Annotated in this window: 62 protein-coding genes and 1 tRNA gene (2 of these 63 only partly in view); 37 read left to right on the top strand and 26 right to left on the bottom strand. The window is 67.5% G+C overall.

Annotated features, from left to right (window positions below):
* Together pan2 and pepF are read right to left on the bottom strand one after the other, a co-directional pair.
* Nucleotides 1-912, bottom strand: the 5' portion of a protein-coding gene (gene pan2, locus BLU18_RS06735) for a proteasome-activating nucleotidase Pan2 (protein ID WP_092633201.1). It extends 318 nt beyond the left edge of the window; the window shows 912 of its 1,230 coding nt (coding positions 1-912); it begins with the start codon at nucleotides 910-912; its stop codon lies off the left edge, out of view.
* Between the two features lie 97 nt (nucleotides 913-1,009).
* Nucleotides 1,010-2,800: an oligoendopeptidase F gene (gene pepF / locus BLU18_RS06730; protein WP_092633199.1), complete on the bottom strand. Its 1,791-nt coding sequence runs from the start codon at nucleotides 2,798-2,800 to the stop codon at nucleotides 1,010-1,012.
* Nucleotides 2,801-2,908: 108 nt separating this feature from the next.
* Between pepF and BLU18_RS06725 the strand changes: the two genes are divergently transcribed.
* The 4 genes from BLU18_RS06725 (at nucleotide 2,909) to BLU18_RS06710 (ending at nucleotide 7,460) form a co-directional block, all read left to right on the top strand.
* Nucleotides 2,909-4,738 (top strand): formate/nitrite transporter family protein, encoded by a 1,830-nt coding sequence (locus BLU18_RS06725; RefSeq protein ID WP_092633197.1) that lies wholly within the window; start codon nucleotides 2,909-2,911, stop codon nucleotides 4,736-4,738.
* A 45-nt stretch (nucleotides 4,739-4,783) separates the two neighbouring features.
* The gene (locus tag BLU18_RS06720) at nucleotides 4,784-5,578 is read left to right on the top strand and encodes a CPBP family intramembrane glutamic endopeptidase (RefSeq protein WP_092633195.1); all 795 of its coding nucleotides are present in this window, start codon (nucleotides 4,784-4,786) and stop codon (nucleotides 5,576-5,578) included.
* Nucleotides 5,579-5,621: 43 nt separating this feature from the next.
* Nucleotides 5,622-7,112: a tRNA guanosine(15) transglycosylase TgtA gene (tgtA, locus tag BLU18_RS06715; protein ID WP_092633193.1), complete on the top strand. Its 1,491-nt coding sequence runs from the start codon at nucleotides 5,622-5,624 to the stop codon at nucleotides 7,110-7,112.
* Between the two features lie 153 nt (nucleotides 7,113-7,265).
* Nucleotides 7,266-7,460, top strand: coding sequence for a cold-shock protein (locus BLU18_RS06710; protein WP_092633191.1), 195 nt, complete (start codon nucleotides 7,266-7,268; stop codon nucleotides 7,458-7,460).
* 85 nt (nucleotides 7,461-7,545) lie between these two features.
* Here the strand turns inward: BLU18_RS06710 and BLU18_RS06705 are convergent, their stop codons facing one another.
* Both BLU18_RS06705 and BLU18_RS14815 read right to left on the bottom strand, forming a co-directional pair.
* Nucleotides 7,546-8,004 (bottom strand): pyridoxamine 5'-phosphate oxidase family protein, encoded by a 459-nt coding sequence (locus BLU18_RS06705; RefSeq protein WP_092633189.1) that lies wholly within the window; start codon nucleotides 8,002-8,004, stop codon nucleotides 7,546-7,548.
* Nucleotides 8,005-8,046: 42 nt separating this feature from the next.
* Nucleotides 8,047-8,196 (bottom strand): DUF7837 family putative zinc-binding protein, encoded by a 150-nt coding sequence (locus BLU18_RS14815; RefSeq protein ID WP_176791190.1) that lies wholly within the window; start codon nucleotides 8,194-8,196, stop codon nucleotides 8,047-8,049.
* 147 nt (nucleotides 8,197-8,343) lie between these two features.
* Here BLU18_RS14815 and BLU18_RS06700 point away from each other — a divergent pair, with 147 nt between their 5' ends.
* From BLU18_RS06700 to BLU18_RS06665, 8 genes are read left to right on the top strand one after another with little or no spacing between them, the layout of a single operon-like run.
* Nucleotides 8,344-8,577: a hypothetical protein gene (locus BLU18_RS06700; RefSeq protein ID WP_092633187.1), complete on the top strand. Its 234-nt coding sequence runs from the start codon at nucleotides 8,344-8,346 to the stop codon at nucleotides 8,575-8,577.
* Nucleotides 8,578-8,621: 44 nt separating this feature from the next.
* On the top strand, nucleotides 8,622-10,373 hold the full coding sequence (gene arcS, locus BLU18_RS06695; protein ID WP_092633185.1) for an archaeosine synthase subunit alpha: 1,752 nt from the start codon (nucleotides 8,622-8,624) through the stop codon (nucleotides 10,371-10,373).
* A gap of 25 nt (nucleotides 10,374-10,398) precedes the next feature.
* Complete coding sequence (locus BLU18_RS06690; protein ID WP_092633183.1) at nucleotides 10,399-12,231, top strand: aldehyde ferredoxin oxidoreductase family protein; 1,833 nt, start codon at nucleotides 10,399-10,401, stop codon at nucleotides 12,229-12,231.
* Between the two features lie 6 nt (nucleotides 12,232-12,237).
* On the top strand, nucleotides 12,238-12,417 hold the full coding sequence (locus BLU18_RS06685; RefSeq protein WP_092633181.1) for a hypothetical protein: 180 nt from the start codon (nucleotides 12,238-12,240) through the stop codon (nucleotides 12,415-12,417).
* Nucleotides 12,418-12,467: 50 nt separating this feature from the next.
* On the top strand, nucleotides 12,468-12,851 hold the full coding sequence (locus BLU18_RS06680; protein WP_092633179.1) for a DUF7971 family protein: 384 nt from the start codon (nucleotides 12,468-12,470) through the stop codon (nucleotides 12,849-12,851).
* A 51-nt stretch (nucleotides 12,852-12,902) separates the two neighbouring features.
* Entirely contained in the window at nucleotides 12,903-13,187 is a 285-nt protein-coding gene (locus BLU18_RS06675) for a ubiquitin-like small modifier protein 1 (protein WP_092633177.1), read from the top strand.
* Nucleotides 13,184-13,456, top strand: a complete 273-nt coding sequence (locus BLU18_RS06670; RefSeq protein ID WP_092633175.1) for a MoaD-like domain-containing protein — start codon at nucleotides 13,184-13,186, stop codon at nucleotides 13,454-13,456. Before BLU18_RS06675 ends, BLU18_RS06670 begins: the two co-directional genes overlap by 4 nt.
* 2 nt (nucleotides 13,457-13,458) lie before the next feature.
* Nucleotides 13,459-13,824 carry a DUF8048 family protein gene (locus BLU18_RS06665; protein ID WP_245697892.1) on the top strand — a complete coding sequence of 122 codons (366 nt, stop codon included), beginning with the start codon at nucleotides 13,459-13,461 and terminating at the stop codon, nucleotides 13,822-13,824.
* 27 nt (nucleotides 13,825-13,851) lie between these two features.
* Here the strand turns inward: BLU18_RS06665 and aceA are convergent, their stop codons facing one another.
* Entirely contained in the window at nucleotides 13,852-14,907 is a 1,056-nt protein-coding gene (gene aceA, locus BLU18_RS06660) for an isocitrate lyase (RefSeq protein WP_092633173.1), read from the bottom strand.
* Nucleotides 14,904-15,134: a hypothetical protein gene (locus tag BLU18_RS06655; RefSeq protein WP_092633171.1), complete on the bottom strand. Its 231-nt coding sequence runs from the start codon at nucleotides 15,132-15,134 to the stop codon at nucleotides 14,904-14,906. The genes aceA and BLU18_RS06655 overlap by 4 nt, the downstream gene beginning before the upstream one ends.
* Before the next feature lie 225 nt (nucleotides 15,135-15,359).
* Between BLU18_RS06655 and BLU18_RS06650 the strand changes: the two genes are divergently transcribed.
* The 4 genes from BLU18_RS06650 to BLU18_RS06635 all read left to right on the top strand — a co-directional run bounded on the left by BLU18_RS06650 (nucleotide 15,360) and on the right by BLU18_RS06635 (nucleotide 17,822).
* On the top strand, nucleotides 15,360-16,307 hold the full coding sequence (locus BLU18_RS06650; protein ID WP_092633169.1) for an ABC transporter ATP-binding protein: 948 nt from the start codon (nucleotides 15,360-15,362) through the stop codon (nucleotides 16,305-16,307).
* On the top strand, nucleotides 16,304-17,065 hold the full coding sequence (locus BLU18_RS06645; protein ID WP_092633167.1) for an ABC transporter permease: 762 nt from the start codon (nucleotides 16,304-16,306) through the stop codon (nucleotides 17,063-17,065). The genes BLU18_RS06650 and BLU18_RS06645 overlap by 4 nt, the downstream gene beginning before the upstream one ends.
* A gap of 34 nt (nucleotides 17,066-17,099) precedes the next feature.
* On the top strand, nucleotides 17,100-17,690 hold the full coding sequence (gene trmY, locus BLU18_RS06640; protein WP_092633165.1) for a tRNA (pseudouridine(54)-N(1))-methyltransferase TrmY: 591 nt from the start codon (nucleotides 17,100-17,102) through the stop codon (nucleotides 17,688-17,690).
* A 59-nt stretch (nucleotides 17,691-17,749) separates the two neighbouring features.
* A tRNA-Pro gene (locus tag BLU18_RS06635) sits at nucleotides 17,750-17,822 on the top strand.
* A gap of 164 nt (nucleotides 17,823-17,986) precedes the next feature.
* Here the strand turns inward: BLU18_RS06635 and BLU18_RS06630 are convergent.
* Nucleotides 17,987-18,634 carry a DUF7504 family protein gene (locus tag BLU18_RS06630; protein ID WP_092633163.1) on the bottom strand — a complete coding sequence of 216 codons (648 nt, stop codon included), beginning with the start codon at nucleotides 18,632-18,634 and terminating at the stop codon, nucleotides 17,987-17,989.
* A complete protein-coding gene (locus BLU18_RS06625; protein WP_092633161.1) occupies nucleotides 18,627-19,505 on the bottom strand; it encodes a GAF domain-containing protein in 879 nt (292 codons plus the stop codon). Before BLU18_RS06625 ends, BLU18_RS06630 begins: the two co-directional genes overlap by 8 nt.
* Nucleotides 19,506-19,612: 107 nt before the next feature.
* Between BLU18_RS06625 and fer the strand changes: the two genes are divergently transcribed.
* Nucleotides 19,613-20,251, top strand: a complete 639-nt coding sequence (gene fer, locus BLU18_RS06620; protein WP_092633158.1) for a ferredoxin Fer — start codon at nucleotides 19,613-19,615, stop codon at nucleotides 20,249-20,251.
* Here the strand turns inward: fer and BLU18_RS14810 are convergent.
* The gene (locus BLU18_RS14810; RefSeq protein ID WP_176791189.1) at nucleotides 20,248-21,132 is read right to left on the bottom strand and encodes a hypothetical protein; all 885 of its coding nucleotides are present in this window, start codon (nucleotides 21,130-21,132) and stop codon (nucleotides 20,248-20,250) included. The two genes, fer and BLU18_RS14810, sit on opposite strands and share 4 nt — an antisense overlap.
* A gap of 150 nt (nucleotides 21,133-21,282) precedes the next feature.
* On the opposite strand from BLU18_RS14810, the gene BLU18_RS06610 reads away from it, so the two are divergent.
* Nucleotides 21,283-21,687, top strand: a complete 405-nt coding sequence (locus BLU18_RS06610) for a TFIIB-type zinc ribbon-containing protein (protein WP_092633156.1) — start codon at nucleotides 21,283-21,285, stop codon at nucleotides 21,685-21,687.
* 3 nt (nucleotides 21,688-21,690) lie between these two features.
* Here the strand turns inward: BLU18_RS06610 and BLU18_RS06605 are convergent, their stop codons facing one another.
* On the bottom strand, nucleotides 21,691-22,725 hold the full coding sequence (locus tag BLU18_RS06605) for a disk-shape morphogenesis protein volactin (protein WP_092633153.1): 1,035 nt from the start codon (nucleotides 22,723-22,725) through the stop codon (nucleotides 21,691-21,693).
* A 129-nt stretch (nucleotides 22,726-22,854) separates the two neighbouring features.
* The gene (locus tag BLU18_RS06600) at nucleotides 22,855-23,775 is read right to left on the bottom strand and encodes a cell division protein CdpA domain-containing protein (protein WP_092633151.1); all 921 of its coding nucleotides are present in this window, start codon (nucleotides 23,773-23,775) and stop codon (nucleotides 22,855-22,857) included.
* Between the two features lie 127 nt (nucleotides 23,776-23,902).
* Between BLU18_RS06600 and BLU18_RS06595 the strand changes: the two genes are divergently transcribed.
* Complete coding sequence (locus BLU18_RS06595; protein ID WP_092633149.1) at nucleotides 23,903-25,159, top strand: arylsulfotransferase family protein; 1,257 nt, start codon at nucleotides 23,903-23,905, stop codon at nucleotides 25,157-25,159.
* A gap of 42 nt (nucleotides 25,160-25,201) precedes the next feature.
* On the top strand, nucleotides 25,202-25,771 hold the full coding sequence (locus tag BLU18_RS06590) for an NUDIX hydrolase (protein ID WP_092633146.1): 570 nt from the start codon (nucleotides 25,202-25,204) through the stop codon (nucleotides 25,769-25,771).
* 114 nt (nucleotides 25,772-25,885) lie between these two features.
* Here the strand turns inward: BLU18_RS06590 and BLU18_RS06585 are convergent, their stop codons facing one another.
* Entirely contained in the window at nucleotides 25,886-27,820 is a 1,935-nt protein-coding gene (locus tag BLU18_RS06585) for an aldehyde ferredoxin oxidoreductase family protein (protein ID WP_092633144.1), read from the bottom strand.
* 188 nt (nucleotides 27,821-28,008) lie between these two features.
* Between BLU18_RS06585 and BLU18_RS06580 the strand changes: the two genes are divergently transcribed.
* The gene (locus BLU18_RS06580; RefSeq protein WP_092633142.1) at nucleotides 28,009-29,079 is read left to right on the top strand and encodes an archaeosine biosynthesis radical SAM protein RaSEA; all 1,071 of its coding nucleotides are present in this window, start codon (nucleotides 28,009-28,011) and stop codon (nucleotides 29,077-29,079) included.
* Between the two features lie 87 nt (nucleotides 29,080-29,166).
* On the top strand, nucleotides 29,167-31,422 hold the full coding sequence (locus BLU18_RS06575; RefSeq protein WP_092633140.1) for a hypothetical protein: 2,256 nt from the start codon (nucleotides 29,167-29,169) through the stop codon (nucleotides 31,420-31,422).
* 93 nt (nucleotides 31,423-31,515) lie between these two features.
* On the opposite strand, the gene purQ is transcribed toward BLU18_RS06575, so the two are convergent.
* Genes purQ through BLU18_RS06560 form a run of 3 tightly spaced genes read right to left on the bottom strand, consistent with a single transcriptional unit; the run spans nucleotide 31,516 to nucleotide 33,526 of the window.
* Nucleotides 31,516-32,208 (bottom strand): phosphoribosylformylglycinamidine synthase I, encoded by a 693-nt coding sequence (gene purQ, locus BLU18_RS06570; protein WP_092633138.1) that lies wholly within the window; start codon nucleotides 32,206-32,208, stop codon nucleotides 31,516-31,518.
* Entirely contained in the window at nucleotides 32,205-32,456 is a 252-nt protein-coding gene (gene purS, locus BLU18_RS06565; protein ID WP_092633136.1) for a phosphoribosylformylglycinamidine synthase subunit PurS, read from the bottom strand. The genes purQ and purS overlap by 4 nt, the downstream gene beginning before the upstream one ends.
* Before the next feature lie 56 nt (nucleotides 32,457-32,512).
* Nucleotides 32,513-33,526, bottom strand: coding sequence for a phosphoribosylaminoimidazolesuccinocarboxamide synthase (locus tag BLU18_RS06560; protein WP_092633134.1), 1,014 nt, complete (start codon nucleotides 33,524-33,526; stop codon nucleotides 32,513-32,515).
* 108 nt (nucleotides 33,527-33,634) lie between these two features.
* On the opposite strand from BLU18_RS06560, the gene BLU18_RS06555 reads away from it, so the two are divergent.
* On the top strand, nucleotides 33,635-34,915 hold the full coding sequence (locus BLU18_RS06555; protein WP_092633132.1) for a tRNA pseudouridine(54/55) synthase Pus10: 1,281 nt from the start codon (nucleotides 33,635-33,637) through the stop codon (nucleotides 34,913-34,915).
* 37 nt (nucleotides 34,916-34,952) lie between these two features.
* The gene (msrA, locus tag BLU18_RS06550) at nucleotides 34,953-35,492 is read left to right on the top strand and encodes a peptide-methionine (S)-S-oxide reductase MsrA (protein ID WP_092633129.1); all 540 of its coding nucleotides are present in this window, start codon (nucleotides 34,953-34,955) and stop codon (nucleotides 35,490-35,492) included.
* Between the two features lie 30 nt (nucleotides 35,493-35,522).
* On the opposite strand, the gene BLU18_RS06545 is transcribed toward msrA, so the two are convergent.
* On the bottom strand, nucleotides 35,523-36,332 hold the full coding sequence (locus BLU18_RS06545; RefSeq protein WP_092633643.1) for an alpha/beta fold hydrolase: 810 nt from the start codon (nucleotides 36,330-36,332) through the stop codon (nucleotides 35,523-35,525).
* A gap of 269 nt (nucleotides 36,333-36,601) precedes the next feature.
* On the opposite strand from BLU18_RS06545, the gene rnhB reads away from it, so the two are divergent.
* On the top strand, nucleotides 36,602-37,240 hold the full coding sequence (gene rnhB, locus BLU18_RS06540; protein WP_092633127.1) for a ribonuclease HII: 639 nt from the start codon (nucleotides 36,602-36,604) through the stop codon (nucleotides 37,238-37,240).
* Between the two features lie 21 nt (nucleotides 37,241-37,261).
* Here the strand turns inward: rnhB and BLU18_RS06535 are convergent, their stop codons facing one another.
* From BLU18_RS06535 to mch, 6 genes are all read right to left on the bottom strand, one after another.
* Entirely contained in the window at nucleotides 37,262-38,815 is a 1,554-nt protein-coding gene (locus BLU18_RS06535; protein ID WP_092633125.1) for a preprotein translocase subunit SecD, read from the bottom strand.
* Entirely contained in the window at nucleotides 38,815-39,690 is an 876-nt protein-coding gene (gene secF / locus BLU18_RS06530; RefSeq protein ID WP_092633122.1) for a protein translocase subunit SecF, read from the bottom strand. The genes BLU18_RS06535 and secF overlap by 1 nt, the downstream gene beginning before the upstream one ends.
* 61 nt (nucleotides 39,691-39,751) lie before the next feature.
* Complete coding sequence (locus BLU18_RS06525) at nucleotides 39,752-40,228, bottom strand: DUF5812 family protein (protein WP_092633120.1); 477 nt, start codon at nucleotides 40,226-40,228, stop codon at nucleotides 39,752-39,754.
* A gap of 131 nt (nucleotides 40,229-40,359) precedes the next feature.
* A complete protein-coding gene (locus BLU18_RS06520; RefSeq protein ID WP_092633118.1) occupies nucleotides 40,360-40,869 on the bottom strand; it encodes a DUF8056 family protein in 510 nt (169 codons plus the stop codon).
* 25 nt (nucleotides 40,870-40,894) lie between these two features.
* The gene (locus BLU18_RS06515; protein ID WP_092633116.1) at nucleotides 40,895-41,374 is read right to left on the bottom strand and encodes a double winged helix-containing putative transcriptional regulator; all 480 of its coding nucleotides are present in this window, start codon (nucleotides 41,372-41,374) and stop codon (nucleotides 40,895-40,897) included.
* Complete coding sequence (gene mch, locus BLU18_RS06510; RefSeq protein ID WP_092633114.1) at nucleotides 41,371-42,303, bottom strand: methenyltetrahydromethanopterin cyclohydrolase; 933 nt, start codon at nucleotides 42,301-42,303, stop codon at nucleotides 41,371-41,373. Before mch ends, BLU18_RS06515 begins: the two co-directional genes overlap by 4 nt.
* A 324-nt stretch (nucleotides 42,304-42,627) precedes the next feature.
* Between mch and nasA the strand changes: the two genes are divergently transcribed.
* The 3 genes from nasA to BLU18_RS14805 are packed head-to-tail and all read left to right on the top strand — an operon-like array spanning nucleotide 42,628 to nucleotide 46,231.
* Entirely contained in the window at nucleotides 42,628-44,748 is a 2,121-nt protein-coding gene (gene nasA, locus BLU18_RS06505; RefSeq protein WP_092633112.1) for an assimilatory nitrate reductase NasA, read from the top strand.
* Nucleotides 44,745-46,094 carry an MFS transporter gene (locus BLU18_RS06500; protein ID WP_092633110.1) on the top strand — a complete coding sequence of 450 codons (1,350 nt, stop codon included), beginning with the start codon at nucleotides 44,745-44,747 and terminating at the stop codon, nucleotides 46,092-46,094. The genes nasA and BLU18_RS06500 overlap by 4 nt, the downstream gene beginning before the upstream one ends.
* Nucleotides 46,094-46,231, top strand: a complete 138-nt coding sequence (locus tag BLU18_RS14805; protein ID WP_176791188.1) for a hypothetical protein — start codon at nucleotides 46,094-46,096, stop codon at nucleotides 46,229-46,231. The genes BLU18_RS06500 and BLU18_RS14805 overlap by 1 nt, the downstream gene beginning before the upstream one ends.
* On the opposite strand, the gene BLU18_RS06495 is transcribed toward BLU18_RS14805, so the two are convergent.
* Nucleotides 46,228-46,542, bottom strand: coding sequence for a thiamine-binding protein (locus BLU18_RS06495; RefSeq protein WP_092633108.1), 315 nt, complete (start codon nucleotides 46,540-46,542; stop codon nucleotides 46,228-46,230). The two genes, BLU18_RS14805 and BLU18_RS06495, sit on opposite strands and share 4 nt — an antisense overlap.
* Before the next feature lie 41 nt (nucleotides 46,543-46,583).
* Entirely contained in the window at nucleotides 46,584-47,477 is an 894-nt protein-coding gene (locus tag BLU18_RS06490; RefSeq protein ID WP_092633106.1) for a winged helix-turn-helix domain-containing protein, read from the bottom strand.
* 101 nt (nucleotides 47,478-47,578) lie between these two features.
* Between BLU18_RS06490 and BLU18_RS06485 the strand changes: the two genes are divergently transcribed.
* Together BLU18_RS06485 and BLU18_RS06480 are read left to right on the top strand one after the other, a co-directional pair.
* The gene (locus BLU18_RS06485) at nucleotides 47,579-48,349 is read left to right on the top strand and encodes a helix-turn-helix transcriptional regulator (protein ID WP_092633104.1); all 771 of its coding nucleotides are present in this window, start codon (nucleotides 47,579-47,581) and stop codon (nucleotides 48,347-48,349) included.
* A gap of 38 nt (nucleotides 48,350-48,387) precedes the next feature.
* Nucleotides 48,388-48,912 carry a DUF5817 domain-containing protein gene (locus BLU18_RS06480; protein WP_092633102.1) on the top strand — a complete coding sequence of 175 codons (525 nt, stop codon included), beginning with the start codon at nucleotides 48,388-48,390 and terminating at the stop codon, nucleotides 48,910-48,912.
* A 1-nt stretch (nucleotide 48,913) separates the two neighbouring features.
* Here BLU18_RS06480 and hmgA read toward each other — a convergent pair whose 3' ends face one another.
* Complete coding sequence (hmgA, locus tag BLU18_RS06475; RefSeq protein ID WP_092633100.1) at nucleotides 48,914-50,143, bottom strand: hydroxymethylglutaryl-CoA reductase (NADPH); 1,230 nt, start codon at nucleotides 50,141-50,143, stop codon at nucleotides 48,914-48,916.
* 78 nt (nucleotides 50,144-50,221) lie between these two features.
* On the opposite strand from hmgA, the gene BLU18_RS06470 reads away from it, so the two are divergent.
* Entirely contained in the window at nucleotides 50,222-50,674 is a 453-nt protein-coding gene (locus tag BLU18_RS06470) for a YbhB/YbcL family Raf kinase inhibitor-like protein (RefSeq protein WP_092633098.1), read from the top strand.
* Between the two features lie 19 nt (nucleotides 50,675-50,693).
* Here the strand turns inward: BLU18_RS06470 and BLU18_RS06465 are convergent, their stop codons facing one another.
* Entirely contained in the window at nucleotides 50,694-51,215 is a 522-nt protein-coding gene (locus tag BLU18_RS06465) for an archaemetzincin family Zn-dependent metalloprotease (RefSeq protein WP_092633096.1), read from the bottom strand.
* Nucleotides 51,216-51,254: 39 nt separating this feature from the next.
* Between BLU18_RS06465 and BLU18_RS06460 the strand changes: the two genes are divergently transcribed.
* The 6 genes from BLU18_RS06460 to BLU18_RS14800 form a co-directional block, all read left to right on the top strand.
* Complete coding sequence (locus BLU18_RS06460; RefSeq protein WP_092633094.1) at nucleotides 51,255-51,668, top strand: UPF0146 family protein; 414 nt, start codon at nucleotides 51,255-51,257, stop codon at nucleotides 51,666-51,668.
* Between the two features lie 85 nt (nucleotides 51,669-51,753).
* Nucleotides 51,754-51,969: a type II toxin-antitoxin system HicB family antitoxin gene (locus BLU18_RS06455; protein ID WP_092633092.1), complete on the top strand. Its 216-nt coding sequence runs from the start codon at nucleotides 51,754-51,756 to the stop codon at nucleotides 51,967-51,969.
* Nucleotides 51,970-52,020: 51 nt separating this feature from the next.
* The gene (locus BLU18_RS06450; RefSeq protein WP_092633090.1) at nucleotides 52,021-52,266 is read left to right on the top strand and encodes a type II toxin-antitoxin system HicA family toxin; all 246 of its coding nucleotides are present in this window, start codon (nucleotides 52,021-52,023) and stop codon (nucleotides 52,264-52,266) included.
* A 214-nt stretch (nucleotides 52,267-52,480) separates the two neighbouring features.
* Complete coding sequence (locus tag BLU18_RS06445) at nucleotides 52,481-52,840, top strand: VOC family protein (RefSeq protein ID WP_092633088.1); 360 nt, start codon at nucleotides 52,481-52,483, stop codon at nucleotides 52,838-52,840.
* A 34-nt stretch (nucleotides 52,841-52,874) separates the two neighbouring features.
* On the top strand, nucleotides 52,875-53,726 hold the full coding sequence (locus tag BLU18_RS06440; protein ID WP_092633086.1) for a TIGR01548 family HAD-type hydrolase: 852 nt from the start codon (nucleotides 52,875-52,877) through the stop codon (nucleotides 53,724-53,726).
* On the top strand, nucleotides 53,726-53,728 hold the start of the coding sequence (locus BLU18_RS14800; protein ID WP_176791187.1) for a hypothetical protein. Its footprint extends 174 nt past the window's final position; only the first 3 of its 177 coding nucleotides appear in the window; it begins with the start codon at nucleotides 53,726-53,728; its stop codon lies off the right edge, out of view. The genes BLU18_RS06440 and BLU18_RS14800 overlap by 1 nt, the downstream gene beginning before the upstream one ends.

Here is a 53,728-nt window from a genome sequence, read left to right as displayed (position 1 = left end):
GTCGAGCATGTCGAAGCGGTTCGTAGCCGCCATGATGCGGATTTCGCCTCGGTCGTCGAAGCCGTCCATCTCCGAGAGGAGTTGCATCATCGTCCGCTGGACTTCGGCGTCGCCGGACGTCTTCGAGTCCGTCCGCTTGGCGGCGACAGCGTCGATTTCGTCGATGAAGATGACCGCCGGCTGGCGCTCCTCGGCGAGTTCGAAGAGGTCACGGACCAGCCGCGACCCCTCGCCGATGAACTTGCGGACGAGCTCGGAGCCGGCCATCTTGATGAAGGTGGCGTCGGTTTCGTTGGCGACGGCCTTCGCGAGCATCGTCTTCCCCGTTCCCGGCGGCCCGTGAAGGAGGACGCCGGACGGCGGGTCGACGCCGACTTCCTCGAACAGTTCCGGCGTCAGGAGGGGGTCCTCGACGGCCTCGCGGACCTCGCGTATCTGCTCGTCGATGCCGCCGATGTCGTCGTAGGTGACGGTCGGCGACTCCTCGACTTCCATGGCTTGTGCCCGCGAGTCAGTCTCGTCGTCGAGGATGGTCTGGACGCCGAAGGAGTCGTTGACGGCGACGCGGTCGCCCGCCGACAGCTCCTTTCGGATGCGCGGCGAGGGCTCCGTCAGGACCTCCTGGTTGTTGCCGTGCTGTTTGATTATCGTCCCGTCGTCGGTGACCTCTTCGACGGTGGCGATGTACAGCGACGAGGTCTTCAGCACCTCGTTGCGCCGCTTGAGGTGGTCGACTTCCTCCATGAGTTCTTCGCGGCGGTCGTCGGTCTCGTCGAGACGCTCCGCGAGTTCTTCGTTGACCCGAACCATCCGCTCGTAGTGCTGTCGGATGGCGTCGAGACGTTCCGCGTCGGACATCTCCGGATCGAGATCCAACCGCGGACGGTCCGGCAGCGACGGACTCCGTGACATTGGTTGGCTTCGCTAGGGGGCGGGCGTAAATGTGCCTTTGGGTCGTGTGCCGTTCGCACCCGGCCAATCACCGGCGAGATTCGCCGCGAGCGTCCGCTCAGAGCAGCGTTTCCATCTCGTCGAGATACGTCCCGTAGACGGCGAGGGCGTCCTCGATGGGTCCGGCCGTCGTCATGTCGACGCCCGCCGTCTGCAACACGTCGACTGGGTAGGCGCTGCCGCCCATCTCCAGCGCATCGCGGTAGTCCGCCGCGGCCGCGTCGCCCTCGTCGAGAATGCGGTCGACGATGGCCGTCGCCGCGCTGATGCCCGTGCTGTACTGGTAGACGTAGTAGCCCATGTAGAAGTGGGGAATCCGCATCCACTCGCGGGGGATTCGGTCGTCGACCACCGCTGGCTCGTAGTACGTCTCCTTCAGTTCGCCGTAGATGTCGTCGAAGCGGTCGGGCGTGAGCGCACCGCCGTCCTCGACGATTTCGTGAATCTGCAGCTCGAAGTCGGCGAACATGGTCTGGCGAAAGAGCGTCGACCGGAACCGCTCCAGATACTCGTCGAGGACGTGCCGGCGGAGGCGTTCGTCCTCGACCGTCTCCAGCAGATGGTGGGTCAACAGCGTCTCGTTGACCGTGCTCGCCACCTCCGCGACGAAGATGTCGTAACTGCTGTACTGCCACGGCTGGGCCTCGTTGGTCAGCTCCGAGTGCATCGAGTGCCCGAGTTCGTGCGCCAGCGTGAACATCGAGGCCACGTCGTCTTGGTAGTTCAGCAGGATGAACGGTTGGGTGTCGTAGGTCCCCGCCGAGAACGCCCCCGACCGCTTGCCTCGGTTCTCGTAGACGTCGACCCACCGCGAGTCGAGGCCCTCGGCCATGCGCTCCTGATAGGCGTCGCCGAGCGGTGCGACCGCCTCGGTGACGTACTCCACCGCCTGCTCGTAGGGGATTTCGGGCGGTTCGCCCTCGGCCATCGACGCGTAGAGGTCCCACATCTGCAGGTCGTCGACGCCGAGTGCGTCCGCTTTCAGTTCCGCGTGTCGGTGGAGATAGTCGAGGTTGTCCCGCACCGTTTCGAGGAGGTTGTCGTACACCGAGCTCGGGACGTTCGGGCCGTCGAGCGCCGCCTCCCGCGCCGTCTCGTAGTTGCGCGCTCGGGCGAGTTTCACGTCCGACGTGACGCTCTTTTTGAGCGACGTGCCCACGCTGTTTCGCACGTCTGCCCACCGATCGTAGAAGGCCTCGTGGACCTCCTGTCGGAACTCGCGGTTCGGGTGTTTCTGGAGTTTCGTGAAGTTGCCCAGCGAGATTTCGATATCGTCGCCGTCGGGGTCCTCCACCGTCGGGAACTCCATGTCCGCGTTCGAGAGCATGCTGTACACGTCGCTCGCGGCGTCGGTCACCTCCGAGAGGTCGGCCAGCAGCTCCTCGATTTCCTTCGAGCGCGTGTGCGGTTTCTGCCGGAGCACGTCGTCGAAGTAGTGTTCGTACTCGGCGAGAGCGGGTTCCTCCTCGACGAACGCCTTGAGCTCCGCCTCGTCGAGTTCCTGTAGTTCGGGTTCGATGTAACTCGCCGCGCTGCGCGCGTCGGCCGCGAGCGACTCCGCCCGCGCCGACATGGCCTGATACTCCTGGTTGCGAGTGTCCTCGCTGCTCCGCAGGCTGGCGTACGTCGAGACGACGGACACGTCGCGCAACAGGTCCTCGTGAAGGTTCAGCAGTTCGAGGAGCACCTCGGGGCTCTCCGTCACTCGGCCCTCGTACGCGGCGAGGTCGTCGACTCGCTCGCGGACGTCTTCGAAGGCGTCCTCCCAGTCCTCGTCGCTCTCGAAGATGCTCTCCAGCGCCCACTTGTCCTCGGCGTCTATCTCACTGCGTTCGGGAACCGAACTCATCGGCGGACTTTGGACGGGCGGTGCCGTAAGGGTTAGTACTCGCCGCACGTCGGGGCCGCCCGACCACAAAGCTACTTGTCGCTCCCTTTGAAGGCCCTACCTACGGCGATGGCCGATTCGAACTCCGCGGCTCCGGACGGGAGTCACGACGACGACGTGCTTGCCGACAAGCTATCCACCGACGAGGTGTATCAGCGCGTGGTCGCCGATGCCGACCATGAAATCACCTCGGGGACGCGCGAGCTGTTCTTCAGCGCGCTGGCCGCGGGTTTTGCAATCACCGTCACCTTCCTGCTGTACGCCTCCGTCACGGCGACGACCGACTCCAAGTTCGTCGGCGTCCTGCTCTACCCCCTTGGATTCATCTACATCATCATCGGCGGCTACCAGCTGTATACGGAGAACACGCTCCCACCGGTGGCGCTGACGCTGGAGCGACTGGTGTCGATTCCCACGCTCGTCCGGCACTGGCTGGTCGTCCTCGCCGGCAATTTCCTCGGTGGCGGCCTCGGCGCCGTCGCTCTCGCGTACGGCGGCGTGTTCGACGACACCACCGCGACGGTCGCGGCCGAGTTCGCACAGAAGGGCATCGCCACACCCGCGACTGACCTGTTCGTCAAGGCTGCCTTCGCGGGCCTCATCGTCGCCGGCGTCGTCTGGATCAACTTCGCCGCCCGCGACACCGTCTCCCGACTGGCCGTCGTCTATCTCGCCTTCCTCGCCATCCCGATGGGGAACCTGTTCCACGTCGTCGTCTCCTTCACCGAGGTGGTCTATCTGGCGCTGGTGTCGGGCGTCAATCCCGGCCCCGCACTGCTCGAATTCGTGTTGCCCGTCCTGGTCGGCAACACCCTCGGCGGCATCCTGTTGGTGACGGTCGTCAACTACTACCAAACCTCCGACCGCCGGTTGGAGATAGACCGCTTCCAGAACGTCCGCCGCCTCTCCATTCGGGAGTGGTTGCTGGGGTCGCTCGCCGGGCGGTCGTACGTCCCCGTCATCGACACCGTCGAGGACATCGTCCGCGACCCCGAGGCCTACCGCATCCTGATCCCCATCGCCAACCCCCGGACCGAGACCGGCGTGGTCAAGCTGGCCTGCCAACTGGCCAGTAGCCATGAGAAAGGGACAGTCCACGTCGTCCACGTCGTGCAGGCGCCGCGCCGGTGGGCGCCGGACGCCGACGCGGCCCAGCGGGACCGAATCCGAAACGAGTCCGAACGCCTCCTCGAGGACACCCGACAGATCGGCACCACCTACGACGTGTCCTTCGAGACGTCGACGGTCGTCACGCCGCGGTCCTTCGAGGAAGTGTTCTCGCTCGCCCGCCGGACCAATCCCAATCTGGTCGTGATGGACTGGGACCGCGAGGGCCTGTGGAGTTCGGCCCGCGCGGAGCGCCCCCTCGACGAGTTGACCAACCGACTCCCCTGTGACTTCCTCGTCGTCAACGACCGCGGACTCGACACGTCGAAGATTCTGCTGCCGACCGCGGGCGGCCCCGACTCCGACCTGAACGCCGCGGTCGCTCGCGCCCTCCAGCAGGTCGCGAGCGCGGAGGTCGAGTTACTCCACGTCGTCGCCGACGAGGCCGATCACCGGGCGGGCGAGGCCTTCCTCCGGAACTGGGCAGACACGCACGACCTGACGGACGTGACTGTCACCGTCGACTCGGGCGACGTGGAACCGGCAATCGCCCGCGCAGCCACCGACAGCACGATGCTCATGCTCGGGGCGACCGAACAGGGTCTGCTCTCGCGCTTGGTCCAGAACTCGCTCCACTTGGACGTCATCAACGACGTGGACTGCTCGGTGCTGTTGGCCGAACGTCCCTCCCGGCGCTCGGTCTGGGAGCGACTGTTCGGGTCGCCCTCGCGGGACCGACGCCCTGCGCGGGCGTTCCGGGACCGCGTCGAATCGCCCACCGACGACGAGTGACGGTCGGTGAGAAGCTTTTCGACGCTCCCGCACTCAGGAGGGGGTATGCCCGATATCTCCGACCGCACGGTCGCCCGCGTCCGGGCCGTCGTGGTCGCCCTCCTCGTGGCTGGCATCGGCCTCGCTACCGGCCTCGTCCTCGTCTTCGGTCTCTCGGTAGCTCTCGCCCTCCTCGGCGTCGACCCCTCACCGTTCGTCCTCCTCGTCGTCTCCCTCGTCTCGATTCAGGGGGTCGCGTTCGGCGGTGTCGCCCTCCTATATCTCCGTTTCCGGGGCCGTTCACTCGGGAGCGTCGGGCTCCGACTCCCGTCGCTCCGTGACCTCCTGTTCGCCGTCGGCGGGTACGTGGCGGCGTTCGTCGCCGCCATCTCCGGGGCTATCGTCATCAGCATCACCGGTGCGCCCGCCGGCGAGAACCAAGTGTCGCAGTTCGCCAGTTCCGACCCCTCGGTCCTGCTCTGGCTCGTCCCCGCCTCGTTTCTGCTCATCGGCCCCGGCGAGGAACTGCTCTTCCGGGGCATCGTTCAGGGTCGCCTGCGCGAGACGTTCGACCGGGTGCCGGGCGTCGTCCTCGCGAGCGCCCTCTTCGCCGCCATCCACTACCTCGCGCTCACCGGCGGCGCAGGCGGGCGTCTCGTGACGATTACCATCCTCTTCTTCCCGGCGCTCGTCTTCGGGACCGTCTACGAACTGTCCGAGAACCTCGTCGTCCCGTCGCTGGTCCACGGCGCCTACAACGCGACGCTCTTCGCCCTCGCGTACGTCGCCATTCGCCTCTCGGAATCGGGGATGGCGCCCAGCGGCACCGAGGCGTCACAGGCCCTCCTCGCCTTGCTGTAGGCGGAACGGAACCCTTACCGCGGCGCCCGCGAAAGCCGGTGGTATGCGCGAGCACTTCGAAGTGCGACACGGCGACGCCCTCGGCCGAATCGGGGCATTGACCGTGCCGCGCGCCGGTCGGACCGTCGAGACGCCGGCGCTGCTCCCCGTGATCAACCCAAATCTCGAGACGGTGGCGCCTGCTCGCCTCGAAGCCGAGTTCGGCGCCGAGATTCTCATCACCAACTCCTACATCATCCGCAGCACCGACGACCTGCGCGAACGCGCCCTCGACGAGGGACTGCACGATATGCTCGACTTCTCGGGCGCCATCGTCACCGACTCCGGGTCGTTCCAACTCGCCGAGTACGGCGACATCGACGTGACGACCCGCGAGATTCTGGAGTTCCAACACGACATCGGCTCGGACGTGGCCACGCCCGTCGACGTGCCGACGCCGCCCGATGTCTCCCGCGAACAGGCCGAAGCCGACCTCGAAACCACGGAACAGGCCCTCGCCGACGCCGCCGCCGTCGACACCGGCGAGATGCTGGTCAACGCCCCGGTGCAGGGGTCGACACACCTCGACCTGCGCGAGGCGGCCGCCCGCCACGCCGACGCCACCGACCTCGACGTGTTCCCCGTCGGCGCCGTCGTCCCCCTGATGAACGACTACCGATACGACGACGTGGTGGACGTGGTCGCGGCGTCGAAACGCGGCCTCGGCGCCGACGCGCCCGTCCACCTCTTCGGCGCCGGTCACCCCATGATGTTCGCCCTCGCCGTCGCCATGGGGTGTGACCTCTTCGACTCCGCCGCCTACGCCATCTACGCCCGCGACGACCGCTATCTCACCGTCCGCGGCACGAAACACCTCGAAGACATCGAGTACTTCCCCTGCGAGTGCCCGGTCTGTTCCGCGCACTCGCCGGCCGAGATTCGCGCCGCGGACGACGGAGAGCGCGAACGCCTCCTCGCCGAACACAACCTCCACGTCTCCTACGGCGAACTCCGTCGCATCAAGCAGGCCATCCGCGACGGTTCCCTCCTCGAACTCGTCGAGACGCGCGCCCGCGGCCACCCGTCGATGCTCGACGGCTACCGCGCGCTCCTCGACCACGCCCGACAGATCGAACGCCACGACCCGGCCTCGAAGGGGTCCTTCTTCTACTGCTCCGCCGAGAGCGCGCGCCGGCCCGAGGTAGTCCGCCACCACGACCGACTCGCCCGACTCGACACCCCCGACAGCCTCCTGTTGACCGAGGGGAACGCGCCCTCCGGCGACCGGTTCGACGCCGCGTGGCGCCTCCTCCCACCCTTTGGCCCCGTGCCGCGGGCGCTCTCGGAGACGTATCCATTCACCGCCGAACTCCCCGACCGAACGGACGACGCGGCCTGCGAGGCGGCCGCGCGCGGCGTCGCCGAACTCGTCGCCGCCAACCCCGAGACGGACGTGACCGTCTCCCACGACGACTGGCCGGCGTCGGCGCTCGGGATGTTGCCCGCCTCGGTGACCGTCGAACCACTGGGCGCGCGCCCGGACCGCGTCGAGTGATCCTGTCGGCTGTAACTCAATACAGACAGTCGGCACCCCGGAGTGCCGACTGTCTTGCAGCAGTGACAGCCAACAGTATGAGCCATCCCCGACCGCCGTGGTACCACGACTCTCGGAACCGTTATCCCTCTACCGGGTGTACAATTGTTTGCAATGGCAAACGGTAAGGTTGATTTCTTCAACGACACAGGCGGCTACGGATTTATCGAGACTGACGACGCAGACGACGACGTGTTCTTCCACATGGAGGACGTTGGCGGTCCGGACCTCGAAGAGGGCCAGGACGTCGATTTCGATATTGAGGACTCCCCCAAGGGTCCCCGCGCGACGAACCTCGTGCGAAACTAACTCGCAGTAATCACCGACGCCGATTCGGCGTCGACACGACGCGTTTTCCGGACTGACTCCATCCACGACCGACTGGACCGTCCGCTCACTCGTTCACGCCACGCATTCGCTCGCTGAAGTCCCACGAGTACACCCGCTTCGGGTCGAGTTCGACGACGACTTCCTCGCGGTCGGGCGCGAGGAGGCGGTCGGCCAGCGACGAGTCCGTCCCGCCGAGATATCGCTCCAGCAGGCTCCGGAGCACCGCCTTCTCCTCGTCGGGCCCGATGGTCGCGCGGCCGTTCCCCCGGACGCCGCGGTACGGCGGGTCGTTGTCCGACACCTCGAACGCGACGCCGTCGTCGGCGCGGAGATACTCGACCACGTTCGCGTTTGCCGAGGTGGCACAGACCAGTCGCTCGGCGTCGGCGTCGAAGCGATACCAGAGCGAGAGCATCCAGAGGCCGCCTGCGGGCGTCCGACAGGCGAGTCTGATGGGGACCCGCGCGTCAGCCAAGTACGCCGCCACGCCCGCGCGGTCCCACTCGCCGGTGTACTCGGGCATGGGGCGCGTTGGGACGCGAACGGCTAAAATCCGCGGCCCGGCTCAGGTTGGATGAACCACGTCCCGACAGTCGGGACACTCCGCGTACGCCGCCGGGCCGTCGGTGGTGTCGTACTCGATGAGGAGCGAATGCCGAGAGATGTCCGTATGGCAGTTCGGGCAGTCGCCGAGTGTCGGTGATTGAGACGGCATGGGGAAACTGAGCGTGTGGGAGCACCGCGCTCCACTTCCCCGTAGCACCCGGAGATACATATACCGTCGCCGACCGTGGTGAAAGTGAAACTGGACGGTGCGCGCCGCCGAACGCTTTTACTGTGGCGCTGACAATTCGCTCGCACGATGTTGCCCCTCCAGTTCGCCGTCCCCGGCGCTATCGAGATTCTGGTGCTGCTCCTCGTGTTCGGCCTGTCGTTCGTCGTCCCCCTCGCCGTCTCCGTCCTCGTCTATCGAGACGCGAAGGGTCGGGGGAGTCGTCACGCCCTCGCGTGGGCCGTGGGCGCCTTCCTCGGCAGTCTCGTCGTCTGGGTGCTCTACTACGTCGTGCGCGACGAGGTGGGCACCCGGTCGATGTGAGGCGGGAACGAAACGTAGTTCCGCGCCGCCCGCCACGACACCCCATGACCGAGTACTTCGAGATTCACGCGCGCGACGGGGCCGCCCGCCTTGGCGAACTCCGCCTGCGCGAGTCCGTGACGACGCCCGCCCTCGCCGACGACAGTGTCGTCGACGGCGGGAGCCTGTGGGCCGCCGACCGCGACGTGCCCGAGGGAAGCGACGACGAGTTGACGGTCCTCCCCCACCGCTCGTTCCCGGCGGGGACGGACCCGACCGTACAGGACTCCTTCGACGCCGACATTCCGGACGTAGACTACCCGTCCGCCGCCGTCGTCACCGGCGACACCGCAGGCGAGTTCGGCTGTGACGCGTACGTCCTCTCGACGGCGTCGGGCGTCGTCGGCCACGGCGAATCGTTCCGGGACGAGATCATCGCCGTCCGCGAGGCGATTCCCGCCGACACCGCACTCTATCTCTCCGGCGTCGCGACGCCCGCGAACGTCGCCTCCCTCGTCGCCGCGGGCGTCGACCTCGTCGACACCAAACTCGCCCGCGTGAAGGGCCGACAGGGCCGCTATCTCACCACCGAGGGCGAATACCACCTCGACGAACTCGCCGAACTCCCCGGCGCCTTCCCCTCCGACCCGCCGCGCGACGAGTTCACCCGCGAGGACTGCGTCGAACACAACGTCGCGGCGCTGGAGTCGGCGCTCGCGACGGCCCGCACCCGGATTCGACGGGGGCGACTCCGCGACTATCTGGAGGGCCAAGCCCGCCACGAGAACTGGCTGACCGCCACCTTCCGCGAGTTCGACCAGGAGTACCGCTACCTCGAACGGCGGACGCCCGTGATTCGCGACGCCGAGATTAGCGCGGCGAGCGAGGACACCCTCAACCGCGTCGAGATTCAGCGCTTCGCCGACCGGGTGACGACCCGCTACCGGAACCGGTTCGCCAACCCCCTCGTTCTCGTCCCGTGTTCGGCGCGCAAGCCCTACAGCGACTCCCAGAGCCACGCCCAGTTCCACCGCGCCATCAACTACCGCGGCCACCTCGCGTCGATGACCTCACCCATCGGCGTCGTCCCCCAAGAGCTGGAGTGTACGTACCCGGCCCAGCACTACGACGCCGTCGTCACCGGCGACTGGACGGAGGGCGAGAAGACGTTCGTCGCCGAGGTGCTCCGGCGCTATCTCGAACGCAACGACTACCCGCGGGTCATCGCCCACGTCCCCGGCGAGGGCTACCGTGACATCTGCGAACGCGTGGCCGCCGAGGTGGACGTGCCCTTTGAGTACACCGTCGAGGACCACCCGACCACCTCGGAGTCGCTGTCGAACCTTTCGGCCGCCCTCGCTGGCGAACTCAAGTTCTCGAAGCGAGAGCGCCAGCACAACACGGTTCGCGCCATCGCTGACTACCAGTTCGGCGCCGGCGCGGGCGACGACCTGTTCCCGGACCTGCAGACGACGAGTCGCCACCCCAAACTGCAGGTCCGCGACGGCGACGGCACCCAACTCGCGGCGCAGGTCCCGCAGTACGGCGTGCTCTCCTTTACGCTCGAAGGCGCTCGCCACTGGGCGGCAAGCGACGCGCCGACCAAGCGCGTCGAAATCGACTCCTTCGTCCCCCACGGGAGCGTGTTGGCGCCGGGCGTCGTCGACGCGAGCGACGACATCCGCGTCGGCGATGAAGTCGTCGTCGAGGGACCGGTCGCGTTCGGTGTCGGCCGGGCCGAGATGAACGGCCCGGAGATGAGCGAAAGTTCCCGCGGCGTCGCCGTACAGGTGCGACACGTGGAGGACAACGCTTAACACGGTTTCCCGACTACGTGTGTCGATGTCAACGCCCGTCCGGCGCGACGTGATTCGGGTCGACCTCTCGGCCGGTCGCGTCTCGCGAGAACGAATCCCCGCCGACTGGCGCCGCGACTTCCTCGGGGGCAAGGGACTCGGCGCCCGCTATCTCTACGACGAACTCGACGCCGGGGCCGACCCGCTCGGCCCGGACAACCGCCTTGCGCTCCTCCTCGGTCCGCTCTCGGGCTATCTCCCCGGCGAGTCGCGCTTCGCCGCCGTCACCAAATCGCCGCTGACCGGCGCCTTCCTCGACTCCTACAGCGGCGGCTCGTTCGCCGACGCCCTCGCTGGCGCCCTCCCCGACGCGATGGGGTTGGTGATTCAGGGCACCGCCGACGACCCGGTCGTACTCACCGTCCGCGACGGCGAGGCGTCGCTCTCGCCCGCCGGCGACCTCTGGGGCGCCGACACCGCCGCCGTCGACGACGCCCTCGACGGCGCCGTCGCCTGCGTCGGCCCTGCGGGCGAACGCGAGGTTGCGTACGCCACCATCGCCTCCGACGGCGGCGACCACCACGCGGGCCGCGGCGGCGCCGGCGCCGTCATGGGTGCCAAGCGACTGAAGGCCGTCGCCGTCCACGGCACGCCACCGGAACCGACGGGCGAACTCGCGGACCTCCAAGCCCGGTACACCGACGCCTACCGCGACGACGACACCGGTCGCTGGCAGGCCGCTGGCGAGACTGTCGAGAGCGTCGACTTCGCCAACGAGGTGGGCGTCCTCTCGACGCGTGGCTGGCAGGGCGGCACCTTCGACGACGCCGCCGACATCGGCGTCGAGGCCGTCCGCGAGGCGTCGACCGGGCGTGAGAACGAGAGCGACGCCGTCCCCGGTGGCTTCCGCGTCGACACGGACGAGGGCGAGGCGGTCCCCCGCGGCGGCACGCTCATGTCGCTCGGCGCCGGCCTCGGCATCGACGACTTCGACGACGTGGCCCGTCTCGGCGCGACCTGTGACCGATTGGGGATGGACGTCATCAGCGCGGGCAACGCCGTCGCGTGGGCCATGCGCGCCACGGACGCCGACGCCCTCGACACCGACCTCGACTTCGGCGACGCCGACGCTGCGGAGCGACTGCTCGCCGAGATTGCGGCGCGGTCGACGGCCCTCGGCGACACCCTCGCCGACGGCGTGGAGGCCGCCCGCGACCGGTCCGGCGCGAACGCGGTGCCGACGGTGAAGTCGATGGAGCTGCCGGCGTACGACCCGCGGGGCGCGGCGGGGATGGCACTCGCCTACGCCACGAGCGACCGCGGCGGCTGTCACCGCCGCGCCCGCCCCGTCGAGCGCGAAGCGTTCGCCCGCGACGAGTGGTCGACCGCCGACCGCGTCGCCACCGTCGTCGGCGCCCAGAACGTCCGCTCGACGCTCTGGAGCCTCGTCGTCGACGACTTCGCCGGGGAGACGATGTGGCAGGACCTCGGCGCCGAGTGGCTCCAGGCCGTCGACATCGACCACGACCGAGACTCGCTGGCGACGCTCGGCGAGCGCGTCTGGACGCTCGTGCGCCTGTTCAACGCCCGCGAGGGGTTCGACCGCGACGACGACTCCCTGCCCGAGGTGTTCGAGGAGCCGATGCCCGACGGCCCGGCGGCGGGCCGGACCGTCGACCGCGAGGCCTTCGAGGCGATGCTCGACGCCTACTACGACGCCCGCGGGTGGTCGCCCGACGGCCTCCCCACCGCCGTGACCGTCGAGCGATTGGGCCTCCACAGCGTCATCGACGACGAGACACCGCTCGGTGCGGCCCCCGCCGTCACCGACGAGTCGGGTGCCAGGGAGCGTGACCGCCGCCACGACCACGGACGCTGACGAGCCGTGACCGACGACACCACCACCGGGTCGAACCCCGCTCGCCCGCACGACTGTCATCGGTGCGGGCAGACCATCGACCCCGGACACGTCTACGGCGCACTCGACTTGCTCGACGCCGAAGGCGAGCTTCGGGTGCTGCTCTGTCGGTCCTGTTCGGCGGCGCTACGTGACTTCTTGGAGTGAGGAGTGGCCGAGTGCGAGAGCCTTTTACCGCTCGCGGGCCACCCAATCGTATGGACGAATTCGACCTTGGCGTCCCGAAACAGATTCTCGAATCGCTCCCCGACGACGACGAGGCCCGACAGGACATGCAGCGGGCTGTCGCCGGACTCGAGGCCAGACTCAACGAGGCCGTCGAGGCGGCTGAGGACCAGCGCGAGGCAGCCCAGAACGTCGTCAGCGCTCTCGAACGTCTCGAAGACCAGCTCGAACAGTACGACGAGTTCGTCCCCGAACTCCGCGCGTGGGGGCAGTCGCCCATCTACGCCATCGCGTGGCGCAACCTGCAGGCGGACCTCATCATGCAGATTCAGGATGTCGGCTGGGTCGCAGAGCGCATCGACCAGGAGCGCAACTACCAGACTGTCGAAGACGGAATTCGCCTGAGCGACCGGTAACACCGGGTCGTGCCGCGTCACTTTTCACTCTCGGCTTCCTCAAGAATAGGTATGCATCTGAACTTGCGATTTTTCGCGACGTTCCGCGAAGCCGTCGGCCAGAAGACGCTCGAACACGAGTTCGAGGATGGCGCGACGGTCGGAAACGTCCTTTCGACGCTCGAATCCGAGTATGAGGGACTCGAGGGCCAAATCCTGACCGAGGACGGCGACCTGCAGCCGAACCTCAACATCCTGAAAAACGGTCGCGAGGTCCTGCACATGGAGGGCACCGAGACGCTGATGGAAGACGACGACACGCTGTCGATATTCCCGCCGGTGGCAGGAGGAGCATGACCGACGACGACTGGGTCACCCGAGAGCGCTCCTTCCGGGGCATCTCGAAGCGACTGGCGATCAAGTATCTCGGAAACCTCGGCGCCGAGCAGGTCAGCGACGACCGAGTCGAGGCCGAGGACTGGGCCGCCGACCTGTCGACACAGACCGTCAGCATCGGCCCGTCGACGACGCTGACGCAGGTCGACCTGGATTTCGAGGGCGACCCCGAGGCGTTGGACCCGCTCATCGAGCGGTTCGCCCAGAAGGCGATGCGCGCCGGTGGGTGAGCGTGTCGGGCGCGCCGGAATCGCCCATCGACGGGCAAGTGTTCATGCTCGCCGCCGCGAAGGCGAGTGTCGCACCCAGCAAGCTATCTGACCTGCTGTCTCGGGTGCAGGCCGACGTCGGGGGCCGGCTCGACGTCTACCGTCGCGACTTCGAGCGCGTCGCCCAGCAGGACGACCGCGAGGTGTTTCTCGTCCCGACCGGTCACTGGGAACAGATTGCCGACCGACTCGACTTCGGCGAGCGAGAGCGGAAGGCCGTCGCTCGCGCGCACGCCGAACAGCTCCGCAGCATCGGCTCCGACACCGGCCGGAACGACGAGTTCGAGACGGCGCTCGAAATCCGCGAAGCCGTCGTCGTCGGGACGTAACGGCACCGACGCCCCGAGCGCCCGCGGTCAGTCGTCGTTCGCCGGCGGCGTCTCCTCCTCCGTGGAGATGGGGTCGCGTTCCTCCTCGCTGAACCCCGCCGAGGACTCCATCCGTCGTCGCGCCTCGGGGTCGAACTCCGCTTCGATGTCTTGGTACTTGCTGACGAAGGAGAGTTCGTGGTGGCTCTCCGTCGGGTGGCCGAGATACCGCTCTTCGAGGTCGAACTGCGCTCGTTCGTCCGTCTCCGCGAGGGCCTTGAAGTCCTCGTAGACGGCGTGGGCGCCCGAGTGGAGCCCGAACAGGGTGATGAAGATGTACTTGTAGCCGAGGTCGCCGAGTTCCGAGAACGTCAGCGGGTCGTCTTCCTCGGACCACGCGAACGACGACGAGTAGTTGAACGCCAGATCGAGGTCCGGGTGGGTCTCGTGGATGGTCTCGGCGTACTCGACTGCGTCCTCGCGGGAGGGGTCGGGCATCTCCGGCCAGACGAGGTCGACGCCCGCGTCGGCGTAGATGCGCCCGCGTTCGAGGTGTTCCTCCCAGTCGCCGTTGGCGGAGCCGTAGGCGTCCGTGCGGGCGATGATGACGGTGTCCTCGCACTGCTTGGCGTCGACGGCGGCGCGGAAGCGGGCCTCCGCCTCCTCGCGGGAGACGATTTGCTTGCCCGCGATGTGACCACAGCGCTTGGGCGTCGTCTGGTCCTCGATGTGAATCGCCGCGACGCCCGCCTTCTCGTACTCGCGGACCGCGCGGCGGACGTTGTGAATCCCGCCGTAGCCGGTGTCACAGTCGGCGATGACGGGCAGGGTCGTCGCCTCCGCGATGCGCTTTGCGTTCTCGACCATCTCGGTCATCGTCACCATCTCCAGGTCGGGGAAGCCGAACTGGCCGAGAACCGTCGAGTAACCGCTCATGTAGACGGCGTCGTGGCCGGTCATCTCCGCTAGGCGCGCGTCGAGGGCGTGATAGAGGCCGGGCGCGAAGACGAACTGTTGGTCTGCCAGTTGCTCCCGGAACTGGACCGCCGCCGGGTTGTCGATGTCGCGCGTGACGGTGTCGGTGTCGAGGTCCTCCGGCGTCATCGTCGCTTCTCGGTTCGATACCGAATATCGGGAACGAGTGGCGCTTCCTGTGTCTGTTCGTCGTCGTACCCTCGCAGCGTCGCGCGGTCCGTCGGCGGCCGGCGGGCCGCGGGGCGTCGCTCGTCCCGTCGTCCGCCGTCGGTTCTCGTGGTGTCGCCTCGGCCGATGTCGGGGACGAGGGGAGCTTGCTGTGCTAGTTCGTCGTCGGGTCGGGTCGTGGGTTCCATGGTGTGAGTGTCGGGTCGGTCGTCGGTCGTCGGGCGGTGCGGGCCGTCTCCGCGAGAGAGCGTACGTGCATTGCAACCGGACCCAGGATTGGGAGGTAAATAAACATAATGATTTTTAATGATAATATTTGTTAATGTCATTTAATCACATGGTGTGATACAACCTCACGCTTGCGGACCCCGACTCCACGGGGCTTAATTCCGTCCAGCGCCGATTCCCGGTAGATGGTGGCTGCGATAGAGATCGACGATCTCAGGAAGGAATACGGCGACGTGACGGCACTCGACGGCGTTTCGCTGACGGTGCCCGAGGGGAGTTTCTTCGGCCTCCTCGGTCCGAACGGCGCGGGCAAGACGACGTTCATCAACATCCTCGTCGGCCTCGTTCGCAAGAGCGGCGGCGAGGCGCGCGTGTTCGGACACGACATCGAGGCGGACTACCGCGAGGCCCGGAACCACATCGGCGTCGCGCCCCAAGAGTTCAACGTCGACCGCTTCTTCCCGATTCGAGAGGTACTAGAGCACAAGGCTGGATACCACGGTATCCCCGCGAGCGAGGCGCGGGAGCGCGCCGACGAGGTGCTGAAACAGGTCGGCATCTACGAGAAACGCGACACCCGCTTCGACTGGCTCTCGGGCGGCATGAAGCGCCGCTTCCTCATCGCCCGTGCGCTCGTCACCCAGCCGGACCTCCTCATCCTCGACGAACCGACCGCCGGCGTCGACGTCCAGCTCCGACACGACCTCTGGGACCTCATCACCGACCTCAACGAGGGAGGGACGACCATCCTTCTCACCACCCACTACATCGAGGAAGCCGAACGCCTCTGTGACGAGGTGGCCATCCTCGACAGCGGACGGGTCGTGACCGTGAGCACCCCCGACGAACTCATGGACAGCGGCACCGACCGCATCACCGTCACCTTCCGCGACCCGATTCAGTCCGTCCCCGACATCACCGTCGGCGACGGCCACATCGAGGCCGTCGACGTCGAAGACGGTCGCCTCGTCGTCGCCGCGTCCCGCGGCGGCGTGGTCGCCCCCGACCTGGTCCGCGAACTCGACGACGCCGGCTACGAAATCGTCGACCTTGACGTGTCCCGCACCTCGCTCGAAGAGGTGTTCGTCGAGATGACGCGACAGGACACCGCCGTTCCGGAGGGGCAAGCGTGAGCCTCGTCGGCCTGAAGACGCTGACCCGCCGGGAGATTCTCCGCTTCGTCAGGCGTCCCTACAACACGTTCCTCCCCCCCATCATCACGAACGCGCTCTACTTCTCCGTGTTCGGCGTCATCCTCGGCAGTCGCATCGGCGCCATCGCGGGCGTGAGCTACATCCAGTTCGTGTTGCCGGGCCTGGTCGTCTTGGGCGCCATCTCCGACGCCTTCGAGAACGCCTCGTTCTCGATTTTCCACGGCCGGTGGAACGATTACATCGACGCCGTCATCGTGACTCCGCTGTCGAATCTCAGCATGGTCTCGGCGTACGTCATCGCGAGCGCCACCCGTGGCGTCCTCACCGCCGTCCTCATCGTCGCTGTCGGACTCGTGTTTACCGCTGTGCCCATCTCTCATCCCCTCTATCTGGTCAGCTTCCTACTGGTCATCACGACGCTGTTCGGCGGCCTCGGCATCATCGGTGGCCTCTGGGCCGACGACTTCGACTACCTGACGGTCATGAACCAGTTCATCCTCCGCCCGCTGGTGTTCTTCGGCGCCGTCTTCTACTCGCTCGACGTGTTGCCGCCGCTCTGGCGCCAGATTTCCCTGCTGAACCCGATGGTCTACATGGTCAACGGCGTCCGCTACGGCATGATCGGCGTCACCGAAATCGACCCGAACGTCTCCCTCGTCGTCCTCTCGGCGACGACGGTGGTCGTCCTCCTCGTCGACTACCTGCTCTTCAAGCGTGGCTACGGCCTGACCGAATAGCCAGAGCCAAGGCCGCCGGCCACGCAGAGCGGCCATGCGCCAGTTCGTCGTCATCGGTCACGACGCCCCCACGACCCCCGACTTCGCGCTCGACGACCTCGCGGGCGCCGCCGGACGCCTCGACGTGCTCTGTCGGTGTGTCAACTCCGCTTTCTTCCTCTCGCACGCGCTCCGGGAGGACGTTCGCGTCCACCTCGTCCTCGGCGACGAGTTCACCGTCACCTTCGACGGCGCCGACCTCCGCCGACTCAACCCCGACGAGCGGAGCACGGCCGCCCTGATTCGCAACGCCCTCGACCGTCGCGAGGACGCCATCGGCCACCAGCCGGTCGAATCGAGTCCCGGCGTCGCCATCCGCCGCCGCGGGTTCGCGGCGACCCTCGACGCCCTCGATGGCTCGCTCGTCCACCTCCACGAGGACGGCACCCCCGTCGTCGACGCCGAACCGCCCACCGACCCCGTGTTCGTCCTCTCGGACCACCACGACTTCACCGACGCTGAGGCGTCGCTCCTCTCTGACCGGGCGGACCTGCGGGTTCGACTCGGGCCGACGGCGCTCCACGCCGACCACGCCATCACCGTCGCGCACAACTACCTGGACACCGACGGCTTCGAGTCGTATTGACCTCTGGCCGGCCGCTGAATCACAACTGTTAAACTCGCCGCAGGTGTTTTTCTCACTGCGGGCCGGTGGGGTAGCTTGGTATCCTTCGGCCTTCGGGTGGCCGTAACCACGATTCAAATTCGTGCCGGCCCATTTTCACCCCACTTCACAACGACGAGCGTTAGCGAGGCGTCTGTAGTGGGTGTGGAATACTGGACGAATTTGAATCAGGGAGCAAATCGAAGATTTGCGACCGTGATTCACGATTCGTGCCGGCCCATTTTCCCCACTTTCAATTCGTCAGCGACAGCCTCGAATCACTCGGTCGGGTCGAACGGCGTCCAGTCGCGAGGCTGGTCTGCCAGTCCACGGGCGCGCAATTCGGGGCCGTCGTCTGCGTCGCGCACGTCGATCCGGCCGTTACAGAACTGCGCCAGCGTGCCGACCGCTCGCTCGTCGTGATTCGAGGGGTCGATGAGCAGGATGCCGAGGCCGTCCACGCTGTCGATGCGGCCGACGAGCGTGTGGACGAACCGCGAGACGGTCTGCAGGTCGTTGAACGTGAGCAGCGTCGACGTGGTGTAGAGGCCGGTCCGCACGCGGTCGATGCCGGCGCGCTGGAAGTCCCGATACACGTCCGAGAAGCGCATCCCGATGCCCGTGAGATCCGAGGGTCCGGAGAGCGGCAGGACGCGAGCGGGCACGCTCTGGTCCTCGTCGCCCACGCAGTCGAGGATGGCCGTGCTGTCGGCCCGCACGTCGAGGCCGACGCGTTTGCACTCCTCGACGATGCGGCTCGACCGCTCGTTCGTCGAGACGATGATAGCGCCTTCGTCCGATTCGCCGGCGAGCATCCGCAGACCGAGTTCGCGCGCGCCGCCGTGAATCGGCCCGGCCACGAGCACCGTCGTCCCCGGGCGGATGTCCGCGAGTGGGAGCGACGCGAAACTGTAGCCCTCAGACATCGCGCTCACCCCCTTTGAGCTGTCGGCGCAACTCCAACTGTTCCATCGCCTCGTCGGCGAGCAACTGGAGGTGGTGACGGTCACGCTCGGAGAACGTCCGGGGCGTGTCGTCGTACACGCAGAACGTCCCGATGTGGTGGCCGTCGGGCGTGGTGAGCGACGCACTCGCGTAGAAGCGGATGTTCGCGGCCGCGAGGCCCTCGTTCCCGCTGAAGCGGGGGTCGTCCTGCGTGTCCTCGAACACGGTCACGTCGTCGTCGAGAATCGCGTAGGTACACACCGTGTCCTCGCGGTCGACTGGGTCGAAGGAGATGCCGTGACACGCGAGGAAGCGCTGCTCGTGGGCGTCGATGAGGCCGATAGCGGACGAGTCGACGTCGAACAGCGCGGTCGCCAGCTCCGCCAGTCGGTCGATAGAGTCGCCGAGTTCCGCGGGGTTCGCGGCGTAGCGTTCGAGCGCGGCCACGCGTGCGCCCTCGTCCTCCGGGAGCGGATACGCCGTCTGCGTCTGGAGCGCGACGCTCTGCTCGACGCGGGCGACGACCTCCGCCCGTGCGTCGGGGTCGTCTTTCGAGACGAATTCGGCCACGACACCGCCGAACTCGCTCGTGTCGATGTCGTCGAGGCCGACCGCCGTGAACAGCACGCACGCGGTGTCCGGCGACAGTTCACGAGCGTCACGCACCAGTTCGAGACCGGTCCCGTCGGGCAGCTCGTACTCGGTGACGAGGGCATCGACGGTGTCCGTCTCGTCGAGAACCCGCCGGGCAGTCGCTGACGACGACGCTGCACGCGTCTCGAAACCCGCCTCGTCGAACGCGTCGACGGTCGCCGTCCGCGCCCGTTCGTCCGGGTCTACACACAGAATCATCCAATCGTCTTGACAGTCCGGCCGGCCGTAATAAATAGCTCGTGCCTCGTGGCCTGACAGGTGAGTCCCCGGACAGCCTTAATGCGCCATCCCCCCTACTCACGCCCGTGGACGCCCCGTTCGAGGTGTTGGGAGTGGCGCCGGACGCGGACGACGCGGCGGTCGACCAGGCGTACCGCCGTCGTGTGATGGAGACCCACCCCGACCAGGGTGGCTCGACCCGCGCGTTCCAGCGAGTCAAGCGGGCCTACGAGACGATTCAGGCCATGCGCGACGGCGAGACGGACGCTCCGGACGCCGGTACCGACGACACACACTACGCCCAGTCCCGCGTCGAGTATCTGAACTACGAGGTGGTCGACGACCGCGGGTGGTCGCTCACCGATGACGGCCTCTTCGACCGTGCGGCGGCGGCCGACCTCGACCCCACCGACTACGGTGCGTTTCTGGTCGAACCGGGCGAGACGCTCCTCGAAGCCGCGGAAAATCGTGGATTCGCGTGGCCCTACGCGTGTCGCGGTGGGGCGTGCGCGAACTGCGCCGTCGCCGTCGTCGAGGGCGAGATGACGGTTCAAATCGACCACGTCCTCTCCCGCGAGCTGACCGAGCGCGGCATCCACCTGTCCTGTCTCGGCGCGCCCTCGACTGCCGAGATGCGCGTCGTCTACAACGTCAAGCACATGCCGGAGCTCGACGACCTTCGCCTCCCGCCGTATCGGTTCGAACGGACGCAGTCCGTGGATTAGTGTCGCCGGACCAGCCCCGCGAGGAGGCTCACGAGTGCGAGCAGCGCCGCGACGACGCCGAATCCAGTCCCGTCTCCCGTCGTCGTAGTCGGCGTCGCCGTGGCCGTCGACGTTGCCGTTGCGGTGGCGGTCGGTTCTGGCGTCGGTGTCGCGGTGGCTGTGGCCGTCGCGGTGGCCGTGGCCGTCGGCGTCGCTGTCGATGTCGCCGTCGGTTCGGCCGTCGGCGTCGCCGTCACGCCCTTCACGCGAACCGTCTCCGTTCTGTTTCCTGCGTCGACGTTGCTCCCAGCCACCATGACGCGGTAGGTGCCCGGTTGGGGTTCACCGAGGTCGACCGTAATTTGCCCCCCGCTCTCGGTGATACGACCGGTGGCCACTTCCGACCCCGACGGCCCTGTGACGGTGACGTCGAGGCGGTCCACCGACGCGAAGTCGTACTGGGCCAGAATCGTCAGCCGATTCAGTCGCTCGGGGGCGATGGATTCGCCGTTGACGCGGAGCGACCGTTCGTCGCGGAGCGTGACCGTCGACACTTCGGGCCGGGTGACACTCAGGTCCGCGCGGATGTCGCTGTCGTTGACGGCGGCGTAGGCGCCGGCTTTCCATCCGTCGAAGTCGGCATTCGTCGGGTCGTTGATGGTGACTCGCTCACCGCTGCTCACGGCTCGGAGCGTTATCGGGTCGGTGCCGATTCGCTCGCCGCCGGAGAGGCGCACCATCGAAATGTTCAGCGTCTCGCTGACGTACACCTGGACTGGTGCTCTCGTCTCGGCCGGTCGGTCGCGCGGTTCGCTCACCGCACCCACGGGGAGGGCGACTGCGCCGACGAGGAGGAGGAGGGCGACGGCGACGAGTGCTGTCGAGTTCGAAATGTGTGTCACTGCGAATATATCATTCGAGAGACTATATAAAGTTACATCTCGAGTCGACCCGCTGCGCTTGAGGCCAGGGTACGCGACTGCTGCGTTCGACACTGTGAACGCACAGAAACGGTGGGGAAGGCTGAATAGGCGTCGCAGCAATCCGGGGGTATGGACTGTCCGCAGTGTGGCGGCACGCTCGACACCTACGCCCTGAGTGATAGCGAGGCGTCCGTCTGTGAGGACTGCGGCTACGTCGGCATCGCGGCAGAGCACCGCGGCGACCCCCGCGCGGTCGAGTCCTGGGACGACGCCCTCCGCCGATTCTATCGCGCACACGGCCGCGACGGTGCGCCGAGCGTCGACCTCCACCCGCCGCTCTCTCGCCCGACGAACGAGCCCTCCGAATCGTGGGACGACGCCCTCCGACGGTTCTACGCGCGACAGGCGGACGGGGACGCGTCCGAAAAAAGCGGGGACACCGACGAGGTGGCCGACGACACCGGCACCGAGGAAACTGACGACGAGGCAGCGTCGGACGACAGCGTCGAGACGGAAGCCGACGCGAGCCAGTAGGCGTCAGTTCTCCGCGCTCGATTCCTGCGCCTGACGGCCCTCGCCGTCTTGCTCTTCCTGTTCTTCGTCGGAGCGGGCCGCGACCAGCGCACCGCGGGCGACGCTGTAGAGCGGTTCGTCGACGCTCTGGACCTCGCTGATGGAGAACGGAATCGAGGCGTCGCGGAGGTGGTCCTCGAACAGTTTCTCGAAGCCGCGGGGGCTGGAGGTGCCGCCGGTGACGACGACGGGCACGTCCAGGTCCTCCTCCACGTCCTCCTCGTCGACTTCGCGGGCGATGTTCTCGATGACGTAGTCAAGCAGGTTCTCGTAGTAGATGGCCAGCGCACCCTCGACGCCGCCCACGTCGGTGCGGAAGTCGAGTTCGAAGTCGTCCTCCTTGATGGAGGTGACCTTGTCGACGGGCGTGCCCGTCGCCTGCGCGGCCTGTTCGTCGATCCAGTCGCCACCGCGGGCGATGGAGAACTTCATGACGGGGACGGCGTAGTACGACAGGCAGACGTTGGTCATGCCCGCGCCGAAGGAGACGCCGAGTCCCGTGAAGTTGTGGTTGGCGAGTTCGGAGTAGATGACCGCCATCCCCTCGTTGATGGGTTCGGTCTCGTAGCCCATGTCACCGAGCATCGACTCCAGCGTCTTCTCGTGATACAGCGTCGAGAGGTCGGAGTCGATGGGGTCCGCCGGACTGGAGAAGTACAGGCGTTCTCCGGGGTGGTTCGGCTGGCCGACCACCTGCTCCGTGATGAGCTTGATCATCGGAATCGCGGACGACTCCTCGGAGGAGAGGATGCCGTGTTGCATCGGGCGGCGCGTCTCCTCGTTGAAGATGTTCGCGAAGTTGAGGGCGTCGTCGCCGACGACGTACACCTTGTCGTCTTTCCGAATGTGGAGGACGTCACTCCGCGACAGCATCTGCTCTGCCATGTCGGAGTACTCGATTTCGACGAAGGAGTTGCGCTGCTGGACGAATACCGTCTCTGCGCCCTCCTGCTGTGCCGAGATGAGGTTCATGGTGCCGACGTCTAGGCCTTTTGCCATACGCGTGTGATACTCCGTAGCCATCATAAACGTTCGCCAAAGTGTCCGACCGCTTACCTAGGTCTGACAGGCGTCAGACACCCGAAATCGGTGGTTCAGAACGTCGAGGACGGCATGCCCCGACGGGAATTATCGCGAAAACAGTCCCTTCGCCCGGTCGACAAATGACTCCTCGTCGTCGGTCGCGATGTCCTCTGCCTCCTGTTGCTGGCGGAGTTCGGTCAGCGCCGCCGTCTGGTTGTCGACGCCCGACGAGGAGTCCGTCTCCTGTTCGCGACCCTGCAGCTTTCGGAGGTTCGAGAGCGCGTCGTCGACGTCGTTCCCGGACGAGCGCACGGTGGTCGCCTCGGCGTTCTCGAACGCCTCCCGGTCCACTTCCACGTCGGTGTCGGTGTTGAGTTCGAGGCGCTTGGTGTTCTTCCGGTTGACGCCACCCCACGACAGGTCGGCATCCTCCATCGCCTCGTCGATATCGCGGCGAACCTGCTCCTCCGAGACGCTCTCGCCCGGGGTGCCGCTCGTCTCGTCTGCAGTCTCGGCCGTGGCGCGCACGTCGGCCGCGCGCTCGCCCGGCGTGGCGCGTTCGACCTGATGGCCGACGAGCGCGGCCCCTGTCGCGCCGACGACGGCCACCAACCCGACGGCGTAGATGGCGACGCCCTGCGCGCTGTAATCGGGGGTTCGCGCCACGTTCCAGTGCCGCGGGTAGGTGGCGACGAACAGGGCGATGGCGACGAGACAGATAGCCAGTCCGCCCACCGAGACGTACGTCATTCGTCGGTCGCCGGGCAGGAGGACGACCATCCCGAGCAACAGAATCGGGAACCCGGCGCTCGCGGCGACCATCGCCACCTCGCGGATTCCCCACGCCGGCGCACCGCCGCCGCTCACGGCCGCCGACAGCAGGAACACGGCGATACCCACCGCACCGAGCGCGATACCGCCGAAAAAGAGGGCGAAGCCGAGATAGACGTCCGTCTCCGTCTCCGGGTCGCCGATGTACCGTTCGTACCACTCGAAGAGGACGTTATCAGGGGTGCCGTCGGTCATCGCGTAGACCTACAGGCTCATCCCACAAGACTGTTGGCGCCCCGTCTGACGCGGGTCTGACGCCGTCTGGGCGCACCCGACACGGTATCCGAAGGCTTATGCTCGAAACCGGACGACGGGCGCAACGATGTCCTCCCGGCTCGGAACCGGCGACGCGCTCGTCGTCCTCGGCTGTCTCTGCTTTCTCACTACCGCCGTCGCCGGCGCGGCCCTGTCCCCGACCGCTCCGGCCGGCGCCACGGCGTCCGACGAGGCACGAACCACTCTCGTCGGCGTCCAGGGCGTCGGCAGCTACCACGACGGCGGCTCCGTTCGCCTCCTCGACGGCGGCGAGGAACAGTGGCGCACCTCGACCGACGGCGTCTACTTCGACGTGACCCGCCTCGACAACGGCTCGGTCCTCGCGGGCTTCATGGCCGACGGCTACCAGAACTGCGGTCCCTACTCCTCCCCCTGTTTCCGGACCGGCTTCCGAATCATCGACCCCGACCCCTCGCCCGAAGTGACTTACGAGTGGTCGTTCCCGGTCCGGAACCGCGTCGCGAGCGAAGTCCACGACGTCGAGCCCCTCCCCGACGGTGGGTTCGTCGTCGCGGACATGGAACACGAGCGAATCGTCGTCGTCGAGGACGGCGAGGTGACGTGGCAGTGGAACGCCAGCACGCGCTATGACCCGCCGGCGGACCCGACGACAACCGACTGGCTCCACATCAACGACGTTGACCGCATCGGTGACGGGCGCTTCCTCGTCTCCGTCCGCAACGCGAACCAGTTGCTCGTCCTCCAGCGCGGCGAGGGGGTCGTCGAGGTAATCAACGCCGACCACGACGACGCCTCGGACGACGACGGCCTCGTCGGCGACCCGAACGTCCTCTACCACCAGCACAACCCGCAGTGGCTCGGTGACGGCGCCGTCCTCGTCGCCGACAGCGAGAACCACCGCGTGGTCGAACTCCACCGCACCGACGACGGCAGTTGGGAACCCGTCTGGGTGCTTCGGGGCGCCGCAGGCCAGCGATTCGACTGGCCGCGCGACGCCGACCGCCTTCCCAACGGCAACACGCTCATCACCGACACGCGCAACGCCCGCCTCGTCGAAATCAACGCCTCTGGCACCGTCGTCTGGGAACACCAGTTCGACTACCGGACCCTGCCCTACGAGGCCGACCGCCTGCCGACCGGCGAACCCGTCGGCGCACCTACCTACGGTGACGCCGGGACGATGACCGCCGCGGGCAGTCAGATACCCGTGCTCACGCCGCTCCTTCGCCTCCTCAGCGCCGCTGTCCGCCTCCCTCTCTGGGTCGGTGAGATTCACCTCTTCCTGACGCTCGTCTCCATCGCCTTCGTCGGGTCGGGGCTCGTCGTCCGGTGGCGCGAGTAACTCGGCCCCCATCCTTTTCACCGCGCTCACCGCACCGCCGGTATGGACGACCTGTCGTGGGAGACGACCGACTCGGCCATCGACTACACCTGTCCCGGTTTCGACGTCCGTCGCGACGAGGTGACCCTACCCGACGGCACCGACACCGACTACCACTACGTCGACGAGACACCCGCCGTCGTCATTCTCCCCTTCACCCCTGACGGCGACGTGGTCGTCATCGAGGAGTGGCGACAGGCCGTCGGGCGCGTCAATCGCGGCCTCCCCGCTGGCTCCGTCGAAGCCGACGACGCCGACCTGACCGTCGCCGCGCGGCGCGAACTCCGCGAGGAGACGGGCTACGAAGCCGGCGAACTCGCCCACCTCTGCACCGTCGAACCGACGAACGGCATCGCCAACTCCGTCCACCATCACTTCGTCGCGCGGAACTGCACGCCCACCGCCGAGACGGACCTCGATTTCAACGAAAGCATCCGCGTCGACACCGCCGACTACGACACTCTTCTCGCCGCTGCCGTCGACGGCGACTTGCGCGACGGGCGGGCGGTGCTCGCGCTCTCACAGTTCGAACTCCGCCGGGCGGCTGGCGTCGAGCCGTCGGCTACGCGGTGACGAAAGAAGAAAGAAATCGGTTGCGAGTGCGGCGTTGTAGGGATTCTCGTAACTGTCAATCGAGTCTCGCCGGACCGTGCCGGCGAGACTCGATGGCGACTTCCGGGAACCCTATTAGTCGTCTGCCGGCGCCTGACCGCCAGAGCCGGAGACGCCCGTGCCCGGACCGATGTCGATGTCGAGGCGTTCGAGCGTGTCGTCGGTGACGACGCCGTCTTCCCAGCCACGGTGGCTGTAGTACTCGTCTTTCATCTCTGCGAGCTCGCAGAGTTCACCCTCGGAGCCGCGCTGGCCCGGGATGGCTTCCTCGTCGCCCTCGACGAAGCGACCCGGGAGCGAGTCGTCCGAGCCGTCGAAGCCGGCGAGGTTGTTGAAGTAGCGTTCGAGGTTGTACACGCGCTCACCAGCCGTCATGAGCTCTTCCTCGGTGAGGTCGCGGCCGGTCATGCCGTTGTACTGCTTGATGTACTCCTCGATGCCCTCTGCGAACGCGTTGAACTTGCAGATGTCGAACGAGTCCGAGATGGCGTGCAGGTCCTGGAAGGTGGCGCAAAGCTCGCCCTTGCCCTCCCACTCGTAGGGGTCGACCTTCTCCGGGATGCCGAGAACCTCGGCAGCCGGCGTGTAGCCGCGCAGGTGGCAGGCACCGCGGTTCGAAGTCGCGTAGCCGATGCCCATCCCCTTCATCGCGCGGGGGTCGTAAGCGGCGATGGTCTGGCCCTTGACGTCGAGACGGCAGTCGTGAGCATCCTGCGATTCGGCGATGCTCTCGACACCTTCGGCGAGCAGGTCAGCGAGTTCGCCGTCGCGGTGACCGACCTCTTCGATGAGGTCGATCATGTGCTCCTCGTCGCCCCAGTCGATGCCGTCGTCCAGGTCGTCGAGTTTGCCTTTCTCGGTCATCTCCATCGCCATGGCGAAGATGTTCCCCATGTCGATGGTGTCGATGCCCATGTCGTTACAGCGGTCGATCATGACCGCGATGGCGTCTCGGTCGTCGTTCGCCGAGTTGGTGCCCAGAGCCCACGCACTCTCGTACTCGTAGGACTCCATCTGGACGTTCATGTCCTGGCCCTTGTGCTTGTAGTCGACTTCGACCTCTTTCTTACAAGCGACGGGGCAGGAGTGACAGGTCGGCTCGTCGACGAGGATGTTCTCGCGAACGTTCTCGCCGCTGATGCGCTCTGCCTCGATGTCCGTGCCCTCTGCCTCGTTCATCGCGAAGGAGGACGTGTACTGACCGTTCTTGGTCGGGTGTGCGTCCATCTCCTCCGTGATGTTCATGAGCACGTTCGTACCGTACATCGACAGCGCGCCCTCGTTGGGCGCGGTGACGTCGGACTCTTGGATGACCTGCATGGCCTCGCGGGCGCCCTCGCCGAACGTGTCGGAGTCAGCGGGCTTGGGCATCTTCGTCCCCGATTTCACGACGACGGCCTTCAGGCCCTTGTTGCCCATCACGCAGCCGGTGCCACCGCGGCCCGACACGCGGTCGTCCTCGTTGACGACACAGGAGTAACGAACTTCGTTCTCGCCGGCCGGACCGATGGCCATGTGCGAGAGGTTCTTGCCGTAGGACCCGTCGACCTCTTCCTCGAGGATTTCGCGGGTCTCGTGGACGCCCTTGCCCCAGATGTGGGAGGCGTCACGGAGCTCGACCTCGCCGTCTTCGACGACGGCGTAGACGGGGTCGTCCGCCTGGCCATCGAAGACGAGGCCGTCGAAGCCGGACCACTTGAGTCGGGCGCCGGACCAGCCACCGTGGTGGGAGTCCGTCACCGTCCCCGTGAGCGGGGACTTCGTACAAATCGCGATTCGACCGCTCATGACGGCCTGCGAGCCGGTGAGCGGACCGTTCATGAACACGAGTCGGTTGTCGGGACCCAGCGGGTCGACATCCGGACCAGCGTCGAAGACGTACTTCACACCGAGGCCGCGTCCCCCGATGTACTTCTTCGCGTCCTCGTCGTCGATGCCCTGATATGTGACATCGCCCTCGCTGAGGTCCACGTGCGCTACGTGATCTTTGAAACCGCCTAAGTCAGTCATGGTAACGTACGGTCGTTTATTATACCTCCAAGCTGTTAGTCGTTGCTTCGGATATGTAATCGAAAGTGGTTACGCCGACGAAAACTGCCGCACGCCGCGCTGACGACGGTGTCAGGTGTCGAACCACTCCCGCCGTCACGGCGGCCGACCCCGAAGCCGCTTTACGCGTCGCCCGGCTACCGCCGCCAATGAGCGAACCGAGCCCCGACGTCTACGAGCAGGGGAAGGGCATGGACGCCCACAATCAGGTGATGCGCGATATCCGGTCGCGCAAGGACGAGACGTACGACCCCCACGAGCCGACGCGGGTGTGGCTCGACGAGGACAACACGCCCGGCGGCGTCTACCAGTCGCTGACCATCATCCTCAACACCGGCGGCTGTCGCTGGGCGCGCGCCGGCGGCTGTACCATGTGTGGCTACGTCGCCGAATCCGTCGAGGGCGGCTCCGTCTCCCACGACGCGCTGATGGACCAGATAGACGCCTGTCTCGCCCACGAGCGCGAGAACGCCGACGAGCCGGCCGAACTCATCAAAATCTACACCTCCGGTTCTTTCCTCGACGAACGCGAAGTCGGCGCGGAGACGCGGGCCGCCATCGCTGACGCCTTCGCCGACCGCGAGCGCATCGTCGTCGAGTCCCTCCCCGACTTCGTCGACCGCGAGAAACTCGCCGACTTCACCGAGCGCGGCCTCGACACCGACGTGGCCGTCGGCCTCGAGACGGCGACCGACCGCGTGCGCCACGACTGCGTGAACAAGTACTTCGACTTCGAGGACTTCGTCGACGCGACGGCAGAAGCCGAGGCCGCGGGCGCCGGCGTCAAGGCATATCTCCTCATGAAGCCGCCCTTCCTCACCGAAGCCGAGGCCATCGAGGACATGGTAGAGTCGGTTCGCCGCTGTGCGGAGTACTGTCACACCGTCTCAATGAACCCCTGTAACGTCCAGCGGTACACGATGGTCGACGAACTCTACTTCCAAGGCGGCTACCGGCCGCCGTGGCTCTGGTCGGTCGCCGAGGTGCTGGACCGCACCGCCGACGCCGACGCCATCGTCGTCTCCGACCCCGTCGGCGGCGGGAGCGAACGCGGCCCGCACAACTGCGGCGAGTGCGACGAGCAGGTCGAACGCGCCATCAAGGACTTCAGCCTCCGACAGGACCCCTCGGTCTTCGAGCAGGTGTCCTGTGACTGCGAGGCGACGTGGGAGACGGTGGTCGAGACGGAGACTGGCTACGCGATGCCGCTCGCGCGGTAATCTGCCCCAAAGCATTTCGTTCGTCACCCGCAGTAGCGGGTATGTCACGAGTCGCGTCGTCGAGACCCGCCCGCCGAGGTGCCGCCGATGGACGAGTCTGACGACTGGCCCGTTCGTCGCCGCCCGCTTCTCGGCGCCCTCGCCGGAACCGGGACGGCGGCGTTGGCCGGGTGTCCTGCGAGTAACGGCGGTGGCGACACCACAGCCACGTCTCCGTCGACAGCCGACCCCGACCGCGCCCGAGAACTGGCCGAGCGCTTCGCGCCGACGCTCACCTTCGACAGCGCCGAGCGCTGGTTCCCGACCGACCCGCGAGCGTACGCGAGCGAGCAGGACGACCGGACGGTGGTCGACGGCTTCGACGCCTTCGAGGGCTACACCGCTGACGCCGCCGAGGCAGACGCGCCGCCCGCGCCGACCGTCTTCTATCACGCCGTCGAATACGACGACTCTCCCCTCGCAGTCGTCCAGTTCTGGTACTACTCCGCGTTCGACCAGTTCGCCACCAACTTCCACTGGCACGACTGGGAGGTGTTGCACGTCTTCGTCGACACCGATTCGGGCGACCCGCAGTTGTTCGTCGCGAGTTCGCACTCCGGGCGCGTCCCCAACAACGAATTTCTCGACCCCGACCCGGACCGAGTCCCGCGAATCCTCACCGAACTCGGCTCACACTCCAGCGCGCTGTCGCTGAACGACCGGCCCACCAGCTTCCAGCGCCTGCCTCTCGGCGACCTCTCGGCCGACATCACCAACCGCGTCATCGGCGTCATCGAGGCACTCGCCGAACTCCCGGCGGCCTACGGCCTGCCGCGCGACGAGGGGCTTCGACTCCCCTACGTCGTGCCCGAACTCGACGGCGCGCCCATCTACGACCACGAGCGCCTGCCGTCGGTCGACAGCGACGCACTCGTCCCGACGAACCTGACGATTCGGTCCTTCGACGCGCTCACCGCGCCTCCCGACGACTTGCCGGGGCGGGAGACGGGCGTCACCTTCGCCTTCGGCGGTCGCTCGGACGCCGAGGCCGACGTCGACTACGACCTCGTCCCGACGACCGAACTCGACCACATCGCCGAGTTCACCGGCCCGCAGCTGAGCTTCGAGTTCTCTGTCCCCGAGTTCGCCGAGGACGCCGTCGCGAGCCACATCACGACGGCCGGGACGCCGTGGAAGCAGGAACGCTACACCGACCCCGCCGCCGACATCACGGAACCGGTCCACCGCGCGGCCCTCGCCGACCGCTACGACGCCATCTCACCGCCCGGCCCCGTCAACGACGTCCTCGCGACGATAAGCGAGGTCGTCCAGTCGGCCGACGCACCCGACGGCGCCGGCGTGACGACCGACGACATCTCCGTCGAGGGCATCGCCCTCCTCCGTAGCGACCCCGCCGCCGTCCCCACCTTCCGCGGCGTCGCCATGCTCCGCGGCGTCGAGGCCGGCGACCACCGCCTCACCGTCAACGCTGCGGGCCTTGCGCCCCACGAGGAACCCGTGTCGGTCGGCGACGGCGATGACGACGGGGCGACCGAGACGGCGACGACGACCGAGACGGTGACGGCCACGGAGACGACCACCGAGGGCACCGACGCCACCCGAACTACGACCGTCGCGGGCGTCGAAGGCGAGATTCCGCTCGTCGCCGCCGAGGACGCGACGAAACTCGAGGTGAACGCCGACGGCGTTGATGCGACGCTGACCGACCTCGCCGTCGACGACGACTTCGGGGGTCGGCTGTACGCGGCACCGTTCGACGGTTCCGACGCCGTCTACGTCCACCGCGACGGCGCGTACACGACGGAGGTCCGCGACGCCGACGACGCCGTCGGCGCCTTCCGCGTCAACCCCGACGACACCGCGCCGACGCGCATCGACCGCCCGCGGACGGGGACGGCCTCGCTCGCCTCGTTCGTGGCGTCCATCACGGACGAGACGGCGGCGCGTCTCGCCTCCATCGGGAGCGGTGACGACGGCGACGACGACTCGACCGAGACGGAGTCGGGCCGGTCGACGCCCACGGCGACCGACTCCGACGACTCGACGGACAACGTCTCCGTCGATGTCGTCGAATCGGGGAAGACGAGCACGCTTGGCGGGTTGCTTCGGGCGATGGAGGCGGTCAGCGGAGCGGCCGGACGCGCGGCCGAACGCGCCGAAGGCGGTGACCGACGCGGCTCCGACCAAGCCCTGCAGGCACTCGCCTCCAACCTCCAGCGTGCCGTCGAGCGCTTCGACGGACTCAGCGACACGCTGCCCGACGACGAAGCCGAGGCTGCGGGCCGTCGCTTCCAGCAGGCACAACAGCGAACCAATCAGGCCATCGCGTCGGAGAAGCTCTGATACGGTTTGTCGTAAGTCATCACCGGAGGTTCGCCGACCCGTCTCGACGAACCACCGGAAAACAGTCACAATAATCCGTATGCGTCCGGCGCCCTACTGCGTCGCCGCCACGGCGTCGAACCCGCGGAGCAGTCCCGCGCCGTCCGTCCCGTCGAGGTCCGGGAGCGTCGCTCGCTCCGGGTGGGGCATCATCACCGCGACCGTCTCGTGGTCGCCGAGGACGCCCGCGACGTTCCCCCGCGAGCCGTTGGGGTTCGCGGCGTCGGTCACCGCGCCGTCGCCGTCGCAGTAGCGGAGGAAGATTCGGTCCTCGTCGACCAGTCGGTCGTAGGTGTCGTCGCCGGCCTCGAACCGACCCTCGCCGTGGGCGATGGGGAGTTCGAGGATGTCGCCCTCGTCGTAGGCCCGCGTCCACGGCGTGTCGGCGTTCTCGACGCGGACGTGGACGCGCTCACACTGGAAGCGCGCGCTCTGGTTGGTGGTGAAGGCGCCGGGCGTGAGTCCCGCCTCACAGCCGATCTGGGCGCCGTTGCAGACGCCGAGGACGGGCACGCCGTCGGCGGCCGCCTCGCGGACGTCGTCGAGGACGGGCGCCTGCGCCGCCATCGCACCCGCACGGAGATAGTCGCCGTAGGAGAAGCCGCCGGGGAGCATCACGCCCGTCGTGTCGGCGGGCAGGCCGTCCTCGTACCAGACGCGTTCGGCGTCGATGCCGAGATGCGAGAGCGCGCGCACCGAATCGCGGTCGCAGTTGCTCCCGCCGAACTGAAGCACCGCGACGGTCATCGCTCCGTGACCTCGACCTCGTAGTCGTGAATAGTCGGGTTCGCGAGCAGTCGTTCCGCCATCTCGTCGGCGCGTTCGGCCGCGTCGTCGGCGGATTCCGCGTCGACGTCGATTTCGAAGCGGTCCGCCGACCGCAGGTCCTCGAGGTCGAACCCGAGTCGTTCGAGCGAGCGTTGGGTCGTCTCCGCTTCCGGGTCGAGGACGCCCCGCTTGAGTCGCACCGTCACCGTCGCGGTGTATGCCGTCATCGGTCGCTGGTGGGTGGCCGTCCGCAAAAGCCGTTTTGGAGTCGCCGTGGCGTCCGTTACAGATTCCGGACCGCGTCCACGGCGTCGTCGATGCGCGGCGCGTCGAACCACGCCTCGGCGGTGTAGGCGTTCGCGCCCGCCGCGTACATCTCCGCGACGGCGTCGACGACCGACGACGGGAGGGGGTCGGGCGACACCGAACACAGCTCGCGCCAGTCGGCCACGCCTCGCTCGTCCGCTTCCGCTTTCGCCTCGCTCACCGCCTCCACCCACTCGGGGTGGGCGCGCTTGTAGTACTGGCGCACCACTTCCTTGGACACCTCCTGCCGGTCGTAGGCGAAGCGGTTCTCGTCGAAGGTGCCGACCACGTCCGCGACGGCTATCGTTCCGTCGTCGTACAGGCACTCTATCTTGCCGTCCTCGTGGACGAAGCCCGTTCTACTCGCCTGTTCGGTGACGACGCGGTTCACCGTCCGCGCCAGGTCGTCAAGCGCGTCGATATCGGCGGCGCCGGCGATACGGTCGGCCGCCGCGCGGTCGAGATAGCGGTCCTGCTCCTCGTACTTCGTCGAGAACTCGACGACCGGTTCGGGAAGCTGAACGGTCTCGTCGGGCCACGAGTCGTAGTCCACGCCGTAGTCGGACGGGTCGCCCCGGGACCGGAGACTCGACCCGACCGGGACCGTGTTTCGGAAGACGATTTCGAGCGGAATCAGGTAGTTGTCCCCCGCCGCCGCGTGGTAGGCGTCGTAGTCGTAGGTACCGTCCTCGAAGGGGAGGTCCGGCACCTGCACGAGGTCGATGGCGAGTTCGCGCGGCGCGTCGTCGGCCTCCGCAAGCGGGACGGCGTCCGGTCCCACGCCGCGGTAGTGGGTGGGGACGCCTTCGTCTTCCAGCAGTTCGAAGTTGAACGCGCCCATCGTACAGAGGCTCCGCCCCTTGTCCGGAATCTGGTCGGGCATCTGCCCCCAGTCGAAGACGGAGTAGTCGTCGGTGAAGGCAAAGCGTCCGCGTCCGGTCGTCGTCGCCGTCGGTTCCCGTTCGACGCGGAACTCCTTGACGCTCGTCATGGTTAGCAACGCAGTCGCCGCCGGCAAGAACCTTCGTATACCGCTCGCTGACCGTGGTGGGCCGTCGAAGATGGCAAGACAGTTACGGGTGCCGCGTCCTGTCTCTGTATGAGCCTCCTCGACGACGCGCGCCAGCTCGCCGCGACCGGACCGGTGTGTGACGCGTGTCTCGGGCGCGTCTTCGCCGACCGGAGCTTCGGACTGACCAACGCCGAGCGTGGTCGCTCGCTCCGCGTCGCCGCCGCCCTCGACGACGACGAGCCGTTCGACCCCGTCGACACCGAAGACTGCTGGGTGTGTGAGGGTCGGTGTGCCGCCTTCGACGACTGGGCCGAACGCGCCGCCGAGTCCGTCACCGACATCGAGTTCGACACCTATCAGGTCGGGACGCGGACGCCTCCGCTCGTCGAGGAGAACGAACGCATGCTCCGCGAGGAAATCGGCGCCGACGCGGACGCCGGCGAACTGTTCAAGTCCGAATTCAACCGCGAGGTCGGCAAACTCGTCGGCCGCCTCACCGACACCGAAGTCGACTTCCAGCGCCCGGACGTACAGTTTCTCATCGACTTCGACGCCGACCGCGTCGAGACGGAGATAAACTCCGCCTTCGTCTACGGTCGCTACCGCAAACTCGAACGCGACATCCCCCAGACCGAGTGGCCCTGCCGCGAGTGCGACGGCAGCGGACGACAGGGGAGCCAGCCCTGCGACCACTGCGGCGGGTCGGGCTACCTCTACGACGACAGCGTCGAGGGCTTCGTCGCCCCCCTCGTCGAGGACGTGATGGACGGCGTCGACGCCGTCTTCCACGGCGCGGGCCGTGAGGACGTCGACGCCCTGATGCTCGGCACCGGCCGCCCCTTCGTCGTTGAGGTGAAGGAACCGCGGCGCCGCGCTATCGACACCGACCGCCTCGAAGACGACATCAACGCCTTCGCCGACGGCGCCGTCGAAGTCGAAGGCCTCCGCCGCGCCGCCTACGACATGGTCGAACGCGTCAAGCGCTTGGACGCGAGCAAGACCTACCGCGCCGTCGTCGAGTTCGACGACCCAATCGACGCCGACGCCCTCGACGACGCCCTCGCTAAACTCGACGGTGCGACGATAGAGCAGTACACACCCCAGCGCGTCGACCACCGGCGCGCGAACCTGACCCGCACTCGCGAGGTGTACGCCGCCTCGGGCGAACTCGACGACGACCAGCACGCCACCGTCGAGATTCACGGCGCCGGCGGCCTCTACATCAAGGAACTCATCTCGGGCGACGACGGCCGGACGGAGCCGAGCCTCGCCGACCTCCTCGGCGTCGGCGCGCGCGTCACCGCTCTCGACGTACTCGCTGTCGAAGGCGAGGACGAACCCTTCGCGGACGAGGACTACTTCGCGTAGCGCGGGGTACATAGGCGTCCGGTGCCTACACGCGCCCATGACAGACGACCACGCCACAGCGACGCTCGCGGGCGGGTGTTTCTGGTGTCTCGAAGCCCCGTTTCAGGAACTCGACGGCGTCCACAGCGTCACCTCGGGCTACTGCGGCGGCGACGTATCTGACCCCACCTACGACGAGGTGTGCTCCGGGTCGACCGGCCACGCCGAGGCCGTCCAGATAGCCTACGACACCGACCGACTCTCCTACGGCGACCTGCTGGAGGTGTTCTTCGCGCTCCACAACCCGACGACTGAGAACCGGCAGGGGCCGGACGTGGGGTCGCAGTACCGCTCTGCCATCTTCTATCACGACGACGAACAGCGAGAACTCGCCGAAGCGACCATCGACCGCCTCGCTGACGCCTACGACGACCCCATCGTCACCGAAGTCGAACCGCTGGAGACGTTCTACGAGGCCGAGGACTACCACCAGGACTACTACGCGAACAACCCCGAGCGAGCGTACTGCCAGATGCAGATTCGGCCGAAGTTACAGAAGGTCCGCGAGAAGTTCGCCGAGCGCGTGGCCGAGCAGTAGTCGGCCGACACGACCTTTCACCGAGTCCTTCTACGCCTCCCGAACGAAGTCGGTCAGCGTGCGATTCAGTTTCTCTGGCTCGTCCGCGGTGAGTCCGTGGCCGCTCTCCTCGAATCGGACGAGGTCGGCGCTTTCGATGCCGTCGTCGAGCACCGGCGCGGCGACGTCGAACGGCACGATTTCGTCGTGGGTGCCGTGACAGACGAGCGTCGGCACCGTGATGGATTCCATATCGGGCCGCAGGTCGGCGTCGCGGAACGTCTCCGCCGCCGCGACAGTCGCCTGCTGGGAGGCCTGCATGCCCAGCGTCCAGAGGTAGCGTTTCAGTTCCTCGCTCTGCTCTTGGTGGAAGAGCAGTTCGGTAATCTGTGTCATCAGTTCCGGCCGGGCGGCGCGAGCGCCCGCGATGAAGTCGTCGAGTGCACCCTCTGGAAGCCCCTGCGGGTAGTCGGATCGCTCGATGAGACACGGACTCGCGGCGCCGAGAAGGGCGAGTCTGCCGACGTGTGCCTCGTCGTGGCGTCCCATGTAGCGTGTGACGACGCCGCCGCCCATCGAGAACCCGACGAGCGTCACGTCGTCGAGGTCCATCGCTTCGAGGACGGCCTTCACGTCGTCGGCGAACGTGTCGTACCCGTACTCCCCGTAGGGCTTGTCGGACTCACCGAACCCACGGAGGTCGATGCCGATACAGCGCATCCCCTCGTCGAGCAGGTGCGGGTACTGTGACTCGAACATCCGGTGGTCGAGCGGCCAGCCGTGAACGAACACTATCGGGTCGCCCGTCCCGATGTCGTGGACGTGTAGTTCGACGCCGTCGGCAACCTCGATGCGTGTCATATCCATATGTTACCATACTGCATACTTGAAAGGGCGGAATTCGCGTGGCTACGCGGGTGGCTGGCCCGCCCAAACGCTTTTTCCGCTGCAGTGACAACTAGTGTGAGGATCGAATCATGTGCCACCATCACAAGCCGATCGACCTGATCGCGGAGCGGTACGCCGAGAGCGACGAGGACGAGGGCGACACGGAGGCCGCGACGCCGACGCTGACGCCGCCGGCGGACGACTAACCGAACGGTTTTGTCGCCGACCGTCGACCTGCCGGTATGCAGCTCGGGGCCGACGAGGCAGGCAAGGGGCCGGTGCTCGGACCGATGGTCGCGGCGGCGGTGCGGGCGCCCGCCGACGCTATCCCGGCGAGAGTCGACGACTCGAAGCGCCTCGCGCCCGCCCGGCGCCGCGAACTTGCCGACCGACTCCGCGATGCCGACGCCGTCGACGTCGGTGTCGCAGTGATTACGCCAGCCCGCATCGACGACCCCGAGACGGACATGAACGGGTTGACCGTCGCGGGACAAGCGGAGGCCATCGCGAGCGTCGCGGCCGACGGGGACGCCGTCGTCGTCGACGCCGGCGACGTGGACGCCGAGCGATTCGGCCGGCGCGTGACGGCGGGCGTCGACGCCGAGGTGACGGTGCAGGCGGAGCATCGGGCCGACGAGCACCACGCCCACGTCGCGGCCGCGAGTATCGTCGCGAAGGTGGAGCGTGACGCTCGAATCGAGGCGTTGACCGACCGCTACGGCGACGTGGGAAGTGGCTACCCAAGCGACGAGCGAACGCGAACCTTTCTGGCCGAGTACGTCCGCGACGAGGGCGAGTTGCCGGCGTGTGCGCGGGCGTCGTGGTCGACCTGTGACGACGTCCTCGACGCGGACGCGCAGTCATCGCTCGCGGATTTCTGAAGAAGAAACTTTCCGACGGCCTCAGCGCGTCATGAGCGCCCGGAGGATGTCCCCGTACGCCGGACGCGTGAGGAGGACGCCCACGACGACGCCGAGGATGGTGAAGATGGCGAAGCCCTGCAGGTCGCCCAGCGAGAGGACGGCCAGCGGACTCATGGCGATGATGGTCGTCGCGGCGGCGGCGCCGATGACCCAGAACGCCTTGCGGAAGCGCGACTGGAACACGCGACGACTGTTCACGTCGCCCTCCGACATCACCTCGTCGGCGATGATGATGAGGTCGTCCACCCCCGTCCCGATGACGGCGATGAACCCGGCGATGACCGACAGGTCGAGTGGGTAGCCGATGCCGGCCGCGAACCCGAGGAGGATGATCACCTCGGAGAGCGCGGTGACGATCATCGGCAGGGCCACTTCAGCCTCGCCGTAGCGCAGGAAGACGACCCCTGCGACGGCGAGGACGGCGATGAGGCCGGTCAGCAGCGAGTCGACACGGAACTGCGTCCCCTGGCTCGGCGAGATGTACGAGGACGTACCTTCACCGTCCGGGCCGATGTCGAGGGGGGCGGGCAGCGCACCGGCGCGCAGGTTGATAGCCACCTCGCGGGCGCCGCTGAAGTTCTGCGTCTGCAGGATGAATCGCGGGTCGTCCGCCCAGTCGCCGGTGCGCATGTCGCCGGCGAGGCCGGGACTCATCCCGAAGGCGTTGACGACTTCGCCGTCGACGACGAGGAGCATACACGCGTCGGTGCTGTTCGGGGCCGTCCCGTATCGACAGGTGGAGCCACCTTGGGCCGCGACGCCCGTCTCCACCATCCGCTGCTGGAACGGGGGTGCGGCGCTCTCGCGCACCACGACGGGGACGTTGGGGAGTTGCCCCTCGCCGCCCTGTCGGGCGTTACCGATGCTCTGGAAGTCGTCGCGTTCGAGCACGGTCTCTTGCTGGTACTCGCCGTTCGTCGGGTAGTAGACGTCGACGCGCACGCTCCCGCGCTGGTTCACCAGCTCCTCGACGTTCTGCCGGTTCTCGTCGGGCACCTCGATGAGGATGAAGTGGTCGTTCCCGCTGGTAATCTGCTGGACGGTCCCACCGGAGAGACCCGCTTCGTTGATTTTGTTCGAGAGGATGTCGACCGTCTGACTGCGCGTCTCCTCGGTGACGCCGTCTCGCGTCTCACCGTAGGAGTAGCCCGCCGCGTCGAGGGCGGTGCCGAGTTCCGCCGGCGTGACGCCTTCGGTAGTCACCTCGACGGTGCCCGCTCCGTCCGTCCCGGGCCGTGCAATCACGTCCGCGACCGTCGTGTTGTCGAGTTCGTTCGCGACTGCTCGCTCGACCTCCGGGGCCTCCTCGGACCCGTACTCGACCTCGGTCGCGGTCACGCCGACCAGCGGCGCGCGAATTCGCGTCCCGCCGGAGAGCTGCAGACCGTACTGGAGGTTGGTCGGGCCGTCGTTCGCGAGGCCGGACGTCTCCGTCCCACCCTGTGCCATCGTCGGCGAGAACAGGGCGAACAGGCTGGCCATGAGGACGAACACGAGGACGAAGATTCGCCAGTTGTCTCGGAACGTCCCCATCAGTTCGACACCCCCTCGTACTTGTACCAGCGGAGGAGGCTGAGATTGAGCATGTAGGTGTTCATCAGGTCAGTGGTGAGACCGAACACGAGCACGGTCCCGATGGCGGCGAGCAGTTGGATGCCGAACAGCGTCGCCACGATGGTCATGACGACCATCGCCGCGAGCGACGTGAGCGTCATCGTCACGCCAGTCCGCATCGCGCGGTGCGTGGATTCGTAGAACCCGCCCGACCGCCGCAGGATGTGGTTGTTGAGTAGGATGTCGGAGTCGACGCTGTACCCAATAATCATCAGGAGTGCGGCGACGGTCCCCAGCGTGAGGTCGATGCCGAGGACGTTCATCAGCGCCACGGGCACGACGATGTCCGAGAACGCCGAGAGGACGACGGCGATGGACGGGACGAACGTCCGGAACATGAGGAAGACGAGCACGCTCATCCCGACGAACGCGAAGGCGACGCCGCCGAGCGCGAGCATCTGCGTCCGCGAACCGAACGAGGGCGAGACGGTGTAACTCGACTCCACCTCGAAGCCGGCGGCTCTCGCTTGCTCCTCTAACGACGAGATGTCCGCCGAATCGGTCTGGAACGTCAGGATGTACGTGTTGTCGTTCGGGACGCTCCGAATCGTTGCGGGCGCCGGGTCGAACGTCTCTTGAATCTGTGCGCGTGCTTGGTCGCTCGGCGCGTCGACGGCGACGCGAAGCTCCGCGCCGCCCGTGAAGTCGAGCCCGGGAGAGACCGGGGCGCCGGTCACGACGTACCATCCTGCGATGATCAGGAGGGCGACAGCGAGGATGGCGAGCGGGACTGCCGCGAGCTGACGATTCGTGTACCGGGTGTAATCGATCTCCGGTACTTCGAACGCTACCATGCCCGCCGGTCCAGCCCGACGCCTACTAAGCCTTCTTATGTCTAGCGGACTCGCCCGTCGCTCACGGCAGGTAACGGACGCTCACCACGCCCGGTTCCGAGCGCACCACGACCCGCTCGACGCCCAGCCGGGCCGCTCGCGACCGGAGCCCCTCGTCGTCGTCGAGCACGTCCGCGACGGCGGCGTCGGTCTCCTCCTCCGTCACCGTCAGCACGTGAATCTCGCCTATGCCTGCCCGCTCCCGGCGCGTCATCTCGCCGATGCCCTGCTCGGCCGCCAAGTCACGCTCGTGTGTCGTCGGCGACTCGTCGCTCTCCTCGACGCTGATGGTCCAGCGGTCGTCCACGTCGACGAGTCGCCACGCCACCTCCAGCGGCGGTTCGGCGGCCACCGTCCCCTCGATGGCCTCGCCGGCGTCGACGCCGGGGTTGTCCGCCAGCGTGTGTACCTGTCCGTCGTCCACGTCGGTGAGGACCGCGCTCCCCTCGTCGGCCGCAGTCACGAGGAACGTCCCCGTCTTCTCCGTCTCGTCGGTCATGCGACCCCGTAGGCGGCCGAGCCGTTTCGGGGTTTCGTCACGCGTCCCGTCGCTCGGGTCCGAGGCGATGGTGCCTCTCTGGCGGCTCACGCGACCCCGCTCCGGAAACTGCGTCCACGGCCTTCGCACCCTCACCGCAACCGACGGTGACAGAGGAGAATCAGCGCGCTGACGGCAAGCGGCGGCACGACGCCCGCGAACTGGGGGAGTCCGTACAGCGTCTCGACGACGGGGGCGAGGGCACCCGTCGTCGCCGTCTGCTGGCCGGGCGGCACCGAAATCACGAGGCCGACGTAGAGCGACGCGACGAACAAGTAGCCCGTCAGTCCGAGGGCAGCGTCGTACCGGTCGGCGACGCCCTCGCGTCGTCGGTGTCGTCGCGCCACGAACAGCACGGGCGCCACCAGCGGCACCACGACGAACAGGCCCACCACGGCGAAAAACGAGCGCGAGAGCGTCAGGTTCCCGCCGCGGCCGCCCGTCGTCCCGGCGATGACGCCGATGACCGCCGTGACGAACAGGAGCCCCACCGCGACGGTCACTAGCCCGCCGAGGACGACGTACGACCGGAACAGCCACGAGTCGCTCGCGCGGAAGGCGTAGGGGAACGCGCCGATGACGCCGCCGTAGTCGTCGGCCATTGCCGGCGATAGACGGCCGGGCGAGTTAACGGACCCGGAATCCGTCGTCGACGCGCTCTGCGGCCTCGAACAGGACGAGCCAATCCAGGAGTCGCGCGATGCGTTCCCGCCACGTGGCCTCCCACGACGGGTCGCGGTGGCGCTCCCACGTCGGCACCCGTTCCCGAACCGCCGCGAACGCCGACTCGGGCGTCTGCGGTTCTGCGGCCAGCGCGTCGTGGACCGCACTCGCGACGAACACCCGGTCGAGAAACGCCGCGCGACAGTCCGGCACCGTCGGCTCCGTCTCGGTCCGGCGGTAGCCGGTCGGCGTCTCGGTCACCAGTTCGAGCGCCCGGAGGAAGGTGAGCCACGTCCGGGCGTCGTCGCGCGTGGACAGGTCGAGTCGGTCCACGAGGCGGGCACAGCAGTCGGCCTCGCTGTCCGGCACGCGCGGCACCGCTCCCTGGGCGCGGGCGACGAACTCGAACTCGTCGGGCGCGGGGGGAACGGGCTTGAACTTCACAGCCCGAACGACTCGGCCAGCAGGTCGTGGTTCGTCTCACCCAGCGCGTAGGTCGGCCCGTTGATGACGTCGATAGTCACCTGCGCGGGGGCAAACACGGATTCGGGCACCTCGTAGAAGTCCCAGTCGGCGTCCTCGAACACCTGTTCGAAGGGCGTATCGTACTCGTCGGCCGCGGTGGAGGGCACCTCGTCGAACCGGTCGAAGTCCTCGCGCACCTGCAGATACACCTGCCCGCCGTAGGCCAGCGCGTCGTTCGTCCGCCCCATCGCGACGCCCTCGTCGTGGCTCACCGGGGCGACCGGGGCGCTCCCGGCGGCCGACACCACGTCCGTCGGGTCGTAGCCGAGTTCGAACAGCCGGAACAGCGCGAGTTCGGGGGCACGGGCCGCGGCGCTGACGCTTCCTGCCATCGACCCCGTGGGATACGTGGGCAGGAAGACGCCGCTCGGCGAGACGCCCGCGCGGTCGGCCACCTGTTCGGCGGCGTCCTCGCCCGGGAGCGTCGACGCCTCGATGGTCAGCACCGTCAGGTCGAACTCGTCGTAGTAGCCCACGACTTCGAACTCGTGTTCCTCGCCGACGAGTGCGCGCGCCGGTCCCGACCCGAGGCCGTCAACGCTCTCGCTGACGAGCTCCCAGCCCGCCTTCTGCGAGCAGAGCAGCGAGAGCGCTGGCTTGTCCGTCGTGAGCTCGACGTGCGGGAACGGCGTCCCCGCCACCTCGTCCATCCGGGTCTGAATCGTCGCCAGCCCTGCCGTCTGAATCTCCGCGAGCAACAGCCCCGCTTCCAGACCACCCGCCGCCGTGACGCCGAAATCGAGCACCGTCGCCCCCGAGTCGAGTTCGAGTACGTCGACGTTGAGTTCGCCCGCGAAGTCGATTGCCTCGTCGACGAGTTCGACGGCCATCCGATTGAGACTCTCCATGCGCCCCGGTTGGGCGCTTTCGCTTAAAGGGGTTGCCAGTGTGGCGGGACGCTCCGACTCGACGTTCGTCACGGAACGAGCACGAAACCGGGATAGAATTGGACGTATACAAACAATATAATCTCACAAAGGAGAGTAATATTATCCACCTTATTCGTAATTTGGCGGACGAATGTCTCACAATCTTTTTGTTAAGTAGACGTTCAGTCTTTATCGAATTCGTATGGCCAACGGAACGGATACAGAAAATATAGAAAACGTTCGTACGCCAAACCTGGATTATCGTGGACGAAATTGGTTCTGGGCTGCGGTTCGAGGGGGACGATGACCGACCCGGTTCCGACGACGTGTATGCGGTGTGCAGTGGGGTGTGGCCTGATTCAGCAGGGGGTCGACATCGGCTACGGCATCGACACCGTGCGCGGCAACGCGAACGACCCGGTCAACCGCGGGATGGCCTGTTCTCGCGGCATCAGCGAGACGGCCGACCCCGACGGGGAGTGGCTCACGCGCCCGATGGTCCGCCGCGACGGCGAACTCGTGAAGACGACGTGGGATACGGCGCTGTTCGAAGCCCAACGCGGCCTCGGCGAAGCGATGGACCAGCACCCCGACGCCATGGCCATCCTCGGGAGCGGCCAGCAGACCAACGAGGCGGCGTACGCCCTCGGCAAACTCGCCCGCGGCGGCGTCGGCACTCGATACTACGACGCCAACACGACGCTGTGTATGGCGAGTGCGGTGACGGCCTACTACGACGCCTTCGGCAGCGACGCCCCGCCGCCGACCTACGAGGACATCGACGATGCGGAGTCACACGTCGTCTGGGGGGCCAACCCCGCCGTCGCCCACCCCGTGATGTGTCGCTGGATTACGCAGAACGCCGACGACCTGATCGTCGTCGACCCGGTGCGAACGAAGACGGCGAACGCCGCCGACCGCCACGTCGCCGTCGACCCCGGGGGCGACCTCGACCTCGCACGCGCGGTCCTCGCTCGCGTCGTGGGCCGTGGCGGCGTCGACGAGGCGTTCGTCGCCGAGGTGACGACCGGATTCGACGACCTGCGCGAATCGCTCCCCGACGCCGAGACGGCGGCCGAACGCGCCGGCGTCTCGATGGACGCCGTCGACCGCCTCGCCGACGCCTTCGACCGCGACACCCTCGTCTACTGGGGGATGGGCGTCAACCAGAGCGTGCAGGGCACCGCCACCGCGGGCGCACTCGTCGACCTCTGTCTCGCGACGGGGAACCTCGGCCCCGGCACCGGCCCGTTCTCGCTCACGGGGCAGGCCAACTCGATGGGGACGCGCGTCTGCTCTTCGAAGGGGACGTGGCCCGGCCACCGCGACTTCGACGACCCCGAGGAACGCGCCGTCGTCGCCGACGCGTGGGACGTGCCCGTCGACCGACTGCCCGACGACACCGGTCCGGGGCCGGTCGGCATCGTCGACGCCGTCGCCGACGGCCCCGTCGAGGCGGTGTACGCCGTCGCCACCAACCCCGTCGCGGGGATGCCCGACGCGACGAACGTCGCCGACGCCCTCGACGACACCTTCCTCGTCGTGCAGGACGCCTTCCGGACCGAGACGGTCGAACACGCCGACGTCGTCCTCCCCGCGGCGACGTGGGGCGAGTCGAACGGCACCGCCATCAACATGGAGCGCACCGTCTCGCGCGTCCGTCCGGCGAGTGACCTGCCTCGCGGCGTCCGCACCGACCTCAACATCATCGCGACGCTGGGGAACGTCCTCGTCGACGACCTGTTCGACCGGCCGACCGACCCCGCGAGCGTCTTCGACGAGTTTGCGGCGCTCACCGCCGGCACCGACGCCGACTGCTCGGGCATCAGCCACGAGCGACTGGACGAGGAACTCGCCGTGCGGTGGCCCGCACCCGACGCCGACACGAGCGCGGGTTATCGCTACTACGACAGCGAGGCGACGGACATCGCCGACCGATGGTCGTTCCCCACGCCCTCGGGCCGCGCTCGCTTCAGCGACGGCGAGGGGCGTCCGCTCCCCGAGGCGACGGACGACGACTACCCGCTCCTCCTCACCACCGCCCGCGAGGCGGACGGCTACAACACCGGCGTCCGCTCGCGCGACTCGCCCGAGGAACCGGGGCCGCTCGTCGCCCGCGTCCACCCCGACACCCTCGAAGCGCACCGCGACGCCGTCGAACCCAACGAGGCCGACGAACTCCACGCCCGCGTCGTCTCCCGTCGCGGTGATGCTCTTGCCCGCGTCACGCCCGACGACGCCGTGCCCGAGGGCATGCTGTGGCTCCCCATCCACCATCCGTCGACGAACGACCTCACCCATCCCGCGACCGACCCGCGGTCGGACGAACCGAACTTCAAGCAGTGTGCGGTCAGCCTCGCACATCCCGACGCCGACGCGGTGACGCCGCCGTCGGAGCGCGAACGACCCCCGCAACACCCATGACGAACAAAATCGAGCAACTGGTTCTCGCCACCGTCGCCTTCTTCTGGGCGTTCCTGCTCTGGTTCTCGACGGCGGCGTTCAGCCCGAGCATCGGCGCGTTCTACGGCCTCACGACGGGCCAACTCGCGCTCCTCGCGAGTTCCGCCATCTGGCTCGCGCCGCCGGGCCGTGTCCTCGCCGGGTGGGCGGCCGACCGCCTCGGCGCGCACAACGTCTTCACCATCATTCTCGCGTACTCGGGCCTCGTCAGCATCGCCTCCGCGTACGCCTCCGGCGTCGCCTTCCTCACCGACTTTCAGGTGCTGTTCATCGAGCGCATGGTCGTCGCCAGCGCGGGCGTCAGCTTCGTCGTCGGCATCCAGCACGTCGCCCAGTGGTTCGACGAGCACGAAATCGGGACCGCGGAGGGGCTGTACGCCGGCACCGGGAATGTCGGCGCCGGTGTCGGTGCCCTCCTCCTCCCGCGCATCTACGGCACCAACTTCTCCGAGGCCTTCCTGCATCTCGGCGTCGTCGCGCTGATTATCGCCGCCGTCTACAAGTGGCGCGGCCAGCCCGCGAAAGACCTCGCTACCGCCGAGGCAGCCCGCGAGAACACGTCGCTCGGCGACACGCTGTTCGTCTGGACGCGCTTTGCCGCCATCGCGCTCATGCTCGCGTACGCGATGTCGTTCGGCCTCGAAATCGCGATGAACTCGTGGCTCCCGAGCTACTACGCGCAGGGCTTCGACGGCGCCATCGCGGACCTCGGCTTCACCGGCACGGCGGCGATTCAGACCGCCGCGGGGACGTTCGCAGCCGTCCAGTCGTTCAACGCCTCGCTGTTCCGTCCTTTCTCGGGGTACATGTCCGACCTCTGGCAGCGCAAGGGGTGGACGCCCTACCCCGTTCTCGCGACGAATCAGTCGTACTCGCCGCGCGTCCACTGGCTGATGACCGCGCTCGTCCTCATCACCCTCGCGATGGTCGGCCTGACGCTCGCCGGCCTCGCCGGGTTGCTTCCCGTCTCCGTCGTCGTCCTCGCCGTCTTCGGCGTCACGGTGAGTTTCGGCACCGGGGGCGTTTTCGCCATCGTGCCCGTCATCTTCGAGGACCGCCCCGGCACCGCCTCGGGCTTTATCGGCGGCGTCTCCACCAGCGGCGGCATCGTCTATCCGCTCGTCTACGGCTACGTGCCGAACATCCACACGGGCTACGCCGTCGTCGCCCTCGTCGTCTTCGTCCCCATCATGTGCTTCTACGTCTGGGCGATGCGCTACGAGGAGACCCCCCGCGACCACGGGTTCGGGTCGGCTCGCCGGTGGCTCGGCAGTGAGACGACCGCCTCACCGGGAGGTGACGACTGATGGGTGCCGCCGACCACGACGACTGGTACCGGTGGGGGAAGGTCGTCCTCTACGGCGAGATGGTGCTCGCTATCCTCGTGACGCTGTTCTCGCTGTATCTCGCGTTTACGGGGCAGGCGGGCTTTCTCGCCCACTAGCTGCCGTCGCTCCGCGCCGGCCGCCCCAGCGCGTCTTCGACGCCCTCGACTTTCGCGGCCGCAGACGCGTCGCTCGCTCGCTTGTCGTCGATTTTCAGCACCGTGCTCACGCGGTCGGCGTCCACAGCTCGGTGGGCCGCCTCGCAGGCCGCAAAGAGCGTGCCCACGTCGTCGGCTTCGATGACCGTTCCCATCGGGTTCGTCTCGTACGTCACGTCGAAGTCGTCGAGGGCGGCCACCGCGTCGGCGACGTCCTCGGCCATGCTTCCCTCGCGGACCGGTGCGACGCTCAGCAGTGCAACGACGGTCATGCGTCGTCCTACGCCCACCGGATTGATAGCCGCGTCGCCGCTCACACGCGCGCCGTCTCGACCACCGACGGTTCGTCGTTGAGGCGCACGCGGAGCGTGTCACCCCGACAGCCGACGCGGACCGTCGCCCGCCACGGGTCCGTGTCGGTGACCGTCGTCCGTTCGTCCGAGGCGGCGAAGGCCAGCCCCCAGATGTGCTGGCGCGTCACGTCGATGCCGTGGTCGTGATAGAAGGCGACCACCGCGGGATGCGTGACGAGCAACCCCCCGAGGCGCGTGTAGACCGCGCCGTCACACGTCTCGCAGGTGTGCAACACCCGGTGTTGGATGGCTGGATTGTCTCGGAGAGGCATCTCCTCGTCTCTGGGCAGGATGCGGGCGGACATCCGGCCGCTACACCACGGACAGACGCCTTTCGCCATCGACGCGATTTCCCGCTGGAGGCGTTCGTTGGCCGCGCGGAGAACGCCCTCGGGGTCGCGGTCGCTCAGACTGCTCGGCGGGCAGAAGTAGCGATAGAACGTCGCCTCACAGTCGTCACCGGCACACCGGGCACGGAAGGTGCCGTCGAGGTAGGCGGCCTCCTGTGGCGCGCCACAGACGTGGCACGTCGCGTCGAGTTCGAAGGGGTCACGCTGGACGCGGTCGGTGAACGTCCCCGCCTTGATGGCCTGATACACCCGAATCCCCGAGTAGTTGAGCTGGTAGCCCGACTCCGTCTCCTCGACGAACTGACCGACCAGTTTCCCGAGGTGGTAGTTGAACCGACCGCTGCCCGAAACGTCCGCGTGGCGTCGCAGCTCCGAAAACGCGAGCGTCCCGGGCACCCCCGGTTCCGACGCGTCGCCGAGCGCTCTGATTATCTTGATGCGGGTCTGATTGGCCAGGAGCGTGAAGGCGTCGTTCGGGCTGAGACTCTCCGTCTCGTCAGTCACCGTATATGTGCGCGGTCACGGATCCACATAACCCTTGGCCGGCCCTGCTTGGTGAACCACGCGTGGGATTTAACCCCGTGTCTGCGTAGGGTGTACGACGTATGGGGGAGGACGCACTCGCCTTTCTGGCCAACTCCGCCGTCCGCCCAGAGATATTGACGGCGCTCCGGGAGCACGGCCCGCTCTCGGTCCGTGACCTCGACGACCGACTCTCCGTCTCCCGGCGCACGCTGAAGCGGACGCTCTCGACGATGGCCGACCGCGGGTGGGTCCGAGTCAACGACGGCGCCTACGAGTTCACCGCCCTCGGTGATGCTATTCTCTCGGCCTACGAAGGATTTCGGGCACGGGAGCGCGTCGTCAATCGCTGTCGGACCTTCCTCGAACACACGCCCGCCGACCAGTTCGACGCCGGTATCGACGCGCTGTCCGACGCCACCGTCGTCGACTCGGAGACTGACCCGACGGCACCAGTCGACCGCGTCGTCGAACTCAGAAACGAGGCGACTCGCCTCCGACAGTACGCGCCCTTCCTCCTCGTCGACTCCGTCGAGCAACTCACCGAGCGCGTCGCCGGCGACTCCCCACTCGACGCGACGCTCGTCCTCCAGCGGGCGACACCACCCGACGCCGCTGACGCGTATCGCGAGCGCTTCGAGGCGCTGGCGACGGCGCCGAGCATCGACGTGCACATCTACCCCGACGGCCCGCCGTTCGGCTTCGGCGTCGCCGACGGCCACGCCTTCGTCGGCGCCGCCGACGCCAACGGGATGCCCCACGCGCTGCTGGAGGGGGAGACGCCCCCGCTGGTCTCGTGGGTCGACCGCCGACTCGACCGCTATCTCGAACTCGCCGACCCGTTCACTCCGTAACCCCCGCGTTCATTACCGAACGCGAGCAACGGACGCCCATGTACGCGGTCGTCGGTTGCACGGACTGTCACGCCCTCTGGTTGCTCTCCGACCCGGAGACAGCTGCGACGGCCACCTGTCCCCGCTGTGGGCGTCGCCACCAGACCTCGGCGCTGAAACGCTTCGTCACCACCGAGGACCGCGAGGCGGCCCGCGAAGCGCGCGCCGCCATGCTCGCCGACGCCGCCGACGCCACCGAGGCCTACGAGTCGACGCCTTCCGTCGCCGAGATGGACGCCGAGACGGAGACGGCCGTCGTCGACGACCGCGAGTACCTCGATGCGGCGGGAATCGACCCCGACGACGTCGCCGCCGCGGGCGAGCGCTCGACCGGGTCGGAGTCGCGGAGCCGTCCGGAAATCGTTCGCGACGCGCTTCGAGAACTCGACGCGCCCGCGGAGGCGGACGTGGTGGCGTACGCCACTGACCGCGGCGTCCCGGCCGACGCCGCGAGCGACCTACTGGACCGTCTAGTTCGACGCGGCGAGGCGACGAACAGCGGCGACGCCTACCGACTGCTGTAGGCTACCGCCCCAGCGACTCGTGGGCCGAGGAGAGGTGGCGCGACCCGAGCGCCGCGAGCAAGGAGAGTTCGCCGGCGAGGGCGCCGACGGCGATGCACTCCGCGAGGGCGTCCGCGTTCGCGCCCGCGGGGTCGCCCCCGCCCGCGACGCCGAGGAGTTCCAACCCTTCGTGCTGTGTCGGCAGGCGCGTCCCGCCGCCGACGGTACCGACTTCGAGGCTGGCGAGCGAGACGCTCAGGTAGAGCCCCTCGTCTCGCGCTTCGGCGGTGGTGATGGCGTTCGAGCCCTCCACGACCTGTGCCGCGTCCTGTCCCGTCGCGAGGAACATGGCGGCGACGACGTTGGCGACGTGGGCGTTGAAGCCGAGACTCCCCGCCTTCGCGCTCCCGACGAGGTTCTTCCGTGTGTTCAGTTCGGCCACGTCCTCGGGCGTCGTGTGGAGGCGCTCTTCGACCACCTCGCGCGGAATCAGCACGTCGGCGCTGACGCTCCGGCCCCGCCCCTCGACGGCGTTGATGGCGGCGGGCTTTTTGTCCGTACACAGGTTGCCCGAGAGTGCGACCAGCGACGCCGTCGTCTCCTCTTCGATTACCTCGGCGGCGGCGCGGGTGGCGATGGTGGCCATGTTCATCCCCATCGCGTCCTTGGTGTCGTAGCGGAAGCGCAGGAAGACGGTGTCGCCGACGACGTAGGGCGTCACGCCGAGGAGTTCGCCGTGGTTCGTCGTCGACTCCGCAGCTTCCTTGAGAAGCGATTCGTTGTCCCGGACCCAATCGACGAGTGCCTCGGCTTCGGCCACGTCGGTAACGCTGAAGGCCGGCGCGCGCGTCATCCCCGACTTGGTGACGCGAGCCGTCGCGCCGCCGGCGGCGTCGATGACCGAACAGCCGCGGTTGACGCTTGCTAGCAAGGCTCCCTCCGTCGTCGCCATCGGGAGGTAGTGGTCGCCGTCGAGGGCGCTGCCGTCGACGGTCACGGGGCCGGCGACGCCGAGCGGAATCTGGGCCGCGCCGATCATGTTCTCGATGTTGGCGTCGGCGCGCTCAGCCGGGAAGCCGTAGTCGGCGATGGCGTCGAGAGCGACGCCCGTCTCGCGCTCGACGAGTCGTCGTCGGGCCGTCGCCGCCGTGTCGGCGTCCGCATGGTCTTCGAGTTCGTGGAGTCGGAGGTTGCCGTCGCGGACGCGCTGTATCAGGTCGTCCGCGTCCGCCGCGTCCGAATCGTCGGTCATGCCCGACCCGTCGCGGCCCCGGTGCCTAAGCGTTATGTTGCCCCCCAAACCTAACCCGGCGCACCCCTATCGAGTGGTATGGAACTCTCCAGTCCGGCGTTCGACGACGGTGGCCCGATTCCCGTGGCGTACGGCTACACCGAGCGAAACGTCAACCCGCCGCTCGAACTCGCGGGCGTCCCCGACGACGCCGAGACACTCGCTCTCGTCGTCGACGACCCTGACGCCGTCGAACCCGCGGGGAAGGTGTGGATTCACTGGCTGGTGTGGAACGTGAATCCCACGCGCAAGCGCATCCCCGAGGACTGGTCGACCGACTCCGCCACTGCGACCGAGGGCGAGAACGACTACGAGGAGGTCGGCTACGGCGGCCCCAACCCCCCGGACCGCGAACACACCTACCGCTTCCGGCTGTTCGCACTCGACGACACGCTGGACGTGCCCGAGGGCAGTTCACTCGACCGACTGGAGCAGGCGATGGCGGGTCATGTCGTCGCGGAAGCGGTTCTGGAGGGGACGTACGCGCCGTGATACGGTTTATTGTAAGTCGTTAAAACAGCGTCCGATTACAGGAACCACACAGCGTCTCTTCTTTCTTGTCGACTTCGCGCACGGTGGGGGAGAAGCTCATCACGCAGCGCTCGTTGTCGCAGTGTTCGAGGCCGAAGGTGTGCCCGATTTCGTGGACGATTTCCTTGCGCACCCGGTCGGCGAACACCTCGGTCTGTGGCTTAGAGGTGATGCCGCCGTCGGAGGAAGTCTGGAGGCGATACGTCGAGACGACGGAGCCGTTGCCGTTGAGATAGGCGAGTCCGAAGACGTAGTTTCGGCGCCGGTAGTAGAGGTCCTCGCCGGTGATGCCGATGTTCTTCTCGCCAGTCCCGACCCGGCTCGTGAGTTCGATGAACTCCTCGGCGCGGTACTGACTCCGATTGCGGTCGAACGCACCCTCGGGGATTGGCTGTGCGTCCTGCACCGTCACGTCGCAGTCGTAGACGGAGCGGAGCCCGGCAGAAGCCTCGCGTTTCACCTGTGCCGGAACGTCCCCTATCGGCACGATGTCGACGAGCATGCGAGCAGTTAAGCGCGGCCCCGCTATAAATATCCCGACGTGACGGCCCCACGTACGGACCTCGCCGACCGCCTCGCCGCCTACGACCGCCTCCTCGAAGTCGGCGTCGGGCACCGCCCCGAAGTCGCCGCAGCGCTCGCCGACGCCGGCGCGACGGTCACCGCAATCGACGTCGTCGACGCCACCGTCCCCGACGGCGTCGAGTTCGTCCGCGACGACGTCGTCGCGCGACGCGACGCCATCGAAGGCGGCGCGTCCCCGCCCGAACACTACCGAGTCGACGCCGTCTACGGCCTGAACCTGCCCGCCGAACTCCAGCGCCCCGTTCTCGACGTGGCTCGCGCCGTCGGCGCCGACTTCCTCTTTACGACGCTCGGCTTCGAGGAACCCGTCGTCCCCGTCGAACGCGAGTCCGTCGGGCGCGAGACGCTCTACGTCGCGCGGTCCAGATAGCCGTCAGCACCCGAAAGCGGCAAATCGGGTCGCCGGACGCCCGTGCTCCCGAAGTTCTATGACCCTCGGATGGATACGATAGGGTATGAGCCGGGCTCGCGACTCCGACGACACAAGTGACGTAACGCTCTCGGTGGACGGAGAGTGGTACGTCGCCCGTGACGAGGAGACGGGAATCGCGAGCCAAGGGGAGACGCGGGCTGAGGCCTTGGCGAATCTCGCGGAGGCACTCGAACTCCACGAGCAACCAGTCCCCGAGGGCGAGGACGTCGACGACCCGTCGTCGGCTCCGTGGTTATGACTTAAAGCCGCATCGGGGGGATTTTACTATCCCGCAGAGAGTCGTGCAGTAGTGGCCCGGCGCACTTACTCCGGCGAGGAGATAGTGAAAGCGCTCGGCAAGTGGCGTTTCCGAAGAGTTGACCAGACCGGAAGCCACGTCAAACTTCGCTACCAAGATCCGAACACGGGCGAGAAGCGGACCGTCACAGTCCCGCTACACGACGAACTCGCGACAGGGACGCTGAAGAGCATCGCCGAGCAGGCCGGGGCTGACGACTTTCAGGAGTTCCTCGACGCTATCGACGACCTGTTGTGACCAGTGACAGTCTCATTTTCGCGCTTGTGGTGGGTGGCACGCCCCCGTCTGGAATACTCACGGGCCCGTCGTCGACGTACCCGGTGATTCGTCTCGGGCACGCTGCTGAGTGACCGAAACGATACCTCCGCCCGGAGTCGGTCAGTACTGCACAGTACTTCGCTATTTGCTCGGATACTCCCAATTATATGGTCCTGCCCGCGCATCCCGGTGTATGGACGTGCTCCACACAGCCATCGAAGTGTCGGACCTCGACGAAACCCGTGTGTTCTACGAGGACTTGCTGGGCCTCGACCGCTCGCGGCAGTACGAGCTAAACGGCGTGACGAACTACTACGTCACGGGCGCCGGGCCGGGCGAACTCCAGTTCCGCGTCGTCGACGACGCCCCCGACCCGACGGGCATCGAACACATCGCCGTCGCCGCCGACGACGTGGACACGACGGTGGAAGACGCCGCTGACCGCGGCGTGCCCGTTCAGCAGGAACCCCGAACGCTGGAGCGGGTAAACCGTCGACTCGCCATCCTCACCGACCCCGACGGCTACACGGTCCACGTCATCGAGGACTTATAGAAAGGCACTTGCCCGGACGCATCCCCCACCGAACATGGACGTAGACGCGGTCGTTCTCGACATCGACGGCGTACTCGTCGACGTGGCGGACTCCTACCGCCGCGCCATCGTCGAGTCCGTCGACCGGGTGTACGGGCAGACCGTCGACGACGCGGCGGTCCAGCAGTTCAAGAACGCCGGCGGCTTCAACAACGACTGGGAACTCACGTACGCGGCGGCGCTGTTCGTCCTCGCGCGCGACGCGGGCTACGACGCCGACGTGACGGCCTTCACCGACGACATCGCGACTCGCGGCGGCGGCCTCGACGCCGCGGAAACCGTCGTTCGCGACGCAGGCTACGACGCCGTCTTCGACCGCTGGGACACCGACCGCCTGCGCGACGTGTTTCAGGCGCTCTATCTCGGCTCCGACCTCTACCGGGAGTTGGAGGGCGGCGACCCGCCCGTCGAGACGCAGGGGTACATCCACGACGAACCCGTCCTCGCCGACCGGGAGACGATAGCCGACCTGACCGACCGCTTCGCTGTCGGCGTGTTGACGGGGCGACCCGCCGCCGAGGCGACCATCGCCCTCTCGCGAGTCGAGCTGTCGGTCCCCGACGCCCACCGGTTCACGATGGACGACTGGGCGGAGGGCAAGCCCCATCCGCGCGCGTTGGTGACGCTGGCGGACCGCCTCGACGCCGACCGGGTCGCCTTCGCGGGCGACACCCTCGACGACGTTCGCACCGCCGTCAACGCCGCCGAGGCCGACGACCGCACCTTCCACGGCATCGGCGTCCTCACCGGCGGCCTGTCCGGCGAATCCGGCCGGCGTGCCTTCGAGGACGCGGGCGCCGCCGCCGTCGTCGACAGCGTGAACGACCTGCCGGCCCTGCTGGAGTGATG

The organism is Haloplanus vescus (assembly GCF_900107665.1).
In the GTDB taxonomy this organism is placed as follows: Archaea; Halobacteriota; Halobacteria; order Halobacteriales; family Haloferacaceae; genus Haloplanus; species Haloplanus vescus.
This window is presented reverse-complemented; position numbering and strand designations above follow the sequence as displayed.

Coding starts and splice junctions, on each gene's coding strand:
- pepF (WP_092633199.1), bottom strand. CDS start 2,800: ATGAGTTCGGTTCCCGAACGCAGTGAGATAGACGCCGAGGACAAGTGG.
- BLU18_RS06725 (WP_092633197.1), top strand. CDS start 2,909: ATGGCCGATTCGAACTCCGCGGCTCCGGACGGGAGTCACGACGACGAC.
- BLU18_RS06720 (WP_092633195.1), top strand. CDS start 4,784: ATGCCCGATATCTCCGACCGCACGGTCGCCCGCGTCCGGGCCGTCGTG.
- tgtA (WP_092633193.1), top strand. CDS start 5,622: ATGCGCGAGCACTTCGAAGTGCGACACGGCGACGCCCTCGGCCGAATC.
- BLU18_RS06710 (WP_092633191.1), top strand. CDS start 7,266: ATGGCAAACGGTAAGGTTGATTTCTTCAACGACACAGGCGGCTACGGA.
- BLU18_RS06705 (WP_092633189.1), bottom strand. CDS start 8,004: ATGCCCGAGTACACCGGCGAGTGGGACCGCGCGGGCGTGGCGGCGTAC.
- BLU18_RS14815 (WP_176791190.1), bottom strand. CDS start 8,196: ATGCCGTCTCAATCACCGACACTCGGCGACTGCCCGAACTGCCATACG.
- BLU18_RS06700 (WP_092633187.1), top strand. CDS start 8,344: ATGTTGCCCCTCCAGTTCGCCGTCCCCGGCGCTATCGAGATTCTGGTG.
- arcS (WP_092633185.1), top strand. CDS start 8,622: ATGACCGAGTACTTCGAGATTCACGCGCGCGACGGGGCCGCCCGCCTT.
- BLU18_RS06690 (WP_092633183.1), top strand. CDS start 10,399: ATGTCAACGCCCGTCCGGCGCGACGTGATTCGGGTCGACCTCTCGGCC.
- BLU18_RS06680 (WP_092633179.1), top strand. CDS start 12,468: ATGGACGAATTCGACCTTGGCGTCCCGAAACAGATTCTCGAATCGCTC.
- BLU18_RS06675 (WP_092633177.1), top strand. CDS start 12,903: ATGCATCTGAACTTGCGATTTTTCGCGACGTTCCGCGAAGCCGTCGGC.
- BLU18_RS06670 (WP_092633175.1), top strand. CDS start 13,184: ATGACCGACGACGACTGGGTCACCCGAGAGCGCTCCTTCCGGGGCATC.
- aceA (WP_092633173.1), bottom strand. CDS start 14,907: ATGACGCCGGAGGACCTCGACACCGACACCGTCACGCGCGACATCGAC.
- BLU18_RS06655 (WP_092633171.1), bottom strand. CDS start 15,134: ATGGAACCCACGACCCGACCCGACGACGAACTAGCACAGCAAGCTCCC.
- BLU18_RS06650 (WP_092633169.1), top strand. CDS start 15,360: ATGGTGGCTGCGATAGAGATCGACGATCTCAGGAAGGAATACGGCGAC.
- trmY (WP_092633165.1), top strand. CDS start 17,100: ATGCGCCAGTTCGTCGTCATCGGTCACGACGCCCCCACGACCCCCGAC.
- BLU18_RS06630 (WP_092633163.1), bottom strand. CDS start 18,634: ATGTCTGAGGGCTACAGTTTCGCGTCGCTCCCACTCGCGGACATCCGC.
- BLU18_RS06625 (WP_092633161.1), bottom strand. CDS start 19,505: ATGATTCTGTGTGTAGACCCGGACGAACGGGCGCGGACGGCGACCGTC.
- BLU18_RS06610 (WP_092633156.1), top strand. CDS start 21,283: ATGGACTGTCCGCAGTGTGGCGGCACGCTCGACACCTACGCCCTGAGT.
- BLU18_RS06605 (WP_092633153.1), bottom strand. CDS start 22,725: ATGGCAAAAGGCCTAGACGTCGGCACCATGAACCTCATCTCGGCACAG.
- BLU18_RS06600 (WP_092633151.1), bottom strand. CDS start 23,775: ATGACCGACGGCACCCCTGATAACGTCCTCTTCGAGTGGTACGAACGG.
- BLU18_RS06595 (WP_092633149.1), top strand. CDS start 23,903: ATGTCCTCCCGGCTCGGAACCGGCGACGCGCTCGTCGTCCTCGGCTGT.
- BLU18_RS06590 (WP_092633146.1), top strand. CDS start 25,202: ATGGACGACCTGTCGTGGGAGACGACCGACTCGGCCATCGACTACACC.
- BLU18_RS06585 (WP_092633144.1), bottom strand. CDS start 27,820: ATGACTGACTTAGGCGGTTTCAAAGATCACGTAGCGCACGTGGACCTC.
- BLU18_RS06580 (WP_092633142.1), top strand. CDS start 28,009: ATGAGCGAACCGAGCCCCGACGTCTACGAGCAGGGGAAGGGCATGGAC.
- BLU18_RS06575 (WP_092633140.1), top strand. CDS start 29,167: ATGGACGAGTCTGACGACTGGCCCGTTCGTCGCCGCCCGCTTCTCGGC.
- purQ (WP_092633138.1), bottom strand. CDS start 32,208: ATGACCGTCGCGGTGCTTCAGTTCGGCGGGAGCAACTGCGACCGCGAT.
- purS (WP_092633136.1), bottom strand. CDS start 32,456: ATGACGGCATACACCGCGACGGTGACGGTGCGACTCAAGCGGGGCGTC.
- BLU18_RS06560 (WP_092633134.1), bottom strand. CDS start 33,526: ATGACGAGCGTCAAGGAGTTCCGCGTCGAACGGGAACCGACGGCGACG.
- BLU18_RS06555 (WP_092633132.1), top strand. CDS start 33,635: ATGAGCCTCCTCGACGACGCGCGCCAGCTCGCCGCGACCGGACCGGTG.
- msrA (WP_092633129.1), top strand. CDS start 34,953: ATGACAGACGACCACGCCACAGCGACGCTCGCGGGCGGGTGTTTCTGG.
- BLU18_RS06545 (WP_092633643.1), bottom strand. CDS start 36,332: ATGACACGCATCGAGGTTGCCGACGGCGTCGAACTACACGTCCACGAC.
- rnhB (WP_092633127.1), top strand. CDS start 36,602: ATGCAGCTCGGGGCCGACGAGGCAGGCAAGGGGCCGGTGCTCGGACCG.
- BLU18_RS06535 (WP_092633125.1), bottom strand. CDS start 38,815: ATGGGGACGTTCCGAGACAACTGGCGAATCTTCGTCCTCGTGTTCGTC.
- secF (WP_092633122.1), bottom strand. CDS start 39,690: ATGGTAGCGTTCGAAGTACCGGAGATCGATTACACCCGGTACACGAAT.
- BLU18_RS06525 (WP_092633120.1), bottom strand. CDS start 40,228: ATGACCGACGAGACGGAGAAGACGGGGACGTTCCTCGTGACTGCGGCC.
- BLU18_RS06520 (WP_092633118.1), bottom strand. CDS start 40,869: ATGGCCGACGACTACGGCGGCGTCATCGGCGCGTTCCCCTACGCCTTC.
- mch (WP_092633114.1), bottom strand. CDS start 42,303: ATGGAGAGTCTCAATCGGATGGCCGTCGAACTCGTCGACGAGGCAATC.
- nasA (WP_092633112.1), top strand. CDS start 42,628: ATGACCGACCCGGTTCCGACGACGTGTATGCGGTGTGCAGTGGGGTGT.
- BLU18_RS06500 (WP_092633110.1), top strand. CDS start 44,745: ATGACGAACAAAATCGAGCAACTGGTTCTCGCCACCGTCGCCTTCTTC.
- BLU18_RS14805 (WP_176791188.1), top strand. CDS start 46,094: ATGGGTGCCGCCGACCACGACGACTGGTACCGGTGGGGGAAGGTCGTC.
- BLU18_RS06495 (WP_092633108.1), bottom strand. CDS start 46,542: ATGACCGTCGTTGCACTGCTGAGCGTCGCACCGGTCCGCGAGGGAAGC.
- BLU18_RS06485 (WP_092633104.1), top strand. CDS start 47,579: ATGGGGGAGGACGCACTCGCCTTTCTGGCCAACTCCGCCGTCCGCCCA.
- BLU18_RS06480 (WP_092633102.1), top strand. CDS start 48,388: ATGTACGCGGTCGTCGGTTGCACGGACTGTCACGCCCTCTGGTTGCTC.
- hmgA (WP_092633100.1), bottom strand. CDS start 50,143: ATGACCGACGATTCGGACGCGGCGGACGCGGACGACCTGATACAGCGC.
- BLU18_RS06470 (WP_092633098.1), top strand. CDS start 50,222: ATGGAACTCTCCAGTCCGGCGTTCGACGACGGTGGCCCGATTCCCGTG.
- BLU18_RS06465 (WP_092633096.1), bottom strand. CDS start 51,215: ATGCTCGTCGACATCGTGCCGATAGGGGACGTTCCGGCACAGGTGAAA.
- BLU18_RS06455 (WP_092633092.1), top strand. CDS start 51,754: ATGAGCCGGGCTCGCGACTCCGACGACACAAGTGACGTAACGCTCTCG.
- BLU18_RS06445 (WP_092633088.1), top strand. CDS start 52,481: ATGGACGTGCTCCACACAGCCATCGAAGTGTCGGACCTCGACGAAACC.
- BLU18_RS06440 (WP_092633086.1), top strand. CDS start 52,875: ATGGACGTAGACGCGGTCGTTCTCGACATCGACGGCGTACTCGTCGAC.